55 protein-coding genes, 4 tRNA genes and 2 pseudogenes (2 of these 61 cut by a window edge) are annotated in these 56,059 nt (G+C 72.3%); 14 read left to right on the top strand and 47 right to left on the bottom strand.

What is annotated here, in order from left to right:
• From fusA to GA0070213_RS18525, 23 genes are all read right to left on the bottom strand, one after another.
• Positions 1–1,943 carry the 5' portion of an elongation factor G gene (fusA, locus tag GA0070213_RS18635; protein ID WP_091065770.1) on the bottom strand. 154 nt of this gene lie to the left of the window's left edge, so 1,943 of the gene's 2,097 nt are visible here — the first part of the coding sequence; it begins with the start codon at positions 1,941–1,943; the stop codon falls past the left edge of the window.
• A gap of 76 nt (positions 1,944–2,019) precedes the next feature.
• Complete coding sequence (rpsG, locus tag GA0070213_RS18630) at positions 2,020–2,490, bottom strand: 30S ribosomal protein S7 (RefSeq protein ID WP_091065767.1); 471 nt, start codon at positions 2,488–2,490, stop codon at positions 2,020–2,022.
• A gap of 1 nt (position 2,491) precedes the next feature.
• Positions 2,492–2,866 (bottom strand): 30S ribosomal protein S12, encoded by a 375-nt coding sequence (gene rpsL, locus GA0070213_RS18625; protein WP_007465318.1) that lies wholly within the window; start codon positions 2,864–2,866, stop codon positions 2,492–2,494.
• A gap of 477 nt (positions 2,867–3,343) precedes the next feature.
• Positions 3,344–3,715, bottom strand: a complete 372-nt coding sequence (locus tag GA0070213_RS18620) for a YidH family protein (RefSeq protein ID WP_091066134.1) — start codon at positions 3,713–3,715, stop codon at positions 3,344–3,346.
• A gap of 645 nt (positions 3,716–4,360) precedes the next feature.
• Positions 4,361–4,729: a hypothetical protein gene (locus tag GA0070213_RS18615; protein ID WP_175441398.1), complete on the bottom strand. Its 369-nt coding sequence runs from the start codon at positions 4,727–4,729 to the stop codon at positions 4,361–4,363.
• A gap of 164 nt (positions 4,730–4,893) precedes the next feature.
• Positions 4,894–8,781 (bottom strand): DNA-directed RNA polymerase subunit beta', encoded by a 3,888-nt coding sequence (locus GA0070213_RS18610; RefSeq protein ID WP_091065764.1) that lies wholly within the window; start codon positions 8,779–8,781, stop codon positions 4,894–4,896.
• 80 nt (positions 8,782–8,861) lie between these two features.
• Positions 8,862–12,293: a DNA-directed RNA polymerase subunit beta gene (rpoB, locus tag GA0070213_RS18605; RefSeq protein ID WP_091065761.1), complete on the bottom strand. Its 3,432-nt coding sequence runs from the start codon at positions 12,291–12,293 to the stop codon at positions 8,862–8,864.
• 575 nt (positions 12,294–12,868) lie between these two features.
• A complete protein-coding gene (gene rplL / locus GA0070213_RS18600; protein WP_091065758.1) occupies positions 12,869–13,258 on the bottom strand; it encodes a 50S ribosomal protein L7/L12 in 390 nt (129 codons plus the stop codon).
• A 54-nt stretch (positions 13,259–13,312) separates the two neighbouring features.
• A complete protein-coding gene (gene rplJ / locus GA0070213_RS18595) occupies positions 13,313–13,861 on the bottom strand; it encodes a 50S ribosomal protein L10 (RefSeq protein WP_091065754.1) in 549 nt (182 codons plus the stop codon).
• Positions 13,862–14,177: 316 nt separating this feature from the next.
• Positions 14,178–14,867, bottom strand: coding sequence for a hypothetical protein (locus GA0070213_RS18590; protein ID WP_091065750.1), 690 nt, complete (start codon positions 14,865–14,867; stop codon positions 14,178–14,180).
• Positions 14,864–15,700: an ATP-binding cassette domain-containing protein gene (locus tag GA0070213_RS18585; protein WP_091065747.1), complete on the bottom strand. Its 837-nt coding sequence runs from the start codon at positions 15,698–15,700 to the stop codon at positions 14,864–14,866. The genes GA0070213_RS18590 and GA0070213_RS18585 overlap by 4 nt, the downstream gene beginning before the upstream one ends.
• A gap of 82 nt (positions 15,701–15,782) precedes the next feature.
• Positions 15,783–16,499, bottom strand: coding sequence for a 50S ribosomal protein L1 (rplA, locus tag GA0070213_RS18580; RefSeq protein ID WP_091065744.1), 717 nt, complete (start codon positions 16,497–16,499; stop codon positions 15,783–15,785).
• A gap of 83 nt (positions 16,500–16,582) precedes the next feature.
• Positions 16,583–17,014, bottom strand: a complete 432-nt coding sequence (rplK, locus tag GA0070213_RS18575; protein WP_091065740.1) for a 50S ribosomal protein L11 — start codon at positions 17,012–17,014, stop codon at positions 16,583–16,585.
• A gap of 155 nt (positions 17,015–17,169) precedes the next feature.
• The gene (nusG, locus tag GA0070213_RS18570) at positions 17,170–17,892 is read right to left on the bottom strand and encodes a transcription termination/antitermination protein NusG (RefSeq protein ID WP_091065737.1); all 723 of its coding nucleotides are present in this window, start codon (positions 17,890–17,892) and stop codon (positions 17,170–17,172) included.
• A gap of 35 nt (positions 17,893–17,927) precedes the next feature.
• Complete coding sequence (secE, locus tag GA0070213_RS18565) at positions 17,928–18,332, bottom strand: preprotein translocase subunit SecE (RefSeq protein WP_091065734.1); 405 nt, start codon at positions 18,330–18,332, stop codon at positions 17,928–17,930.
• Positions 18,333–18,547: 215 nt separating this feature from the next.
• Positions 18,548–18,620: transfer RNA gene (locus GA0070213_RS18560), tRNA-Trp, on the bottom strand.
• A 127-nt stretch (positions 18,621–18,747) separates the two neighbouring features.
• The gene (locus GA0070213_RS18555) at positions 18,748–19,140 is read right to left on the bottom strand and encodes a MaoC/PaaZ C-terminal domain-containing protein (protein WP_091065730.1); all 393 of its coding nucleotides are present in this window, start codon (positions 19,138–19,140) and stop codon (positions 18,748–18,750) included.
• A 2-nt stretch (positions 19,141–19,142) separates the two neighbouring features.
• Positions 19,143–19,589, bottom strand: a complete 447-nt coding sequence (locus tag GA0070213_RS18550; RefSeq protein WP_091065727.1) for a MaoC family dehydratase N-terminal domain-containing protein — start codon at positions 19,587–19,589, stop codon at positions 19,143–19,145.
• A 119-nt stretch (positions 19,590–19,708) separates the two neighbouring features.
• Entirely contained in the window at positions 19,709–19,876 is a 168-nt protein-coding gene (rpmG, locus tag GA0070213_RS18545) for a 50S ribosomal protein L33 (RefSeq protein WP_013288652.1), read from the bottom strand.
• A gap of 131 nt (positions 19,877–20,007) precedes the next feature.
• A tRNA-Met gene (locus GA0070213_RS18540) sits at positions 20,008–20,080 on the bottom strand.
• A gap of 25 nt (positions 20,081–20,105) precedes the next feature.
• Positions 20,106–20,178 (bottom strand) — tRNA-Thr (locus GA0070213_RS18535).
• Between the two features lie 95 nt (positions 20,179–20,273).
• The gene (locus tag GA0070213_RS18530; protein ID WP_091065723.1) at positions 20,274–22,799 is read right to left on the bottom strand and encodes a putative bifunctional diguanylate cyclase/phosphodiesterase; all 2,526 of its coding nucleotides are present in this window, start codon (positions 22,797–22,799) and stop codon (positions 20,274–20,276) included.
• A gap of 564 nt (positions 22,800–23,363) precedes the next feature.
• Positions 23,364–23,621 (bottom strand): hypothetical protein, encoded by a 258-nt coding sequence (locus GA0070213_RS18525; RefSeq protein WP_091065720.1) that lies wholly within the window; start codon positions 23,619–23,621, stop codon positions 23,364–23,366.
• Positions 23,622–23,683: 62 nt separating this feature from the next.
• Between GA0070213_RS18525 and GA0070213_RS18520 the strand changes: the two genes are divergently transcribed.
• On the top strand, positions 23,684–24,184 hold the full coding sequence (locus GA0070213_RS18520; RefSeq protein ID WP_139128697.1) for a hypothetical protein: 501 nt from the start codon (positions 23,684–23,686) through the stop codon (positions 24,182–24,184).
• 19 nt (positions 24,185–24,203) lie between these two features.
• Here the strand turns inward: GA0070213_RS18520 and GA0070213_RS31605 are convergent, their stop codons facing one another.
• The 3 genes from GA0070213_RS31605 to GA0070213_RS18510 are packed head-to-tail and all read right to left on the bottom strand — an operon-like array spanning position 24,204 to position 24,804.
• Positions 24,204–24,356 (bottom strand): hypothetical protein, encoded by a 153-nt coding sequence (locus tag GA0070213_RS31605; protein WP_175441397.1) that lies wholly within the window; start codon positions 24,354–24,356, stop codon positions 24,204–24,206.
• Entirely contained in the window at positions 24,356–24,637 is a 282-nt protein-coding gene (locus GA0070213_RS32245) for a hypothetical protein (protein WP_245716455.1), read from the bottom strand. The genes GA0070213_RS31605 and GA0070213_RS32245 overlap by 1 nt, the downstream gene beginning before the upstream one ends.
• Positions 24,625–24,804: a hypothetical protein gene (locus GA0070213_RS18510; RefSeq protein WP_091065714.1), complete on the bottom strand. Its 180-nt coding sequence runs from the start codon at positions 24,802–24,804 to the stop codon at positions 24,625–24,627. Before GA0070213_RS18510 ends, GA0070213_RS32245 begins: the two co-directional genes overlap by 13 nt.
• Before the next feature lie 261 nt (positions 24,805–25,065).
• Between GA0070213_RS18510 and GA0070213_RS18505 the strand changes: the two genes are divergently transcribed.
• Positions 25,066–25,290: a winged helix-turn-helix domain-containing protein gene (locus tag GA0070213_RS18505; protein WP_091065711.1), complete on the top strand. Its 225-nt coding sequence runs from the start codon at positions 25,066–25,068 to the stop codon at positions 25,288–25,290.
• A 327-nt stretch (positions 25,291–25,617) separates the two neighbouring features.
• On the opposite strand, the gene GA0070213_RS18500 is transcribed toward GA0070213_RS18505, so the two are convergent.
• The 3 genes from GA0070213_RS18500 to GA0070213_RS18490 all read right to left on the bottom strand — a co-directional run bounded on the left by GA0070213_RS18500 (position 25,618) and on the right by GA0070213_RS18490 (position 26,585).
• Entirely contained in the window at positions 25,618–26,121 is a 504-nt protein-coding gene (locus GA0070213_RS18500; RefSeq protein WP_091065708.1) for a DUF4265 domain-containing protein, read from the bottom strand.
• 78 nt (positions 26,122–26,199) lie between these two features.
• Positions 26,200–26,337 carry a hypothetical protein gene (locus GA0070213_RS32240; RefSeq protein ID WP_245716454.1) on the bottom strand — a complete coding sequence of 46 codons (138 nt, stop codon included), beginning with the start codon at positions 26,335–26,337 and terminating at the stop codon, positions 26,200–26,202.
• Between the two features lie 164 nt (positions 26,338–26,501).
• A tRNA-Tyr gene (locus GA0070213_RS18490) sits at positions 26,502–26,585 on the bottom strand.
• A gap of 147 nt (positions 26,586–26,732) precedes the next feature.
• Between GA0070213_RS18490 and GA0070213_RS18485 the strand changes: the two genes are divergently transcribed.
• The 3 genes and pseudogenes from GA0070213_RS18485 to GA0070213_RS18475 all read left to right on the top strand — a co-directional run.
• On the top strand, positions 26,733–27,227 hold the full coding sequence (locus GA0070213_RS18485) for a YajQ family cyclic di-GMP-binding protein (RefSeq protein ID WP_091066126.1): 495 nt from the start codon (positions 26,733–26,735) through the stop codon (positions 27,225–27,227).
• A gap of 53 nt (positions 27,228–27,280) precedes the next feature.
• Positions 27,281–27,571 (top strand): barstar family protein, encoded by a 291-nt coding sequence (locus GA0070213_RS18480; protein WP_091065706.1) that lies wholly within the window; start codon positions 27,281–27,283, stop codon positions 27,569–27,571.
• 64 nt (positions 27,572–27,635) lie between these two features.
• Positions 27,636–28,667, top strand: a pseudogene (locus GA0070213_RS18475) (MFS transporter); the annotation flags it as partial.
• Here the strand turns inward: GA0070213_RS18475 and GA0070213_RS32655 are convergent.
• Both GA0070213_RS32655 and GA0070213_RS18470 read right to left on the bottom strand, forming a co-directional pair.
• Positions 28,619–28,762, bottom strand: a complete 144-nt coding sequence (locus GA0070213_RS32655; RefSeq protein WP_342670505.1) for a hypothetical protein — start codon at positions 28,760–28,762, stop codon at positions 28,619–28,621. The pseudogene GA0070213_RS18475 and the gene GA0070213_RS32655 sit on opposite strands and share 49 nt — an antisense overlap.
• Positions 28,763–28,814: 52 nt before the next feature.
• Positions 28,815–30,074 (bottom strand): MFS transporter, encoded by a 1,260-nt coding sequence (locus tag GA0070213_RS18470; protein WP_091065702.1) that lies wholly within the window; start codon positions 30,072–30,074, stop codon positions 28,815–28,817.
• A 178-nt stretch (positions 30,075–30,252) separates the two neighbouring features.
• On the opposite strand from GA0070213_RS18470, the gene GA0070213_RS18465 reads away from it, so the two are divergent.
• Together GA0070213_RS18465 and GA0070213_RS18460 are read left to right on the top strand one after the other, a co-directional pair.
• Complete coding sequence (locus GA0070213_RS18465) at positions 30,253–31,887, top strand: hypothetical protein (RefSeq protein WP_245716453.1); 1,635 nt, start codon at positions 30,253–30,255, stop codon at positions 31,885–31,887.
• A 170-nt stretch (positions 31,888–32,057) separates the two neighbouring features.
• On the top strand, positions 32,058–33,242 hold the full coding sequence (locus GA0070213_RS18460) for an MFS transporter (RefSeq protein ID WP_091065698.1): 1,185 nt from the start codon (positions 32,058–32,060) through the stop codon (positions 33,240–33,242).
• Between the two features lie 52 nt (positions 33,243–33,294).
• Here the strand turns inward: GA0070213_RS18460 and htpX are convergent, their stop codons facing one another.
• From htpX to GA0070213_RS18425, 7 genes are all read right to left on the bottom strand, one after another.
• The gene (gene htpX, locus GA0070213_RS18455; RefSeq protein ID WP_091065696.1) at positions 33,295–34,173 is read right to left on the bottom strand and encodes a zinc metalloprotease HtpX; all 879 of its coding nucleotides are present in this window, start codon (positions 34,171–34,173) and stop codon (positions 33,295–33,297) included.
• 153 nt (positions 34,174–34,326) lie between these two features.
• A complete protein-coding gene (locus GA0070213_RS18450; protein ID WP_091065691.1) occupies positions 34,327–35,793 on the bottom strand; it encodes an NADH-quinone oxidoreductase subunit N in 1,467 nt (488 codons plus the stop codon).
• The gene (locus GA0070213_RS18445) at positions 35,790–37,295 is read right to left on the bottom strand and encodes a complex I subunit 4 family protein (protein WP_091065688.1); all 1,506 of its coding nucleotides are present in this window, start codon (positions 37,293–37,295) and stop codon (positions 35,790–35,792) included. The genes GA0070213_RS18450 and GA0070213_RS18445 overlap by 4 nt, the downstream gene beginning before the upstream one ends.
• Complete coding sequence (locus GA0070213_RS18440) at positions 37,292–39,217, bottom strand: NADH-quinone oxidoreductase subunit 5 family protein (protein WP_091065684.1); 1,926 nt, start codon at positions 39,215–39,217, stop codon at positions 37,292–37,294. Before GA0070213_RS18440 ends, GA0070213_RS18445 begins: the two co-directional genes overlap by 4 nt.
• Positions 39,214–39,576, bottom strand: coding sequence for an NADH-quinone oxidoreductase subunit NuoK (nuoK, locus tag GA0070213_RS18435; protein ID WP_091065679.1), 363 nt, complete (start codon positions 39,574–39,576; stop codon positions 39,214–39,216). The genes GA0070213_RS18440 and nuoK overlap by 4 nt, the downstream gene beginning before the upstream one ends.
• Entirely contained in the window at positions 39,573–40,106 is a 534-nt protein-coding gene (locus GA0070213_RS18430; protein WP_091065676.1) for an NADH-quinone oxidoreductase subunit J family protein, read from the bottom strand. The genes nuoK and GA0070213_RS18430 overlap by 4 nt, the downstream gene beginning before the upstream one ends.
• Complete coding sequence (locus GA0070213_RS18425; protein WP_139128696.1) at positions 40,103–40,693, bottom strand: NuoI/complex I 23 kDa subunit family protein; 591 nt, start codon at positions 40,691–40,693, stop codon at positions 40,103–40,105. The genes GA0070213_RS18430 and GA0070213_RS18425 overlap by 4 nt, the downstream gene beginning before the upstream one ends.
• A gap of 104 nt (positions 40,694–40,797) precedes the next feature.
• Here GA0070213_RS18425 and GA0070213_RS18420 point away from each other — a divergent pair, with 104 nt between their 5' ends.
• The gene (locus tag GA0070213_RS18420) at positions 40,798–41,373 is read left to right on the top strand and encodes a Uma2 family endonuclease (RefSeq protein ID WP_091065668.1); all 576 of its coding nucleotides are present in this window, start codon (positions 40,798–40,800) and stop codon (positions 41,371–41,373) included.
• Here GA0070213_RS18420 and GA0070213_RS18415 read toward each other — a convergent pair.
• Positions 41,354–41,776, bottom strand: coding sequence for an ester cyclase (locus GA0070213_RS18415; RefSeq protein ID WP_091065665.1), 423 nt, complete (start codon positions 41,774–41,776; stop codon positions 41,354–41,356). The two genes, GA0070213_RS18420 and GA0070213_RS18415, sit on opposite strands and share 20 nt — an antisense overlap.
• 93 nt (positions 41,777–41,869) lie before the next feature.
• Between GA0070213_RS18415 and GA0070213_RS18410 the strand changes: the two genes are divergently transcribed.
• Positions 41,870–42,916, top strand: a complete 1,047-nt coding sequence (locus tag GA0070213_RS18410) for a glutathione S-transferase family protein (RefSeq protein ID WP_425412840.1) — start codon at positions 41,870–41,872, stop codon at positions 42,914–42,916.
• A gap of 58 nt (positions 42,917–42,974) precedes the next feature.
• On the opposite strand, the gene GA0070213_RS18405 is transcribed toward GA0070213_RS18410, so the two are convergent.
• Both GA0070213_RS18405 and GA0070213_RS18400 read right to left on the bottom strand, forming a co-directional pair.
• A complete protein-coding gene (locus GA0070213_RS18405) occupies positions 42,975–43,937 on the bottom strand; it encodes a complex I subunit 1/NuoH family protein (protein WP_091065660.1) in 963 nt (320 codons plus the stop codon).
• On the bottom strand, positions 43,937–44,770 hold the full coding sequence (locus GA0070213_RS18400; protein WP_245716452.1) for an NADH-quinone oxidoreductase subunit C: 834 nt from the start codon (positions 44,768–44,770) through the stop codon (positions 43,937–43,939). The genes GA0070213_RS18405 and GA0070213_RS18400 overlap by 1 nt, the downstream gene beginning before the upstream one ends.
• Before the next feature lie 103 nt (positions 44,771–44,873).
• On the opposite strand from GA0070213_RS18400, the gene GA0070213_RS18395 reads away from it, so the two are divergent.
• The gene (locus tag GA0070213_RS18395) at positions 44,874–45,920 is read left to right on the top strand and encodes a glucose 1-dehydrogenase (protein WP_175441396.1); all 1,047 of its coding nucleotides are present in this window, start codon (positions 44,874–44,876) and stop codon (positions 45,918–45,920) included.
• Between the two features lie 13 nt (positions 45,921–45,933).
• On the opposite strand, the gene GA0070213_RS18390 is transcribed toward GA0070213_RS18395, so the two are convergent.
• Complete coding sequence (locus GA0070213_RS18390; protein WP_091065656.1) at positions 45,934–47,250, bottom strand: DUF2252 domain-containing protein; 1,317 nt, start codon at positions 47,248–47,250, stop codon at positions 45,934–45,936.
• Between the two features lie 36 nt (positions 47,251–47,286).
• On the bottom strand, positions 47,287–47,847 hold the full coding sequence (locus tag GA0070213_RS18385) for an NADH-quinone oxidoreductase subunit B (protein ID WP_091065652.1): 561 nt from the start codon (positions 47,845–47,847) through the stop codon (positions 47,287–47,289).
• A gap of 137 nt (positions 47,848–47,984) precedes the next feature.
• Between GA0070213_RS18385 and GA0070213_RS18380 the strand changes: the two genes are divergently transcribed.
• Both GA0070213_RS18380 and GA0070213_RS18375 read left to right on the top strand, forming a co-directional pair.
• A complete protein-coding gene (locus GA0070213_RS18380) occupies positions 47,985–48,545 on the top strand; it encodes a SigE family RNA polymerase sigma factor (RefSeq protein ID WP_091066111.1) in 561 nt (186 codons plus the stop codon).
• Positions 48,538–49,752 carry a hypothetical protein gene (locus GA0070213_RS18375; RefSeq protein WP_091065648.1) on the top strand — a complete coding sequence of 405 codons (1,215 nt, stop codon included), beginning with the start codon at positions 48,538–48,540 and terminating at the stop codon, positions 49,750–49,752. Before GA0070213_RS18380 ends, GA0070213_RS18375 begins: the two co-directional genes overlap by 8 nt.
• A gap of 10 nt (positions 49,753–49,762) precedes the next feature.
• On the opposite strand, the gene GA0070213_RS18370 is transcribed toward GA0070213_RS18375, so the two are convergent.
• From GA0070213_RS18370 to GA0070213_RS18360, 3 genes are all read right to left on the bottom strand, one after another.
• A complete protein-coding gene (locus tag GA0070213_RS18370; RefSeq protein WP_091065645.1) occupies positions 49,763–51,241 on the bottom strand; it encodes a pyridoxal phosphate-dependent decarboxylase family protein in 1,479 nt (492 codons plus the stop codon).
• 61 nt (positions 51,242–51,302) lie between these two features.
• Positions 51,303–52,676: an MFS transporter gene (locus GA0070213_RS18365; protein WP_091065641.1), complete on the bottom strand. Its 1,374-nt coding sequence runs from the start codon at positions 52,674–52,676 to the stop codon at positions 51,303–51,305.
• Between the two features lie 32 nt (positions 52,677–52,708).
• Positions 52,709–53,023, bottom strand: a complete 315-nt coding sequence (locus GA0070213_RS18360) for an MGMT family protein (RefSeq protein WP_091065638.1) — start codon at positions 53,021–53,023, stop codon at positions 52,709–52,711.
• Between the two features lie 13 nt (positions 53,024–53,036).
• Here GA0070213_RS18360 and proB point away from each other — a divergent pair, with 13 nt between their 5' ends.
• Both proB and GA0070213_RS18350 read left to right on the top strand, forming a co-directional pair.
• Positions 53,037–54,194, top strand: a complete 1,158-nt coding sequence (proB, locus tag GA0070213_RS18355) for a glutamate 5-kinase (protein WP_091065635.1) — start codon at positions 53,037–53,039, stop codon at positions 54,192–54,194.
• Between the two features lie 54 nt (positions 54,195–54,248).
• Positions 54,249–55,508, top strand: coding sequence for a glutamate-5-semialdehyde dehydrogenase (locus GA0070213_RS18350; RefSeq protein ID WP_281182304.1), 1,260 nt, complete (start codon positions 54,249–54,251; stop codon positions 55,506–55,508).
• Positions 55,509–55,643: 135 nt separating this feature from the next.
• Here the strand turns inward: GA0070213_RS18350 and GA0070213_RS18345 are convergent.
• Positions 55,644–56,059 (bottom strand): annotated as a pseudogene (locus GA0070213_RS18345) (prenyltransferase/squalene oxidase repeat-containing protein) (its annotated part continues 454 nt past the right edge of the window); the annotation flags it as partial.

Here is a 56,059-nt window from a genome sequence, read left to right as displayed (position 1 = left end):
CGGACGACGCGAGCGCCGCTGCGCTCCTCCATCGCCTGGATGATGCCCCGCCGGGAGTTGAGGTCGCCGATGACGTCACCCATGTTCTCCTCAGGAGTGGTGACCTCAACAGCCATCATCGGCTCGAGCAGTGCGGGGTCGGCCTTGCGGGCCGCCTCCTTCATCACCATCGAGCCGGCGATCTTGAATGCCATTTCCGACGAGTCGACCTCGTGGTACTGGCCGTCCAGCAGCGTCAGCTTGACACCCACCAGCGGGAAGCCGGCGAGAATGCCGTACTGCATGGCGTCCTGGGCGCCGGCGTCCACCGACGGGATGAACTCCCGGGGGATGCGGCCACCGGTGACGGCGTTCGCGAACTCGTAGGTCGGCGAGTCGTTGCCCATGGGCAGCGGCTCGACGCTCACGATGACGCGGGCGTACTGGCCGGAGCCACCGGTCTGCTTCTTGTGGGTGTACTCGATCTTCTCCACCTTGCGGCGGATGGTCTCGCGGTACGCCACCTGCGGCTTACCGATGTTCGCCTCGACGTTGAACTCGCGGCGCATCCGGTCGACCAGGATGTCCAGGTGCAGCTCGCCCATGCCGGAGATGACCGTCTGACCGGTCTGGTCGTCCAGCTTGACGCGGAAGGTCGGGTCCTCCTCGGCCAGCCGCTGGATGGCGGTGCTGAGCTTCTCCTGGTCGGCCTTGGTCTTCGGCTCGATCGCGACCTCGATGACCGGCTCCGGGAACGTCATCGACTCCAGGATGACCGGGTTCGCCGAGTCGCAGAGCGTGTCGCCGGTGGTGGTCTGCTTCAGACCCTGCACCGCGATGATGTCGCCGGCCTGGGCCGAGCCACGCTCTTCCCGCTTGTTGGCGTGCATCTGGTAGATCTTGCCGATGCGCTCCTTGCGGTCCTTGGTGGAGTTGACCACCTGGGTGCCGGTCTCGACCACACCGGAGTAGACCCGGACGTAGGTGAGCTTGCCGAGGTGCTTGTCGGTCTGGATCTTGAACGCCAGGCCGGAGAACGGCTCCGACTTCGACGGCTTCCGCAGCATCGGCGTCTCGCCGTCGGTGGCCGTACCCTCGATCGCCGGAACGTCCAGCGGCGACGGCAGGAAGTCGATGACGGCGTCGAGCATGGGCTGCACGCCCTTGTTCTTGAACGCCGAACCGCAGAGCACCGGGTTGGCCTTGCCCGCGATGGTGGCACGACGGATGGCGGCCTTGATCTCCTCGACGGAGATCTCCTCGCCCTCCAGGTACTTCTCCATCACCGCGTCGTCGACGTCGGCCAGGGTCTCCATCAGCTTCTCGCGCCACTCGGCCGCGGAGTCGGCCAGCTCGGCCGGGATCTCCTCGATCGCGTAGTCCTCACCCTTCTGGGTCTCCCCGCGCCAGGTGAGGGCGCGCATGCCGATCAGGTCGACGACGCCGATGTGGTCGCCCTCGAGGCCGATCGGGATCTGGAGCACCAGCGGGGTGGCGTTGAGCCGGTCGATCATCATCTGCACGCAGCGGAAGAAGTCGGCGCCGGTCCGGTCGAGCTTGTTGACGAAGCACATCCGGGGGACGTTGTACTTGTCCGCCTGGCGCCAGACGTTCTCCGTCTGGGGCTCCACACCGGCCACGCCGTCGTACACCGCGACCGCACCGTCCAGAACACGCAGCGACCGCTCCACCTCGACCGTGAAGTCGACGTGGCCGGGCGTGTCGATGATCTGGATCGTGTGGCCCTTCCACTCGCACTTCGTGGCGGCGGAAGTGATGGTGATACCGCGCTCCTGCTCCTGCTCCATCCAGTCCATGACGGCGGCGCCCTCGTGGACCTCGCCGATCTTGTACGTGATGCCGGTGTAGAAGAGGATTCGCTCGGTAGTCGTGGTCTTACCGGCATCGATGTGCGCCATGATGCCGATGTTGCGTACGTTGGCGAGCGCGTCTGCGGCGGCCACTTCAATCCCTACTTATCGTCGTCTCGACACAACTGGTGGTGGTTCCGGCGCCTGGTGGGCGCCGGAACCTCAGGTGTTACCAGCGGTAGTGCGCGAAGGCCTTGTTGGACTCGGCCATCTTGTGCGTGTCCTCGCGCCGCTTGACGGCGGCACCGAGGCCGTTGCTCGCGTCCAGCAGCTCGTTCATCAGCCGCTCGATCATGGTCTTCTCGCGGCGCGCCCGGGAGTAGGTCACCAGCCAGCGCAGACCGAGCGTGGTCGCGCGGGCCGGCCGGACCTCGACCGGAACCTGGTAGGTGGCGCCACCGACCCGGCGGCTGCGGACCTCGAGCGTCGGCTTCACGTTGTCCATCGCCCGCTTGAGCGTGACGACGGGGTCGGTGCCGGACTTCTCGCGGCAGCCCTCCAGGGCGGCGTACACGATGCGCTCGGCGAGCTGACGCTTGCCGCGCAGCAGGATCTTGTTCACCAGCTGGGTGACCAGCGGCGAGTTGTACACCGGGTCAGCGACCAGCGGATTCCGCGGAGCGGGTCCCTTACGCGGCATGTCAGCTCTTCTCCTTCTTCGCGCCGTAACGGCTGCGAGCCTGCTTGCGGTTGCGGACACCCTGGGTGTCCAGCGAGCCGCGCACGATCTTGTACCGCACGCCGGGGAGGTCCTTCACACGGCCGCCACGCACGAGCACGATCGAGTGCTCCTGCAGGTTGTGGCCGACGCCCGGGATGTAGGCGGTCACCTCGATCTGGCTGCTGAGCTTGACACGAGCGACCTTGCGCAGCGCCGAGTTCGGCTTCTTCGGGGTGGTGGTGTACACGCGGGTGCACACGCCGCGCCGCTGGGGAGACCCCTTGAGCGCCGGGGTCTTGGTCTTGGTCGTCTTGGCCTGTCGGCCCTTCCGGACCAGCTGCTGAATGGTGGGCACCGGGTTTCTCCGCTCCCTTCGGCCGCTGCGAGGCGACCGCGCCGTCTGCTCTAGCCGGCCTGATGGACGGCTCTCCTACATTCCAGCCGGGGCCACCTGACGGGGGTCCCAGCACCCGCGGTCGGGCGTGTCGCCCGAGTCACGGCCCGGCTGCGTCGCTTGCGCGTCGAACCGGATCTTTGGTCTTCGTGGTGCGACCGCGCGATCACCGGCTGACCGGCTCCAGCGCACGCACGCATTGCCCGGGCTGGCCCGGGCGCAAGGGGAAAGAGTACCTATCACAGCCGCGCCGGTCAAAACGGATCGGCTCGGGAGGACCGCTTCGCAGCCCCGCCGACCGGCTTCCGGATCGCCGGCGCGCCCTCGATGGGCACCTACGTCGTCAAGTGTACCGGCTCGTCCCGGGCCCGACCCGGCGGCCCCGGCCCACCCAGACCCGGTCATTCCGGCCACAACCGGCCATGGACCCGATCGGGCTCAGGTGATCTGCACCACCAGCGCGATCCCCAGGCCGACCACGCTCAACACCAGCCCCACCGCACCGCAGCTGAGCCCGGCCACCGCGAGGCCGGCCCCGGTGAACCGGACCGCCGGCGGCGGCGCCGGACGCCGGATCTGCCGGCGGGCGAACAGCCAGGCCACGATCGCCCCGACGCCGGCGAGCGCGCCGAGCACGGTGAAGGCGCCGGCCGCCCACGCGCCGCCGTAGTCCGGGCCGGCGACGCCGAAGCAGAAGACCAGCAGCGACACCAGGATCGAGCCGATCCCGGTGACCAGCGAACCGATCGCCAGGCCGGAGGTGACCGGCGGCACGTCGAGGTGGACCACCCCGAACGGCGTGCCCGGCACCGCGTCGACCCGCTTCGGCGGCCGGGGCGCCTCCCGCGGGGGCGGCGGGAACGCCGGCCCGGTGGCGGCCGGTCCCCAGCCGCCGGGCGCACCCCACCCGCCGCCGTGGGCCGGCCCGCTTCCCGGGTACGCCCCGAGCGCCGGCCCGGACCCGCCGTGCCCGGCCTGCCCCGAGTGGTACGCCGGGCCGTGCGCGGTCGACGGATACGGCCCACCGGATCCCGGCCCGTGCGCGGTCGACGGATACGGCCCTGCGGACCCCGGATCGTGCCTGCCCGGCGGATACGGACCGCCCGGCCCCGGGCCGTGCATCCCCGGCGGGTACGGTCCCGCCGGCGGCCAGGGTGAGTGCGGAGGCGGCGCCGATCCCGGCGGCGCGGAGTGCGGGGCCGGGTCGGACGCGGAGTGCGGGGCCGGTTCCGGCGCGGAGTGCGGGGCGGCCCACGGGCTGACCGCGTCGGCGGCCGGCGGCGCGGCGGGATCCGGCCCGGCACCTGGGCGGGTCGGGTCGCCTCCCGGCGGGGCCGGTTCCGTCACGGCGTCCTCCTGTCCACATGGCTCACCCGCCACGCGGCGGACACCGGCCAAGGCTACCGTCGCGGGTCACCACCGGGTGGGCGGGCGCGGAGCCGCTCCCCCGCCGGGTCAGTCGACGTTCGGGGCGAAGTCGTGCCCGAACGAGGCGTCGGCGTGCCGGACCACGCCGATGACCACCGCGGCCACCACCGCGACCGCGGTCAGCACCAGGCCGACCCGGGCCAGCCGTTCACCGCGGCGCAGCCAGTCGGTGCCGGTGAGGTAACCCCCGGAGGCGTACGCCTCCCGGCGGGCCTGCCGGGCCAGGGTGAGCGCGAGCGCGGCGGGCACCACCCCGCCGACGAAGAAGCCGGTCAGCGCGCCGATCAGGCCGAGGGCGAAGACGGCGCGGGCCTTCGTGGAGCGGACCGGCTGAGGATCGTGCGGATGGCGTTGCGCCTGCGGCGCGACGGGCACCTGCCCGGGCACGGTCGTCATGCCCCCCATCATGCCTCTGCTCCGCCTTGATCCACACCGGCTCGGTGAGGTGGCGGCATCCGGGGCGTACCGACCACACCACCTCGGCGTACTGGTGCGCGGCAACGGTTCCGGAACGCGACGAGGCCCCCGGCGGGTGCCGGGGGCCTCGTCGTTCGTGCGATTTAGCGGTACGACCCGAAGTCGAAGTCGTCCAGCGGCACCGCCTGGCCGCTGGCCGGCCCGAAGCCGTAGTCGGTCTCCGGGTAGCCGGTCATCGAGTAGACCTTGGCCTTCGCCTCCTCGGTCGGCTCGACCCGGACGTTGCGGTACTTGCTGATGCCCGTACCGGCCGGGATGAGCTTACCGATGATCACGTTCTCCTTGAGGCCGATCAGCGAGTCGCTACGGGCGTGGATCGCCGCGTCCGTCAGCACCCGGGTGGTCTCCTGGAAGGAGGCCGCCGACAGCCAGGAATCCGTGGCCAACGAGGCCTTGGTGATACCCATCAGCACCGGGCGACCGGCGGCGGGCTCGCCACCCTCGCCGACGAGCCGGCGGTTCTCCGACTCGAACAGCGCCCGGTCGACCAGCACGCCCGGCAGGAACTCGGTCGAGCCGGAGTCGATGACCGTCACCCGCTTGAGCATCTGGCGGATGATGATCTCGATGTGCTTGTCGTGGATGAGCACACCCTGCGAGCGGTAGACCTCCTGGACCTCCTGGGTCAGGTGGACCTGGACCGCGCGCGGGCCGAGGATGCGCAGCAGCTCGTGCGGGTCGATGGTGCCCTCGGTGAGCTTCTCGCCGACCTCGACGTGGTCGCCGTCGTGCGCCCGGAGCCGGACCCGCTTCGAGATCTTGTCGTAGACGATCTCGTCGCTGCCGTCGTCCGGGATGACCACGATCTTGCGGGACCGCTCGCCGTCCTCGATCCGGATCCGGCCGGGGGTGTCGGCGATGGGCGCCTTGCCCTTCGGCACCCGGGCCTCGAAGATCTCCTGGACACGGGGCAGACCCTGGGTGATGTCCTCACCCGCGACACCACCGGTGTGGAAGGTACGCATGGTCAGCTGCGTACCCGGCTCACCGATCGACTGGGCGGCGATGATGCCGACCGCCTCGCCGACGTCCACGGTCTTGCCGGTCGGCAGCGAGCGGCCGTAGCACGCACCGCAGACGCCCAGCTTCGACTCGCAGGTGAGCACGCTGCGCACCCGCACCGTCTCCACGCCGGCCGCCACGATCGCGTCGACCCCGATGGAGTTGATGTCCTGGCCGCGGTGGGCCACCACGGTGCCGTCCGGCCCCTTGATGTCGTCGGCCAGCGTCCGGGCGTGCACGCTGGTCTCGGCGTGCTCGTGCACGACCAGCTTGCCGTCCAGGTGCTCACCGATCTGCATCGGGATGGCCCGGTCGGTGCCGCAGTCCTCCTCGCGGATGATGACGTCCTGCGAGACGTCCACCAGACGACGGGTCAGGTAACCCGAGTCGGCGGTCCGCAGGGCGGTGTCCGCGAGACCCTTCCGGGCGCCGTGCGTGGAGATGAAGTACTCCAGCACGGACAGACCCTCCCGGTACGAGGCCTTGATCGGCCGCGGGATGATCTCGCCCTTCGGGTTGGCCACCAGACCACGGATCGCCGCGATCTGCCGGAGCTGGAGCAGGTTACCGCGAGCACCCGAGTTGATCATCTTCCACAGCGGGTTCTCCTGCGGCAGCGCGGTGTCCATCTCCTTGGCGACCTCGTTGGTCGCCTTGGTCCAGATCTCGATGAGCTCGCCGCGACGCTCCTCGGCGGTCATCAGACCACGCTGGTACTGCTTGTCGATCCGGTCGGCTTCCTTCTCGTACCGCTCCAGGATCTCCCGCTTGCGCGGCGGAGCGATGACGTCCTCCATGCCGATGGTGACGCCGGACCAGGTGGCCCAGTGGAAACCGGCCTCCTTGAGCCCGTCCAGGGTGGCCGCCAGGGCCACCTTGGGGAAGCGCTCGGCGAGGTCGTTGACGATCGCGGAGAGCTGGCCCTTGCGGATCTCGTAGTTCACGAAGCGGTAGCCCGGGGGCAGCGTCTCGTTGAACAGGACCCGGCCCAGGGTGGTCTCCACCGTCACCGGCTCGCCCTCGACCCAGCCCTCGGGCGCGGTCCACGGCTCGGCGCCGGCGCCGTTGTCGACACCGACCACGTCGTGCAGCCGGATCTTGACCGGGGTCTGCAGGTGCAGCTCGCCGTTGTCGTACGCCATCCGCGCCTCGGCGTCCGAGCTGAACGCCCGGCCCTCGCCCTGACCACCCGGAGTGAGGTGGGTCAGGTGGTAGAGACCGATGACCATGTCCTGGGTGGGCATGGTGACCGGCTTGCCGTCGGCCGGCTTGAGGATGTTGTTCGACGACAGCATCAGGATCCGCGCCTCGGCCTGGGCCTCGGCGGACAGCGGCACGTGGACCGCCATCTGGTCACCGTCGAAGTCGGCGTTGAACGCGGTGCAGACCAGCGGGTGGATCTGGATGGCCTTGCCCTCGACCAGCTGCGGCTCGAAGGCCTGGATGCCCAGCCGGTGCAGGGTCGGCGCCCGGTTCAGCAGGACCGGGTGCTCGCCGATGACCTCTTCCAGCACGTCCCAGACGACCGGGCGCTGCCGCTCGACCATCCGCTTGGCGGACTTGATGTTCTGCGCGTGGTTGAGGTCGACCAGCCGCTTCATCACGAACGGCTTGAACAGCTCCAGCGCCATCTGCTTGGGCAGGCCGCACTGGTGCAGCTTGAGCTTCGGGCCGACCACGATGACCGAACGGCCGGAGTAGTCGACGCGCTTGCCCAGCAGGTTCTGGCGGAACCGGCCCTGCTTGCCCTTGAGCATGTCGGAGAGCGACTTCAGCGGCCGGTTGCCCGGGCCGGTGACCGGACGACCACGACGGCCGTTGTCGAACAGCGCGTCGACGGCCTCCTGGAGCATCCGCTTCTCGTTGTTGACGATGATCTCGGGCGCGCCGAGGTCGATCAGCCGCTTGAGGCGGTTGTTCCGGTTGATCACACGCCGGTAGAGGTCGTTCAGGTCGGAGGTCGCGAAGCGGCCACCGTCGAGCTGCACCATCGGGCGCAGGTCCGGCGGGATGACCGGGACGCAGTCCAGCACCATGCCGAGCGGCGAGTTCCGGGTGTTCTGGAACGCCGCGACGACCTTCAGCCGCTTGAGCGCACGGATCTTCCGCTGGCCCTTGCCGGAGCGGATGGTCTCGCGCAGGTTCTCCGCCTCGGCGGTGAGGTCCATGTTCTGGACCAGCGCCTTGATGGCCTCGGCGCCCATGCTGCCGGTGAAGTACTCACCGAAGCGGTCGCGCAGCTCGCGGTAGAGCAGCTCGTCGGTGACCAGCTGCTTCGGCTCCAGCTTGCGGAAGGTGTCGAGGACCTCGTCGAGGCGGTCGATCTCGCGCTGGGCCCGGTCGCGGATCTGGCGCATCTCGCGCTCTCCGCCCTCCTTGACCTTGCGCCGGACGTCCGCCTTCGCGCCCTCGGCCTCCAGCTCGGCGAGGTCGCCCTCGAGCTTGGCGGCCCGCTTCTCGATCTCCGAGTCGCGGCTGTTCTCGGCCTGCCGCTTCTCGGCCAGGATCTCGTTCTCGATGGTCGAGAGGTCGCGGTGACGCGCTTCGGCGTCCACGCTCGTCACGACGTACGAGGCGAAGTAGATGATCTTTTCGAGGTCCTTCGGGGCGAGGTCCAGCAGGTAGCCCAGCCGGCTCGGCACGCCCTTGAAGTACCAGATGTGGGTCACCGGAGCGGCCAGCTCGATGTGACCCATCCGCTCCCGGCGAACCTTGGAGCGGGTCACCTCGACGCCGCAGCGCTCGCAGATGATGCCCTTGAAGCGGACCCGCTTGTACTTACCGCAGTAGCACTCCCAGTCCCGCTGCGGACCGAAGATCTTCTCGCAGAAGAGCCCGTCCTTCTCCGGCTTGAGGGTGCGGTAGTTGATGGTCTCGGGCTTCTTGACCTCGCCGTGGGACCACTGACGGATGTCGTCGGCGGTGGCGAGACCGATGCGCAGCTCGTCGAAGAAGTTGACGTCGAGCACTGTGTCCCCTATGTCGTCGTCTGTACTGCTAGCTAACGGGCGGGATCGGGGGCCGGCGAGCCGGCCCCCGAATCACCGCCTCAGACCTCTTCGACCGAGCTCGGCTCGCGCCGGGACAGGTCGATGCCCAGCTCCTCCGCCGCCCGGAACACCTCGTCGTCGGTCTCGCGCATCTCCAGGGCCACACCGTCGCTGGAGAGCACCTCGACGTTGAGGCACAGCGACTGCAGCTCCTTGAGCAGCACCTTGAACGACTCCGGGATGCCCGGCTCGGGGATGTTCTCGCCCTTGACGATCGCCTCGTAGACCTTGACCCGGCCCAGGACGTCGTCGGACTTGATGGTCAGCAGTTCCTGCAGGGCGTAGGCGGCGCCGTACGCCTGCATGGCCCAGCACTCCATCTCACCGAAGCGCTGGCCACCGAACTGCGCCTTACCACCCAGCGGCTGCTGCGTGATCATCGAGTACGGGCCGGTCGACCGGGCGTGGATCTTGTCGTCGACCAGGTGGTTGAGCTTCAGGATGTAGACGTAGCCGACCGCGATCGGGTCGGGCAGCGGCTCGCCGGAACGACCGTCGAACAGCTGCGCCTTGCCGGTGCGCCCGATCAGCTGGTTGCCGTCCCGGTTGGGCAGGGTCGACGCCAGCAGGCCGGAGATCTCCTCCTCGCGGGCACCGTCGAAGACCGGGGTGGCCACGTTGGTGTCCGGCTCGGACTCGTGCGCGTTGATCGACTTGAGCTGGCGCTTCCACTCCTCGTCGTCACCGTCGACGCTCCAGCCGGTCTTGGCCACCCACCCGAGGTGGGTCTCCAGGACCTGGCCGATGTTCATCCGGGACGGCACACCGAGCGGGTTCAGCACGATGTCGACCGGGGTGCCGTCCTCCAGGAACGGCATGTCCTCGATCGGCAGGATCTTGGAGATGACGCCCTTGTTGCCGTGGCGGCCCGCGAGCTTGTCACCGTCCTGGATCTTGCGCTTCTGGGCCACGTAGACCCGCACCAGCTCGTTCACGCCCGGGGGCAGCTCGTCGCCGTCCTCGCGGGAGAAGGTGCGCACGCCGATGACCGTGCCGGTCTCGCCGTGCGGCACCTTCAGCGAGGTGTCACGAACCTCGCGCGCCTTCTCACCGAAGATCGCGCGGAGCAGCCGCTCCTCGGGGGTCAGCTCGGTCTCGCCCTTCGGCGTGACCTTCCCGACCAGGATGTCGCCGGGGACGACCTCGGCGCCGATCCGGATGATGCCGCGCTCGTCGAGGTCGGCGAGCATTTCCTCGCTGACGTTCGGGATGTCGCGGGTGATCTCCTCCGGGCCGAGCTTGGTGTCCCGGGCGTCGACCTCGTGCTCCTCGATGTGGATCGAGGTGAGCACGTCCTGCTGCACGAGGCGCTGCGACAGGATGATCGCGTCCTCGTAGTTGTGGCCCTCCCAGCACATGAACGCGACCAGCAGATTGCGTCCGAGCGCCATCTCGCCCTCGTCGGTGCACGGACCGTCGGCGATGACCTGACCGGCCTCGACGCGGTCACCCTCGAAGACGACCGGCTTCTGGTTGACGCAGGAGCCGGCGTTGGAGCGGCGGAACTTGTGCAGCAGGTACGTCCGGCGGTGGCCGTCGTCCTGATGGACGGTGACGTAGTCGGCGCAGAGGTCCTCGACCACACCGCCGACCTCGGCCACGACCACGTCGCCGGCGTCCACGGCCGCGCGGTACTCCATGCCGGTGCCGACCAGCGGGGCCTCGGCCTTGACCAGCGGCACCGCCTGACGCTGCATGTTCGCGCCCATGAGCGCGCGGTTCGCGTCGTCGTGCTCCAGGAACGGGATCATCGCGGTGGCGACCGAGGTCATCTGCCGCGGCGACACGTCCATGTAGTCCACGGCGCCGGGCGCCACGTCCTCGGTCTCGCCGCCCTTACGGCGCACCAGGACGCGGTCCTCGGCGAACGTGCCGTCCGACTTCAGCGGCGCGTTGGCCTGGGCCTTGACGAACCGGTCCTCCTCGTCCGCGGTCAGGTAGTCGATCTGGTCGGTGACCCGACCGTCGATGACCTTCCGGTACGGCGTCTCGATGAAGCCGAACGGGTTGACCCGGGCGAAGGTGGAGAGCGCGCCGATCAGGCCGATGTTCGGGCCTTCCGGCGTCTCGATCGGGCACATCCGGCCGTAGTGGGACGGGTGCACGTCGCGGACCTCGAAGCCGGCCCGCTCACGGGACAGACCACCCGGGCCGAGCGCGCTCAGCCGGCGCCGGTGGGTCAGACCCGCCAGCGGGTTGGTCTGGTCCATGAACTGGGACAGCTGCGACGTGCCGAAGAACTCCTTGATCGCCGCCACCACCGGGCGGATGTTGATCAGGGTCTGCGGCGTGATCGCCTCGACGTCCTGCGTGGTCATCCGCTCGCGGACGACCCGCTCCATCCGGGAGAGACCCACCCGGACCTGGTTCTGGATCAGCTCGCCCACGGTGCGCAGGCGACGGTTGCCGAAGTGGTCGATGTCGTCGGCCTCGTAGCCCTCCTCACCGGCGTGCAGCCGGCAGAGGTATTCCACGGTGGCGACGATGTCGTCCTCGGTCAGCGTGCCGGTGTTCATCGGCACGTCGACTTCGAGCTTCTTGTTGAACTTGTAGCGCCCGACCTTGGCGACGTCGTACCTCTTCGGGTTGAAGAAGAGGTTGTCGAGCAGGGTCTGGGCGTTCTCGCGGGTCGGCGGCTCGCCAGGGCGGAGCTTCCGGTAGATGTCGAGAAGCGCCTCGTCCTGACCGGCGATGTGGTCCTTCTCGAGCGTGGTCATCATCAGCTCGGACCAGCCGAACTTCTCGCGGATGCGCTCCGCGGACCACCCGATGGCCTTGAGCAGGACGGTGACGGCCTGGCGACGCTTACGGTCGATGCGGACGCCGACCGTGTCGCGCTTGTCGATGTCGAACTCCAGCCAGGCACCCCGACTCGGGATGACCTTGACGCTGGAGAGGTCGCGGTCGGAGGTCTTGTCCGGCTGCTTGTCGAAGTAGACGCCCGGCGAGCGGACGAGCTGGCTGACCACGACGCGCTCGGTGCCGTTGATGATGAAGGTGCCCTTGGGCGTCATCATCGGGAAGTCACCCATGAACACCGTCTGGCTCTTGATCTCGCCGGTGGTGTTGTTGGTGAACTCCGCGGTCACGAACAGTGGCGCGCAGTAGGTCAGGTCCTTCTCCTTGCACTCCTCGATCGAGGCCTTGACCTCGTCGAAGCGCGGAGCGGAGAAGGACAGCGACATGGTGCCGGAGAAGTCCTCAATGGGACTGATCTCGTCGAGGATTTCCGCGAGACCCGAGCGTGCGTGCGGGTCGTCCGCCGACCGGCCCTGCCAAGCCTCGTTGCCGACGAGCCAGTCGAAGGACTCGTTCTGGATGGCGAGGAGGTTGGGGACCTCGAGGTGTTCGGTGATCCGACCGAAAGAAACTCGGCGGGGTGCGAAAGCGCTCGACGTACGACTGGTCTTCGCAGGGCGGGAAGCTGCCAAGATGCGTCCTTCCGAGGACCGGTGCTGCAGAACGGCTGGTACGCGTGCACTCCAATGACCCCACCAGAAATATCCGCAATCGGACATTTCCGAGCAGGGGTCAAGTCGGAAGGCAGCGCAAACTAGCAGTGTAGCCGAGAGGCTAACCGCTGTCCAGCCCACCCCGCAGGTCGTCGCGGAACAAGCCCTGGGACCTCGGAAAACCGGGTCCGCCGGGCCGCTCGGAACGCGACGCTCCTGCCGGTCCGCTCGTGGTGCGGCGGCGGTGGTGCTGCCGTTGCCCTTACCCGAGTGGCGGCCGTTGCAAGCGCGGAAGGTCTTGCTGATGTCAGCGTGCCTGCCCTGCCGGTGCCGCGTCAAGGGCCGGTTACCCCTCGGGGTGTCTTTCCCCCCGACGGACTACCGACCCGGCATCCCTGGGAGGCCGGTGCGAGGACCCTGGACGCCCTGCTCACGCCGCTGCCACCGGGTAGCACCAACACGACGGGCGGTGATCCGCTTCCGGATCACCGCCCGTCGCGACGCGGTTGTGCCCCGGCTCACGTGAGCCGGACGCGCGTCAGGTCAGACCAACGTCACTTGAGGGTGACCTTGGCGCCCTCGCCCTCGAGCTTGGCCTTGGCCTTCTCGGCGGTCTCCTTGTTGGCCTTCTCCAGGACGGCCTTCGGAGCGGCCTCGACCAGGTCCTTGGCCTCCTTGAGGCCCAGGCCGGTCAGCTCGCGCACGACCTTGATGACCTGGATCTTCTTGCCACCGTCGGCGTCGAGGATGACGTCGAACTCGTCCTTCTCCTCCTCGGCCGGGGCAGCGGCGCCACCGGCGCCGCCACCGGCGGCGGCAACCGCGACCGGAGCCGCGGCGGTGACCTCGAAGGTCTCCTCGAACTGCTTCACGAACTCGGAGAGCTCGATCAGCGTCATCTCCTTGAACGCGTCGAGCAGCTCGTCGGTGCTGAGCTTCGCCATGTCTGGCGTCCTTTCCTCAAAAGTTGACTAAGAACGTGGGTACGCCGCGGGGCCTCAGGCCGCCTCGGCGCCCTCCTGCTCGCGCTTCTTGTCCGCCAGGGCGGCCGCCGCGCGGGCGGCCTTGGAGAGCGGAGCCTGGAACAGGGCCGCAGCCTTGCTCAGGTTGCCCTTCATGGCGCCGGCCAGCTTGGCCAGCAGCACCTCGCGGGACTCCAGGTCGGCGAGCTTCGTGACCTCGGCCGCGGAAATGGCCTTGCCCTCGAAGACACCGCCCTTGATGACGAGCTTCGGGTTGGCCTTCGCGAAGTCGCGAAGCCCCTTCGCCGCCTCGACGACGTCGCCCGAAACGAAAGTCAGCGCGGTAGGACCGGTGAACAGCTCGTCGAGGCCGGAGATGCCCGCATCGGCCGCGGCACGCTTGGCCAGCGTGTTCTTCGCGACCGTGTAGCTGGTCTCCTTGCCGAGCGTGCGCCGCAGCTGGGTGAGCTGCGAGACCGTGAGCCCGCGGTACTCGGTCAGCACGGTGGCTCCCGAAGAGCGGAAGCTCTCGGTCAGCTCGGCGACGGCCGTGGCCTTGTCGGCCCGGATCGGCTTGTCCGCCATGTCCCTCCTCTCTCGTTGCTCGGAGCTGGCACGCCGGCGACGAGAGAACTCGCGACGGCGGCGGAGGCGCCACGACAACGAAAAAGCCCCGGCGCGGGGCGCACGGGGCGAGGGCCGGGATCATGGGCACAGTCGGCGGACCGTGGATGACACCGAGTTTCGCTTGCCGCCCTGCGCGGGTCGCCCGTCGTCGCGGGACCTTCGACCGTGCCAGGGGCACGGTGACCAGCGGTCTGTGGGTGGAACTACCGCACCAGGTTACGCGACCGCGCCACGCGCGCCAAATCGCCCCCGGGTGCTCCCCGTCACCCGCCGGTCAGGCACGGGTGCGGCGGCCCCAGGCGTAGCCGGTCAGCGCGACCGCCGACCACAGCGCCGCCCAGCCGGTCAGCAGCAGCCCGGTGCCGAACGCCACCGGCCCGGTGACCGCCCGCGCGGTCGCCATCACCGGCGGGACCAGCCACGGCACCAGCGAACCGGACAGCCCGAGGACCACGAAGCCGACCGCGCCGACCGCGAGCACGGCCACCCCGTAGCCGGCACTGCGGGTGATCGCCCGACTGGCCAACGCGCCGAGAGCCACCGCCGCCGGCAGGGCGAGCAGGTGCGCCCACAGCCCGAGCGCCACGCCGACCAGGGCGGACCGCCCGTCCGGCCCGGCCGCCGGGGTGAGCCCGCCGATCGGCCACGGCAGCACCAGCGCGACCACCACCACGGCGAGCCCGGCCACCAGCGCCGCGAGCAGCCCGGCCGCCCGCTCCCGGGCCGGCCCGACCACCACCCGGGCCAGCCGCCGCTGCACGTCGGGCTCGACGTCGAGCAGGATCTTGGTCTGCCAGGCCAGCACCGGGAAGAGGACCACCGCGGAGACCCCGTAGGCCTCCGCCGGCCGGGCCCGACCGCCGCCGTAGAGGACGCCGAGGGCGAGCAGGCCGGCCAGGACCGGCGCCAGCGCCCGTCCGGTGCGCACGAAGCCGGCCAGTCGCAGCCGCACCAGGGCGATCACCGGCTCACCTCGGCCGCCGGACCGGGCCGCTCGGGCGAGACGCCCTCGGCGGTGGGCGGGCCCGCGACGGGTCGGCCGGGTGGCGTGGCGGTGGCGGGGACGGCGTGGTCGCGTATCCGGAGGATCTGGTGGCCGTCGGCGCGCAGGCGGGCGACGGCGGTGGCGAGGCTCGCGGCCGGCACCGCCAGCTCGACCACCGCGACGGCCGAGCCCTCGGTCGGCGCCGCCTCGGTCAGCGTGCCCTCGGCGACCGACCACTGCCGGGCGCCCGGCAGCCGGACCGTCTCGCCCCGGTGGTCGCTGACCAGCACCGCGCCACCGGCGGCCAGCACCTCGCCGATCAGCTCGGGGACCAGCTCGCGGGCGGCGGCGTCGAGCCCCTCCCAGGGTTCGTCGAGCACCAGCAGGCCGGGCGGGCGCAGCAACGCCTGCGCCAGGCCGACCTTCTGCGCGGTGCCCTTGGAGAGTTGCGGCAGGCGCACGCCGTGGAACCGGGTCAGGCCCAGCCGCTCGACCCAGTGGGCCACCGCCCGGTCGGCGGCGGGCCCGGGCAGGCCGGCGACGCGGCCCATCGCGGCCAGGTAGGCCCCGACGGTGAACGGTTGGTCGGCGGGGAAGCGCTCGGGCACCCAGCCGACCGTCGCCGGCCGGTCGGTCACCCGGCCCCGGCTCGGGCGCAGCACCCCCGCGGCGAGCTGGAGCAGCGTGGACTTGCCCGCCCCGTTGCGGCCGAGCACGACCGCGACCTCACCCGGGCCGATCGCCGCGTCGACCTCCCGCAGCACCCACGGGCCGTGCCGTCGGTAGCGGAGCCAGACCCCGTCGAGCCGCATGCGCCGAGCCTGCCACAACGGACAGACGGACGGGGCCCCGCCACGGCGTGGTGGCGGGGCCCCGTCCGGGGAGTGTGGATGCTCAGGCCTCGGCCGAGCCCTCCCGCAGGTTCTTGACGGCCTTCGGGTCGACCGGGACGCCCGGACCCATGGTGGTGGTCAGGGTGATCTTCCGGAGGAAGGTGCCCTTGGACGCGGACGGCTTGGCCCGGAGCACCTCGTCGAGCACCGCGGCGTAGTTGTCGACCAACTGGGTCTCGGAGAACGAGGCCTTGCCGATGATCAGGTGCAGGTTGGAGTGCTTGTCCACCCGGAAGGTGATCTTGCCGCCCTTGATGTCCGCGACCGCCTTGGTGACGTCCATGGTCACGGTGCCGGTCTTCGGGTTCGGCATCAGGCCGCGCGGGCCCAGGATCCGCGCGATCCGGCCGATCTTGGCCATCTGGTCCGGGGTGGCGATCGCGGCGTCGAAGTCGAGCCAACCACCCTGGATGCGGGCGACCAGCTCGTCGGTGCCCACCTCGTCCGCGCCCGCCGCGACGGCCTCCTCGGCCTTCGCGCCGGCGGCGAAGACGATCACGCGGGCGGTCTTACCGGTGCCGTGCGGCAGGTTGACCGTGCCGCGGACCATCTGGTCCGCCTTGCGGGGGTCGACGCCGAGGCGCATCGCGACCTCGACCGTGGCGTCGAACTTGACGTTGGTGTTCTCCTTGGCCAGCTTGACGGCCTCGGCGGGGGCGTAGAGCTTCGAGCGGTCGATGACCTCGGCGGCCTTGCGGTAGCTCTTGCTGCGCTGCATTTCTGGTGACTCCTGTGGTCTCTGGCGGGCGCGCGGGGTCGCGGCCCTCCCACGAACGGATCGGGTGGAGCGGTGGAGCGAGATCAGTCGGCGACGGTCAGCCCCATCGACCGGGCAGTGCCGGCGATGATCTTCTCGGCCTGGTCGATGTCGTTGGCGTTGAGGTCCGCCATCTTCTTCTCGGCGATCTCGCGCAGCTGGGCGCGGGTCACCGAGCCGACCTTCTCCTTGTGCGGGACGCCCGAGCCCTTCTGCACACCGGCGGCCTTGATCAGCAGCCGGGCGGCGGGCGGGGTCTTCAGCACGAAGGTGAAGGTGCGGTCCTCGTACACGCTGATCTCGGCGGGGACGACGTCGCCCCGCTGGGACTCGGTCTGCGCGTTGTAGGACTTGCAGAACTCCATGATGTTCACGCCGTGCTGGCCGAGCGCGGGGCCGACCGGCGGCGCCGGGGTGGCCTGGCCCGCCGGCAGCTGAAGCGTGAACGTCTTGACGAGCTTCTTCTTCGGAGGCATGTCTCTTCCTGGGGCTTGAAACTGGGATTCTCCGCCGCCCGCGGGCGCGCACGGTCAGCGCGGTGCGGACGGCCGACGTTCAAGAGTAGCGCAGTCTCACGCGACACCGGCGGCCGGCCCGCGAAGGCCGACCGCCGGTGCGGACGTGACGTGCGTCAGATCTTGGCGACCTGGTTGAAGTTCAGCTCGACCGGCGTCTCCCGGCCGAAGATCGACACCAGCACCTTGAGCTTCTGCTGGTCGGCGTTGATCTCGCTGATCGTCGCCGGCAGCGACGCGAACGCGCCGTCGGTGACGGTGACCGAGTCGCCGACCTCGAAGTCGAGGACCTTGACCTCGGGCTTGGCCTTCTTCTGCTCGGTCTCGACCGCCGGCGCGAGCCACTTGAGGACCTCGTCGAGGCTCAGCGGCGCCGGCCGGTCGGCCCGGTCGGTGGCGCCGACGAAGCCGGTGACCCCCGGGGTGTTCCGGACGCAGGAGTAGGACTCGGCGGTCAGCTCCATCCGGACCAGGATGTAGCCCGGGAAGACCTTCGCCTGGACCTGCGACCGCTTGCCGTTCTTGACCTCGACCTCTTCCCGGGTCGGCACCTCGACCTGGTAGATGTAGTCCTCCATGTCGAGGGACGTGATCCGGGTCTCGAGGTTGGTCTTGACCTTGTTCTCGTAGCCGGCGTACGAGTGCACCACGTACCAGTCGCCGGGCGCGTAGCGCAGCTTCTGGCGCAGCTCGGCGACCGGGTCGAAGTCTTCGTCCGGGGCCGGCTCCGTGGTCGGGAACTCCGGCTCGCTGGCGGCCTCGACCGACTCGTTGCTGTCCGCCGTCGCCACCGCGGACTGCTCGTCCGGGGTCTCGGCGGTCTCGTCGTACTCAGGCACGCTCGCTCACTTCCGTCAGTATCGCTGTCCGCAGGTCAGCTGGGGTTGCCGAAGACCCACAGCACCGCCTTGGCGAAGCCGTAGTCCAGGCCGGCCACGATCGCCAGCATCACCGCGACGAAGGTGACCACCACCGCCGTGTAGGTCAGCAGCTCCTTGCGGGTCGGCCAGATGACCTTACGCAGCTCGGCCACGACCTCGCGGAAGAACCGCGCGATGCGGGCGAAGAGCCCGATCCGCTCGGTGTCCTTGCGGGTCTTGCGGCCCTCGGCCGGCTCGGCGTGAGCCCGCTTGCGGGTCGCCGTGCCGCCCCGGGAGACCGGCTCGTCCGCGTCGGCGGCGTCGTCGGCCACATCGTCGTCGGCAACGCCGTCGACGGTCGCGTCGTCGTTCAGACGCTCGTCGCCGTCGTCCTCGCCGCGCCGCTTCTTCTCGGCCACTTCGCCCTCCGTGCGGGTATGGGGTCGCACGCCGGGCGGCGTGCGCGGCGTGTTGGTCACGCCGGCCGGACCAACCGTCCCGCGACGGGCCGCGGCCGGCGGACCGGCCGGGAGAGCCCCGATCGCCTCGGAACCACCCCACCGGTGCCACCACCACGGGCCGGACGCCGCCGCGAACGGCGACGCGACCCACGGGAACGGTCAGGCCTGAGGCGCAGGGGTGACAGGACTTGAACCTGCAGCCTGCGGTTTTGGAGACCGCTGCTCTGCCAATTGAGCTACACCCCTGTGCGGCAACTCACCTCCACCCGGACACGTTGTGCCGAGCGGGGGTCACTTGCCCCACGGCGGACCAGTGTACGGGTAGTCGTACGACTTTCCCAACCGGTCTGCCCCTCGCGCGTCTCCTCGCCCCTCAGCGAGGAGTGCGGATCAGTGCCCGGGCCTGCGACAGCACCTTCTCACCCCGGCAGGTGGCGGTGATGTCGAGCCTGGTCAGCCCGTCCTCGGTGACCTCCTTGACCACCGCGGCCACCTCGACCTCCGTGCCCTCGTCGGTGTCCGGGACGACCACCGGGCGGGTGAAGCGGACGCCGAAGTCGACCACCGCGTCCGGTGCGCCGGCCCAGCCGGTGACCGCGCGACCGACCAGGGCCATGGTGTACATGCCGTGGGCGATGACCCCGGGCAGGCCCACACCGGTGGCGGTCCGGTCACTCCAGTGGATCGGGTTGAAGTCGCCCGAGGCGCCCGCGTAACGGACCAGGTCCGCCCGGGTCACCCGGTAGGTCTGCACCGGCAGGTCCATGCTCACTTCTCCCCGCGTACGACGATCTTGGCCCACACCGTGACCACCGGCTCACCGTCCACCGTGCTCACGTCCGTGCGGGTGGTCAGGAAACCGTGCCCACCCCGGCTGGTCACGTCCTCGATGGTGTTCACGCAGACCAGCTCGTCGCCGGCCACCACCGGCCGGGTGTACGCGAACCGCTGGTCGCCGTGGACCACCCGGCTGTAGTCGACGCCCAGCTCCGGGTCGTTGACGATCTGCCGGCTGGCGGCCATGGTCACGAGCACCGGGAACGTCGGCGGCGCCACCACGTCGGGGTGGCCCAGCGCCCGGGCCGCCTCCGGGTCGTGGTGCGCCGGGTCGGTCGCCCCGACGGCGGTGGCGAACTCGCGGATCTTTTCTCGGCCCACCTGGTAGGGGGCGGTCGGCGGATACGTCCGGCCGACGAAGGACGGGTCCAGGGACATGCCGCGAACCTACACGGAAAACACGAACGCCGATCCGAGCGGTCGGCCGGCTCGGTGGCCGTCGACCGGGCGGATCGGCGTCGGTGAAGCTGCTGCGGGCCGGCGGCGCCGGCCGTGCGTCAGCGGGTCTCGCGGTGGACGGTGTGCTTGCCGTCCCGGGGGCAGAACTTCTTCAGCTCGATGCGGTCCGGGTCGTTACGACGGTTCTTGCGCGTGATGTAGTTGCGCTCCTTGCACTCCACACACGCCAAAGTGATCTTCGGCCGGACATCGGTCGCCTTCGCCACGGCGGAGTGCCTTCCTCGCTCACGGATATCAACTACGGCGTGTCAGCCTACGCGCTGACGACGCGGACATGCAAAGTGGGCGCCTGTGGCGCCCATCCCACCGGCCACCGGGCGGACCCGGAGGACGAGAGTAGCGGTGGCCGGACTTGAACCGGCGACACAGCGATTATGAGCCGCTTGCTCTGCCATCTGAGCTACACCGCCGTGGCGGGTCCAGCCGGACCCTTTGAGCCCCCTTACGGAATCGAACCGTAGACCTTCTCCTTACCATGGAGACGCTCTGCCGACTGAGCTAAGGGGGCCTGCCCGATCACCCTTCGGGTGTCGCGCAGAGGAAACAGTACACGACCTCGTCCCCGAGGTGAAATCGGATCCCCCCGACAGGTGTCGCGCCTGATCAGGGCACCACACGCAGGCGTGGAAGCTCCCCCGCGACGATCGTCTCCGGGTCGACCTGGGCGCCGAACCAGGCCTCCAGACGTTCGTACGGCAGCGGCCGGCTGAACAGGAAGCCCTGGCCGATCTCGCAGCCGATGTCCTGGAGCAGTTCCAGCGTCAGCTCGCTCTCCACGCCCTCGGCGACCACGGTCAGGCCGAACTGCTGGGAGAGCGTCACCACCGCGTTGACGATGGCCAGGTCGCCCGGGTCGGTCGCCATCCCCTGCACGAACGAGCGGTCCACCTTGACCTCGTGCACGGGCAGCCGGCGCAGTTGGGCCAGGGACGAGTTGCCGGTGCCGAAGTCGTCCACCGAGAGCCGGACACCGAGGTCACGGAGGCTGCGCAGGGTCGGGATGGGACGTTCGGTGCCGTCCAGGACGCCCGACTCGGTGATCTCCAGGGTGAGCCGCTGCGGGGGGACGCCGTACTCCGCCAGCAGATCGCGCACGAGCGCCGGGAAGTGCTGGTCGTTGAGCGTACGGGCGGCGAGGTTGACCGAGACGGAGAGCGCCTGCTCCCCGTGGCTCCAGTCGCGGCTGCGCCGCAGGCTCTCCCGGAGCACGAACTCGGTGAGCCGGCCGAGCTGGCCGGTGTGCTCGGCCACCGCCACGAAGTCGTCCGGCTCGACCGCGCCGTGCGCCGGGTGTTCCCAGCGGGCCAGGCACTCCACGCCCACCAGGCGGCGGTCCCGCAGCGTCACCTTGGGCTGGAAGTAGACCTCCAGGTCACCGTCCGCCAACGCCCGCTCGAGGTCGCCGGCGAGGCCGAGCCGGCGCAGCGAGCGGGACTCCAGCGCCGGGCTGTAGAGCTGCACGCTGCCGGGCACCGACTTGGCCGCGGTGGCGGCCAGGTCGACGCGCTGGAGCAGGGCCACCGCGTCGCCGCCGTGGTCGGGGTGAACGGCCACGCCGACGGCGGTGTCCACGTCCAGGGTGAGCGTGTCGAAGACCATCTCGTCGCGGATCTGCTCGCGGAGCTGGGCGGCCAGCTCCAGCGCCGCGTCGGCGCTCTCCAGCCGGAGCGTCACCAGGAACTCGTCGCCGCCGGCGCGGCCCACCAGCGCCGAGGATGGAGCGCAGGCGCGCAGCCGCTCGGCCACCTCGACCAGGACCTTGTCGCCGGCCGCGTGCCCCAGCGACTCGTTGACCTGACGCAACCGGTCGACGTCGAAGAGCAGCAGCGCCACCACCTCGTCCGGCGCCTTGATCTTGATCGCCTCGGCCACCGCCGACGTGAGCCGCCGCCGGTTGGGCAGCTTGGTGAGCGCGTCGTGGTCGGCGTCGTGCCGGAGCCGGTCGACGAGGCGGGAGTTTTCCAGCGCGACCGCGGCGTGCGCGGCGACCGTCTCGAAGACGGGCAGGTCGCGCGGGGTGAAGTGGCCGAGGTCGCTGAGCCGGTTGACCACCTCGAGCGTCCCGATCACCGCCTGGCCGGACCGCAGCGGCACCACGATGGCGTCCTTGACCTGCTTCACGTCGGCCACGCCGCGCAGCGCGGCGTCGGCACCGAGCTGCCGGCCGGTGGTCAGCGTGCGGCCCAGGCTGCGGGCCTGCTCGCGGAACACCGCCGGGGTGGGGGCCACGTCCAGCAGCCCGGGCGCGTCGACGCGGGCGGTGAGCAGCACCTCCGGGTGGCGGCCCTGGGCGGGCAGCCAGAGCGTGGCGTATTCCGCCTGCATCAGGGCGCGGACCCGGTCGAGCAGCACGTCACCGAGCGCGCCCTCGGCGCTGGTGGTGATCAGCCGGGCCAGGTCGTACATGCCGGCCAGCGTGCGGTGCTGCTGGAAGAACTGGGAGTAGGAGCGGTAGACCTGGCCGAGCGCGACGAAGAGCGCGCCGAGCAGCAGCGCCGACCACCAGGTCGTCTCCAACGCGATCAGGATGAGCAGACCGACCGACGCGTTGATGGACGAGGTGAGGAAGACGGACGGGGCGGTGCGCAGCGCCTCGCGGCCGGGCTGCCAACCCTGGAGCAGCACGTGCACGCCGACCACGGAGAGCAGGCTGACCAGCGTGATGGTGTTGACCGCGAGGAAGAGGCTGACCCAGGTGCCCGGCCGGCCGACGTCCTGCGACTGCGGCAGCGCCAGGAGCACCAGGCCGGCCAGCGACGTGGCGCCGGCCGCCTTGGCGACGTTGAACCAGAACTTGGCCGGCGGGAAGCGGTGCCAGACGCACCAGCCGAGCGTGGAGAGCGTGTAGATGACGACCACCGTCAGTGGTGGCAGGTAGAACAGTGCCACCACCAACGGCACCTCGGTCAGCGTCACGGCCACCGACTGGCGCCGGACGATGAAGTTGAGGACCGGGACGCTGACCGCGGTCATCACCACGAGCAGCACGAGAGCCCAGGCCCAGTCCCCGACCGGATGGTCGGAGATGATGCCGATGGCCGTGCTGAAGACCACCGCGATGAGCGTCAGTGGTGCGGTGATGAGCCAGGCCCGCTCCGTCGACCGGCGCCGTTGGTCTCGGCTGGCCATACCACTCCCCTATGCCGCACGAGGCGGTCGGTGGGTCACCGGAGAACGCCGGCACCCCAGACAACGTCGGCCATCTGCGCCCCGGAGTTGATGACGCCAGAACCGACCAGAACGGCAGCGAGCACGAGGAGCGAGCCGAGCAGCCGGCCCAAGCTTCGACCAGACATGATTGCTCCTGTCGGGAGAGTGTCACAGGGATGGTGGAGGTTCCACGATCGTGCCACACCGGTCAGGGGCAGAAAAGGCGAGAACACCCCTGCAGCCCGAGTAGCTGTCAGGTTCCGCCATTCGGCCCAGGCATCGGCCACACGCAGCCAGCTCATCATGTTCGACGGTGCCCCACGGCTTCGTCCACTGCGGATTCCGACGTTCATCACGAAGGGATCAAGGCACCCGAAAACTCCGTCCCACCAGCACTCATGCTCGCGTGGCCCGCGACCCGTCGACAGGACGGGGTCGGCTCCGGCCATAGACCACCATACCTGTATTCGGCATGAGCGCCAGTGGGTGATTCCCTCACTCACGGCGAAATCCACCTGACGTACGCCAACCGTGGCGGGACCGTCAACGCGGGGCACGGGAACCGACCTTCGACAGCAGGACGAGCAGCCCGGCGCCGACGAGCAGACCGATGACGGCGAAGACGAGCGTCTGCGCCAACCAGTGCGCGCCGCCCAGGAACGAGGTGGCCAGCCAGACGCAGAGCAGCCCGGCGAGCGGCCCCGCCACCAGGGCGAGCACGATCGCGGTCAGTCGCTGGCCGGCGCTGGCTTCGAGGTACGTGTTGAACCTGTTGACCGAGCGGCGACCGGAGACTGACATGTATCGCTGGATACCCGCACTCCGTGCCGCCGCAAACCGGTTACCGCCGCACCACTCCGCCGATGGATCATGTGGGGGTGCTCGCCCATGCCGCCCTCGCCCGGCTCCAGGAGACCGCCGCCCTCTGGAGCACCGGCCCGGGCACCGCCGCCCAGGTGATCGAGGCCGCCTGCGACTGCCTGGTGGCGGGCGTGGACGGCCCCACCCTCCGGATCCTCGCCGGCGCCTCCTGCGCCAGGGGCGAGGAGAGCGACGAGCTGCGACGGTGGCTCGAAGGCGCGCTGACGGAACTCTCCCTCACCTATTACCCCCAGGGGAGCCGAGAGGGCGAGGAAGCCGCCGTCCGGATCATGGCCCGGCGGGCGCTCGCCGGGGAGATCACGCCACGCGAACTGACGGTCTGGGCGTACCTGCACATCACCTGGGACGGCACTCCCCTGGCCGCCGAGTTGGTCACCCTGGAGAACACCTACGAGTACGCGGAGGCCGTCGGCGACACGACCTCGGACATCGACGCGGACGTGATCGCCGAAGCCCGACGCGTGGTCGACGAGCGCCGCTGATGCGGAGGCCCCCGGCGTCTCACTCTGCTCGATCGCGGTTCAGGTCGCGACGCTCCCGCAGGGTGCGGCGGCGGATCGCACGGACCTCGGCGAGCATCCGCTCCCTGTGCTCGGCCACCTTGGCCTCGTCGAGGTTCATCCGGGAGCGGGTGTCCTGCCAACTGCGCACCATCAGCGCTGTTCCTTCAACGTCCGCCGGCGGGATCGCCCCCGGGTCTGACTACCCCGAGCAGGTGGGACGGACCCCGGTCTCAACCCCCGTCGCATGACGAAGATCGAGCGACGCGCCACGGCTTCACCCCGCTCGTCGAGCTGGTAGCCGTCCAACCACGTCCAGCCGTCGTAGGTGGTCCAGTCGAGGACCCGGATCAGGCGGAAGTGAAACGGCGTCCCGAACTGCACGCTCGCCGCCCTGCTGATCAGGAGCAGCGCGCCGGACCTCAACTCCGCCACTGCTCGCGGACCCGGCGCCAGGCGCGGATGCGGGCCCGCGCCACCACGACCCGAGGACACCAGCCGTACGGACGGCAGCGGGCGCAGGTGTACGCCAGGTGGTAATCGATGATCGCCCAGGACAGCGCCACCAGTAACGGCGTGTCCAGCCTCCGCTCCGGCGTCACGGCTAGCCGACGAGGTCCTTCAGCCGCATCGTCCGGTCTGGTCATCCCACCTCCCGCCAGTCAATGAGCACGCGGGCACCCCGTCAGCCGTCGCTGGAGACGGGGCACCCACAGCGGGACGACCCGGCCGCCAAGCTGGGAGGCCCCACGAGCAACTTAGGACGTGATGTGCGCAGGGTCAACAGCTACGACACATAGCGTTGTAAGTCGAGCCGGAGGTGTGGTCTGCTTGCACCAGCCGCCAAGCTGGGAGCACCACCTATGTCTGAAGCCGCCTACCTCCAGGTCGCCCGGGATATCCGAGAGCAGGTCAGCTCCGGCCAGTTGAAGCCGGGCGACAAGCTGCCCTCGTTCGCCGCCCTGTGCGAGAGCTACGGCGTCAGCAACACCGTCATCCGGGCGGCCATGCTGCTGCTAAAGGCAGAGGGACTGATCGACGGCCGGCAGGGCAAAGGCGTCTACATCACCAAGACGCCGCCTCGGTAGACGCGTCGCCGTCGGCCCATCAGGCGTTCACTGATCTTGGCCGTCAGCACCCCCAACGCCGGCCACCTCTCCGACCGTCGCAGCTTCGTCGAGCATTACACGGCCCCCGATCAGCATCTCTGCTGGTCAGGAACCGCATCTGCACCTGGTGGCAGGCAGAGGACTCGAACCTCTGAAGCTTTTGCGACGGATCTACAGGGCGCCTGTGATCATGGCCGGATCATCGCCTCCGAGCTGCGGTGTCGCGCCACCACATCGACGCTGGCCGCTCAACCGCCCACCAGGTGCCCACGCCCACGGCACCGGCGTTAGGGCGACGCCCGCTGTTCAAGCTGCGAGCCAATGATCGGTCGCACACCCCACCTCGAAGCTCCACCAGCCCTCCGTTTCGCCCAGTTGCAGAGTCGCCTTGATCTGGCGGAGGTCTGCGCTCGCGGGCACGGTAAAGGCAACGAGAGGCAGGTCCGTGCTGAACGTTTCGCCGCCGAGGCCGAAGGGCGCCAGGCGGTCGTAGACGGCTCGGGCGCTCGGTCCGAGCGGGCCGCGGGGCTTCGGCAGGACTCTCACCGTGCAGTTGCCCGATGCCTCGACCCGTCCGGTTGCCCAGCGAAGTCCATCAGGGCCCGTGGTGAAGCGCACGACATCTCCCTCGGCCACGCCGTCCTGAAGGAACGGAACGTTGCTGAGGCGAGCGGCGTCAGGACCGACAGCGACGCCCCACAGGCCCTCCGTGTCGTAAGGAAGCCAGCCTTCTCGCGGTAGGAACTTGAACCAGATCTTGATGAAGTGCTCTCCGGCAGGTGCGCCCCGGTCCGGTGCGGGTGAAGACATGGCGACATCATTCCCTGCTGGGCGAAGCGCATCATGCCACGGTCACCAGCCAGCGGTTGATGATGATGGCTGGCGCTCTCACGACAGCGCTTCGCCGATCTTGTCGTTGATGGTGTCGTCGCCGCCGTCGATGCAGTTGACGTAGACGCGGAGCAGAACGGCGACGCCGGGTCCGAGGCGGCGGGCGACCTCGGTCGGTGGGACGCCAGCAGTCACCCCAGAGCGATGGCGCCGCGTGCCGCAGGTCGTGGGGCCGGCGGACGAGCGGCGAGGCGGGCCTGCGATTCGGCCAGCGCCTGCTCGCGGGCGAGCTTCCACCCCAGACCAACGACAACGGCCCCCGATCAGCATCGCTGCTGGTCAGGGGCCGCATCTGCACCTGGTGGCGGGTAGAGGATTCGAACCTCTGAAGCTTTCGCGACGGATTTACAGTCCGCTCCCATTGGCCGCTCGGGCAACCCGCCAGGGCACCCCACCGCGTCGCAACGCGGCGGCGGAAGCAAGGATAGCGGTTGCCCCCGGCCTCTCCGCAACGGGGTACCGTCAGGGAGTCCCACGCTGGTCAGTGCGGGACGGATCAGGACACATCGCCGGACAGCAGGAGCATGAGCATGGCAGCGAACCCGTCGTTCGACATCGTGAGCAAGGTCGACCGTCAGGAGGTCGACAACGCCCTCCGCCAGGCGGAGAAGGAGCTGTCGCAGCGGTTCGACTTCCGCGGCACCGGTGCCGAGATCTCCTGGTCGGGCGAGGAGGGCATAAGCCTCCAGGCGGAGACCGAGGAGCGGGTGCGTGCCGCCCTCGACGTCTTCAAGGAGAAGCTGGTCAAGCGCAACATCTCGCTAAAGTCGCTGGACGCGGGCGACCCGAAGGCGTCCGGCAAGATCTTCAAGATCGACGCCAAGGTGATCCAGGGCATCGACACCGACAAGGCGAAGGCGATCAGCAAGAAGATCCGCGACGAGGGCCCGAAGGGCGTGCAGGCGCAGATCCAGGGCGACCAGCTGCGCGTCACCGGCAAGAAGAAGGACGACCTCCAGGCCGTCATCGCGCTGCTCAAGGGCGAGGACTTCGGCGTCGCGCTCCAGTTCAACAACTACCGGTAAGCCCCAGCCGGCCCACGGCCCACCGGGCCTAAGCGGTAGGAGACCGATCGCAGGTGCTGGTGGAGATCGATGGTCGCGAGGTGCGGAGTGAAGCCGATCTTCATCGGCTCCTGGCCCGGGCTCTCGACTTCGGGCCCTGGTACGGCGCCAACCTGGATGCCCTGCGGGACCGGCTGCGGCTCGACGTCCCGCGCCCGGTGCGCGTGACGTGGACGTACTCGCAGGTCAGCAGAAAGAATCTCGGAGCGGCACGCTTCCGGAGGATCTGCGATCTCCTGCGCCTGGTCGAGGACGAGGACCGGGCAAGCGACCACGAGAACCGGTTCGAGGTCGACCTGCGGTGACAGTGCTTCTGCCCTGAGGCAACTTCGTTGAGTTGCGGGCCCCGGGTGCGGTCGGGTGGGGACCATGCCGTTCCTTCCGTACCGCCCGGTCCTCGCCCAACCGGTGTTGCGCCGGCTGCTGCCCGGCCTGGCCGTGTCCGCCCTCGGCGACGGGTTGGCCCTGGTCGCGGTGACCTGGCTGGCGTTGCAACTCGCGCCCGCCGGGCAGCGCGGCACCTGGACCGCGTTCGCGGTGGCCGCGTACACGTTGCCGGGCGCGGCCGGCGCGGTGCTGTTGGGGCGGGTGCTGGGTGCGCGGAGCGGCGCCCAGCTCGCCGGTTGGGACGCGAGCGTGCGGGCGCTCGCGTTGGGGGCGATTCCGGTCGCCCACATGGCCGGCGTGCTGGACGTCGGGCTCTACGTGGTGCTGCTGGCGGTGTCGTCGCTGCTGCACCCGTGGGGGACGGCCGGTCGGTTCACGCTGGTCGCGGAGCTGTTGCCGCAGCGGCACCACCTGGCCGGCAACGCGCTGCTGGGTCTCTTCGGCCAGGCGGCCACCGTGGTCGGGCCGCCGCTGGCCGGGCTGCTCATCGCCGGGGTGGGACCGGTGTGGGTGCTCGCGATCGACGCCGGCACGTTCGCGGTGCTGGCGGTCAGCTACCGGCTCGCGGTGCCGGCGGATCGCCGGCGCGCGGGGCGGGCGGCGGGGGCCGGGCCGTCGCGTACCTCGGGTTTCCGGGTCATCGGCCGGGACCGGGCGTTGCTCGGCCTGCTGGCGCTGACGTGCGTGTTCTTCTTCCTGTTCGGGCCGTTCTACGTGGCCATGCCGGTGCACGTGACCGAGGACCGGCACGCCTCGGCGGCGCTGCTCGGCGCGTTCTACACCGCGTTCGGCGTCGGGTCGCTGCTCGGCGGGCTGCTCACCGGGTTCCTGCGGGACCGGCCGCCGCGCGGTGTGCTGGCCGGCGTCGTGGTGCTGTTCGGCGCGGCGTTGCTGCCGCTCGGTCTGGGCGCGCCGGTCGCCGTGTCGCTGCCGGCGTTCGCGCTGGCCGGGCTGGTCTGGGCGCCCTATCTGCCGACCGCGACGGCGCTGTTCCAGCGTCGGGCCGCTGCGGTGGAGCTGGCCGCCAACGGGGCGGTCACGGTGCTGGCGGTGCCGCTGGGCACCATGCTCGGCGGCCCGGCGACCGCCGCGGTCGGGGCGCGGCCCACGCTGCTGTGGTGCGCGGCGGCGACCGTCGCGGTCGGGCTGGTCGCGGCGGTGTCAGGCCGCCAGGGACTGCTCGGCGCGGACCGCGGCGGCCTCCGCCCGGGCGATCGGGCCGCCGGGCAGCGCGGCGACCAGGGCGCCGACGCCGACCGCCGCGCCGGCGAAGAGGAACGCCCACGGTACGCCGCCGGCGTGGTCGACGATCAGCCCGGCCACCGCGCCGCCGACGGCGCTGGCCGCCACCGACATGGTGACCACCCAGGTGTACGCCTCGTTCAGCATGCCGGCCGGGGCGACCCGCCCGACCAGCGTGTTCTCCAGGGTGAGGGCGGGTGCGATGGCGGCGCCGCCGAGCACCAGGGCGACGCCGAGCGCGACCGGGCCGGGCATCACCGCGAAGACGGCGAAGCTGGCCGCGACCGCGCCGAGCAGCCAGGCGAACTGGCGGGTCATGTTGGCGGCGGGCCGGCGTACGCCGAAGGAGAAGCCACCGACGGCGCTGCCGACGCCCCAGACGGCGAGCAGCACGCCGGCCAGGCTCTCCGGGTCGTCGGCGCCGGTGTTCCCGGCGAAGGCCGGAACGATCACGCCGGAGGCGCCGAAGGCGATGCCGAGGCTCGCCACGCAGAGCAGCAGCGCGGGGAAGCCGCCGACGCGCAGCGGGCCGAGGCCCCGGGCGTGGTGCTCGCGCGGGTGCGGTCGCCAGCCGCGCATCACCCGGCCGAGCGCGACCGAGCCGGTGCCGACGAAGGTGACCACGGCGGCGCCGACCAGCGCGGCGGACGCGTCGGCGGCCAGCACGAAGCCGGCCACCAGCAGCGGGCCGAGCACGAAGACCACCTCGAACAGCGAGGTCTCGGCGGCGAGCGCGGTGTTGCGCAGGTGTCCCCGGCCGGTGGCCGGTGCGGTGAGGTCGTTCCAGGCACCTCGGATGGCGGCGGTCAGCGGCGGGTAGGTGGCACCGGCGACGCCCGCCGCCAGGTAGATCAGTGGGAGGTTGGCGACGTCGGCGCGGCTGGCGCCGAGCAGCCCGAGCAGGGCGAGCGGGTGGGCGAGCGCGGTTGCCAGCAGCACCGGCGCGGGGCCCACCCGGTCGGCGATCCGGCCGGCGACCGGGCTGAGCGCGGCACCGGAGAGCGCGTAGATGCCGCCGGCGACGGCGGCGAGCGAGTAGCGGCCGGTGACCTGCTCGACCACGAGCAGCAGCGCCAGCGGGGTCATGCCGATCCCGAGCCGGCCGACGATGCCGAGGATGAGCAGCATCGGCGCGCCGGGGATCCGCCAGACGCCCAGGTACTGGCGCAGTGCGGCCACGGTCGACCTCCCGGATGTAATGAGTCAGAAGCCCTTCGACCCTAACGCCGGACATGGCCGGGCGGAACGGTCGGCTGCCTCACAGCGCCCCGACCGTGCGCCTTTCCCGCAAATCCGTCCCACGCCGGCGTCCGGCGTCGGAGAGTCGGGACGGGACGTCCGGGCCGAGGAGGAGCGGTTGAGCCACCCGAGGGGCAGGTTGCTCGGACTCGTCGCGCTCGCCGCGACCGTCCCGGTGCTGCAGAACGTGCTGTTCCTGATGCTCGACTTCCAGAGCGCCGAGGGCCTGTCGCCGCAGGGCTCGGCCGTCTGGCCGTACGACTCGTACAACGACATGCGCTGGCTGCTCGTCTACCACAGCACCTGGCAGGCGTACGCGGTCGGCCTGGTGGTCGCCGTCGTGCTGCGCGGGCTGCTCTCCGCGGCCCTGGTGAGTCTCGCCTGGCCGGCCGGGTCACCCCGGCCGGCCCGCCGGCGGATCCTGCTGCGCAACCTGGGGCTCGCGGCGCTCACCGCGGTGATCGTCTCGCCGTTCGCCGCGCTCGCCGTCGCCGCCGGAGTGGTGTCGCTCTCCTGGTTCGTGTTCGCCGCGGTGGCGCCGATGCTGCTGCTCGCGCCGTTCCTGCAACGCGCGGCGGTCGGCCCGGGCTGGTGGCGCGGCCTGCCGTCGGCGGCGCTGGTCGGCTGGTCGCTGCTCGACTTCGTGGTGATCACCATCGCCGGCGCGGTCGTCTGGCGGGTGCCGGGCTGGTGGACGCTGCTGGTCGCGGCGCTCGCCGGGGCCGTCAACGGGCTGCTGTGGAACCGGACGGTGCGGGCGGCGGTGCTGCCGGCCCGGGTCCACTGGGCCCGGGTGCCGGTGGCCCCGTTCGTGGTGGCGCTCGCCCTGGCCATCCCGCTGACCGCCCAGGTGGTGACGTCGAGTCCGGCATACCAGGTGGGCGTGTTCCGGCCGCTGCTGCTCGACCGGCGACTGCCCGCCTCGGTGCCGTACGCGGTGATCGTGCTCGGCCCGCACAACTCGCGGTACGACGGGCGGCCCGCAGTCGACCCGGTGGTGGAGACGTTCTCCTACGCCGGCCGGGACACCGCCGGCCGCCCGAAGCCGTACGTCTCCCGGGACACGCACCGCTCGCTCGACTCCAGCTCCGACCTGCTGGACCAGCAGGTGCGGGCGCTGCACGCCCGGACCGGTCGGCCGGTGGCGCTGCTCGGGGAGAGCGAGGGGGCGATGGTCGGGCGGACCTACCTGCGGGACCACCCGTCGTCGCCGGTGAAGGCGCTGCTGATGTTCAGCCCGCTGGTCCGCGCCGCCCGGGTCTACTACCCGCCGGAGGACGCCGCGGCGGGCTGGGGCATCGCCCCCGGCTGGCAGCTGCGCGGGATCTTCGCGCTGGCGGCCCGGCTCAGCGGGGGCTCGGACAGCCCGGACGAGCCGTTCATCCGCTCGTTGATGGAGAACGCGCCGTTCTACCGGTTCCAGACCATGTGCCCGGTCCCCGGGGTCCGGGTGATCGCCTTCCTGCCCACGGTCAGCGCGACCGAACTCCCGCCCGGCCCGTACACCCGGATCCCGGTCTACGAGGTGCCCGCCCTGCACGGGGGGCTGCTCGGGCAGCAGATGATCACCGACCGGGCGATCGACTTCCTGTCCGGCGACAACCTCCAGTCGAAGCGCCGCGAGTACGGCACGTTCCAGCTGCTCGGCGCGGCCTGGCAGGTCCCGGCGTTGGCGGTCACCATCAACCCGGTCTGGCGAGGCCACGTGTCGCCGGGACCGCCGTTCTCCCGGGGGCGCCTCTGCGGGAAATAGGGGCGCGGTACCGGGGCTGACTGGCTGGCCGGCAAGGGGTAGGTTGCTCATCGAACTGAGTCCATGCCAACGGCGGCGGGGTCGGCCGCCGGCGTGATCGGAGGTCGGATGAGCGGCAGGGCCGTCACGCCGCGGCGTGTCGAGGTCGAGGAAGCGGACCCGTCGCACCGATGACCGACACCGCGACGCCCTCCCCCGGCTACCGCGCGCTCTTCCGGCATCCGGTCGCGGCCCGGCTGCTCACGGCTCGGGCGATCTCCGAGCTGGGTGACTTCATCGGGCTGGCCGCGCTGCTGCTGCTCGCCTACGACGAGACCCGGTCGGTGCTCGGGCCGGCCGCCGTCTACGCCGCCCGGATGCTGCCCGCGCTGCTGGTCGCGACCGTGTTCAGCGGCTGGCTGGACGTGCCGGCCCGGCGCACCATGCTGGTCGCGCTCTCGCTGGCCGGCGCGGCGCTGATCGCCGTACCGGTCGCGGTTCCCCGGCCACTGCCGGCGATCCTGGCCGCCGGCCTGCTCGGCGCGGTCCGGGCCGCCTACTCGAGCGTGCACGTGGCGGTCACCGCCGAGGCCGTGGCGCCGCCGCTGCGGCTGCCGCTGTTCGGGCTGTCCGCGTTCGCCAACCAGAGCGGCCAGGTGGTCGGCCTGCTCGCCGGGGCGAGCATGACGGTGGCGCTCGGCCCCCGGCTGGCACTCGTGATCGACCTGGTGTCGTTCCTGGTCGCGGCCGTGGTCCTCGCCGGGCTGCCGGTGAACCCGCAGGAGGGCGGGCGCCGCCGGCCACCCGCCACCGCGGGCATCCGGATCATCGCCGGTCATCCGGTGCTGCGCGTCGTCGCCCTGCTCACGCTGGCCACGGTCCTGTCCGGAGCGCTGCCGGAGACGCTCGCCCCGGACCTGGCCGGCGGGGGCTGGCGGCCGGTGCTGCTGGCCGCCTCGTCGTTCGGCGGCGCCGTGTTCGTGCTCGTGGTCGGCAGTCGCGGCTGGCTGGCCCGGGTGTCCGGCCAGTTGGTGGTCGTCCGGGCGCTCGGCCTGGCGCTGCTGCTGGCCGGCCTGCTGGTGGCGGTCGGCGCCCCGGTCTGGGCCGTGGCCGTGGCGAACGCGCTGATCGGCGCCGGCGCGGGCTGGCTCATCGGCGCGCAGGCGACGTTCGCGCGGCTGGCGCCTCGGGAACGGATGGGCCAGGTGGAGGCGACCATGATCGCCTCGAACATCATGTTCTCCGGGGTGGGGATCTTCCTGCTCGGTGGCACCGCGGCCCTGTTCGGCCCGGCCGCGGCCTACCTGGCGGCGGGGCTGGTGGTGCTCGTCGTGGTGCTCGCCACCCGGGCGGACCGGCTGGTCGAGCCGGCCTGAACGCGGTTCCGCCCGCGTCCGGGACGGACGCGGGCGGGACCGGACGGTCGGGTCAGCGCTGGAACTGCACCGGCCCGGAGTTGCGAGCCATCTGCTCCAGCCGGGCCACCCGCTGCTCCATCGGCGGGTGGGTGGCGAACATCGCGGCGATGCCGCCGCCCCGCTTGAACGGGTTGTCGATCATCAGGTGGGCGGTGCTGGCGAGCTGGCCCTGCGGCGCCAGCGGGCGGGCCTGGGTCCCCATGTGGATCTTCTTCAGCGCGCTGGCCAGGGCCAGCGGGTCGCGGCTCAGCTCGGCGCCGGACGCGTCGGCCTGGTATTCGCGGCTGCGGCTGATCGCCAACTGGATCACGGTGGCCGCGATCGGGCCGAGGATCAGGGTGAGCAGCAGCACCGCCGGGTTCGGGCCGTCCTCGTCGTCGGAGGAGCCCAACGGGATGAACCAGGCCAGGTTGGCCAGCATGGTGATGATGCCGGCCAGACCGGCCGCCACGCTGGAGATCAGGATGTCCCGGTTGTAGACGTGGGACAGCTCGTGCCCGATCACGCCGCGCAGCTCCCGGTAGTCGAGGATCTCGACGATCCCCTGGGTGACGCAGACCGCCGCGTGCTCCGGGTTACGCCCGGTGGCGAACGCGTTCGGCTGCGACGTGGGGCTCACGTAGAGCCGGGGCATCGGCTTGCCGGCCTGCGTCGACAGCTCCCGCACCATCCGGTAGAGCTCGGGGAACTGTGCCTCGCTGACCGGTTGCGCCTTCATCGAGCGCAACGCGAGCTTGTCGGAGAAGAAGTAGGTGACGCCGTTCATCAGCAACGAGACGACCACGGCGACGACGAGACCACCGCTACCGCCGAACCAGTAGCCGACCGCGAGGATCAGCGAGGTCAACAGGCCGAGCAGCGCTGCGGTCTTGAGACGGTTGTGATGCACGATCGATCGCTCCTTCGGTGCGCGGGCCCGTGCGGGTGTCCCGCTGACCGGTTCAACACACCGGTACCCGTCAACCATCCGGCTCATGGCTGAAAGTTGGCTGGGGAATCCTGAGCGCCCGCTGAACCACCCGCCCAACCGGGCACGAACCGGTCAGCGCGCCGCCACGTCCAGCACGAGCTGCGGTGCGAAACCGATCACCACGGCCACCGCGGTGGCCACCCCGAGCGCGATCGCCACCGTGCGGGCCGGCCGGGCCACCGCGACCCCGCCGGACGGCGCGTAGAGCGTCGCGGCCACCCGCAGGTAGTAGGCCAGGCCGAGCACCGCGTTCAGCGCCACCACCAGGGCCAGCCAGCCGGCGTGCCCGGCCAGCAGCGACCGCACCACCGTCACCTTCGCGAACAGCCCGGCCAGCCCCGGCGGCAGCCCGGCCAACCCGATCAGCGCCAGCGCGAACGCGCCACCCACCCACGGGTGCCGCCGCGCCGCGCCGCGCAGGTCGGCGAGCGTGCCGCCGTCGCCGTCCGCCGGCCGCAAGGCCACCACCGCGGCGAACGCGGCCAGCTCCAGCAGCACGAAGAACACGGCGTACGCGACGGCCGCCGCGTACGCCCCGGCGCGGGCGTCGGCGGTGCGCCCCGCCGCCAGCGCCAACGCGCCCAGCGGGGCCAGGACGTAACCCGCCTGGGCCACCGACGACCAGGCCAGCAACCGGACGGTACGCCGCTGGCGCAGCGCCACCAGGTTGCCCACGGTCATGGTCAGCGCCGCCAGCACTGCCAGCACCGGACCGGTCACGCCGGCCGGCAGCGCCCGCTGCACCACCGCCAGCAACGCCACCACGCCGCCCAGCTTCGAGGCGGTCGACAGGTAGGCCGCCACCGGCAGCGGCGCGCCGTCGTAGGTGGCCGGTGCCCAGGCGTGGAACGGCACCGCAGCCACCTTGAACGCCAGCCCGGCCACCACCAGCGCCACCGCGACCGTGGTCAGCGGCAGGTCGCGCAGATCGTCCCGGGCGGCCAGGGTGCCGCCCAGCCGGTCCAGGTGCAGGCTGCCGGTGACCGCGTAGAGCAGCGCCGCGCCGAGCAGCGTCACCGAGGTGGCGACCACGCTGACCACGAAGAACGTCACCGCCGCCTCGGCCCCGGCCAGGCTGGCCCGGCGCAGCCCGACCAGCACGTAGAGCGGCAGCGTCAGCGTCTCCAACGCCACCAGCAGGGTGATCAGGTCGCCGGCCGCGCCGAGCACCACACCGCCGGTCATCGCGCAGGCCAGCAGGAAGCAGTATTCGCCGGCCGGGGTGCGCCCGGCCCGCAGCAGCGGACCGGAGATCGCCAGCACGCCGAGCGTCAGCAGGGCGATCACCACCGCCACCAGGGCCGCCCGGCCGCCCCACACCCAGGAGCAGTCCGCGCCGACGCAGAACGTGCGCCGCTCACCGGCCGCCCCGACCAGTGCCGCGCCGGCCGCGGTGCCGGCCGCGCCGAGCGCCGCCACCGCCACCGTCACCGCCCGGCGGGCCACCAGCAGGTCGACCAGGAGCACCAGCACCGCCGTGCCGGCGGCCAGGTAACCCGGCAGCAGCGCCACGTTGTCGACAGGCTGCACCAGACTCATGGCACGACCCCCAGCAGGGCCTCCACCGGGCCGGAGGCGTAGGACAGGACCAACGCCGGCGCCAGGCCGACCGCGAGCGCGAGCACCACCAGCGGCGCCCAGGCGGTCAGCTCCGCCCCGGCCAACCCCGGCCCGAGCGGCGCCACCGCCGCGCTGGGCCGGCCGTGGCTGACCCGGCGCAACAACCGCAGGAGGTACGCGGCGGTGAGCGCGCCGCCCAGCGCCGCCAGCGCGGCCAGCGTCAGCCACAGCGGCCCGCCCCGCCGCACGGCGGCCACCACCGCGAACGCCTCGCCCCAGAACCCGGCCAGGCCGGGCAGCCCCAGCGAGGCGACCGCCGCGAAGCCGAGCAGCCCGGCCAGCCGGGGCGCGGTCTCCCGCAACCCGGACAGCTCCGCCAGCGAACCGGTGTGCGTGCGGTCCTTGATCGCCCCGGCCAGGAAGAACAGCAGGCCGGTGATCACCCCGTGGGCGATGTTGCCGATCAGCGCCGCCTGGAGGCCGGTGGCGGTGAGCGTGGCCACCCCGAGCAGCACGAACCCCATGTGCCCGACGCTGGAGTAGGCGATCAGCCGCTTCAGCTCGCTCTGCGCCAGGCAGACCAGGCCGCCGATTCCGATCGCCGCGACGGCGAGCGCGCCGAGCACCGGCGACGCCCAGCGGGCCCCCTCCGGCGCCACCCCCACGGCCACCCGGATCAGCCCGTACGTGCCCATCTTGAGCAGCACCCCGGCGAGGATCACGCTGCCCACGGTGGGCGCCTGGGTGTGCGCGTCGGGCAGCCACGAGTGCAGCGGCCAGAGCGGGCTCTTCACCGCGAACGCCAGCGCCAGCAGCGTGAACGCGGCCAGCTGGGTGTCGCGGGACAGGCCGGCGCCGCCGGTCAACGCGACCAGGTCGGCGGTGCCCGCGGCGGCCACCACCAGGTAGACGCCGACCAGCAGCAGCACCGAGCCGAACAGCGTGTAGAGCGCGAACTTGCGGGCCGCCCGCCGCCGGTCGTCCCCGCCCCAGCCGGCGATGATCGCGTACATCGGCAGCAGCACGACCTCGAAGAAGAGGAAGAACAGCACCAGGTCGAGCGCCAGGAACGTGCCGAGGATGCCCACCTCGACCACCAGCAGCAACGCCACCAGGGCCCGGCCGCTGCCGCCCCCGGCCGGCACCCGCCACAGCGTGTAGCCGCAGCACAGCAGCGTGAGCAGCGCGGTCAGCACCACCAGCGGCCAGGAGATGCCGTCCACCCCGAGGTGGAAGCGCAGGTCCAGCCCCGGCACCCAGGTCAGGTCGAGCTGGTGCCACGGCTGCACCGCCGGCCGGGGACCGTACCCGAACCAGCCGTGCTCGCCGCCGACCAGCGGCAGCGTCGCCAGCAGCGTCAGCGCGGCGGCGGCGGTGCCGACCAGCCGGCCGGCCCGGTCGCCCGGCACGGCGGCCGTCGCGACCGCGCCCACCGCCGGGACCGCGACCACCGCGACCAACAGAACCTGCCCGAACGTCATGAGCCGACTCCGATCAGGGCGACCGCCAGGCCGATCAGCAACGCGCCGGCCAGCACCCCGGCCGCCGCCCGCGGCAACGCCGCCCGGTGCGCCGCCGCCAGCCCGTCGCCCAGCTCCACCGCCGCCCGGCCGACGCCCTCCACCAGGCCGTCCACCCCCAGCTCGTCGCCGGCCCGCACGGCCCGCGCCAGCGCGCCGACCGGGCGTACGACGAGCGCGTGCTGGACGTCGTCGAGCCGGAACGCCCGGGCGAACACCGGCCGCAGCGGACCCAGGAAGCGGGCCGGGTCGGCGGCCGGATCCCGACGCCAGCCGGCCCAGGCCACACCCGCGCCGGCCGCGAGCAGCAGGAACGGCAGGATCAGGTTCGGCGCCAGGTGGACCAGTTCGACCGCCTCGCCGGTGTCGTCGCCCGGCACCCGCAGGCGGTCGGTGAACCAGGGCGCGAACGCGGCCAGCCCGAGCAGCGCGGCCGGGACCGCCAGCAGCAGCACCGGCCAGCGCAGCGACGCGGGCGGGTCGTGCGGCCGGACCAGCGGCGTGCGGGACACGCCGAAGAACGTGCGCAGCAGCAGCCGGGTCGCGTACCAGGCGGTGACCGCGACGCCGAGCAGCCCGGCCAGCCAGACCAGCCAGCCCACCCAGGACGCGGTCGGGCCGGCGCCGTCCAGCGCGGTCGCCTCGGCGGCGGCGAGCACGCCGTCCTTGCTCCAGAACCCGGCCAGCGGCGGCACCCCGGCCAGCGCGCCGAGCCCGACCACCGTGCACCAGAACGTGACAGGCATGCCGGTGCGCAGGCCACCCATCCGGGACATCAGCGTGGTGCCCACCGCGTGGATCACCGCGCCGGCGGCGAGGAACAGCAACGCCTTGAACGCGGCGTGGGTGAGCAGGTGGAACAGCGCGGCGGCGGGCGCGCCCACCGCGAGCGCGCCGGTCATGTAGCCGATCTGGGAGACCGTCGACCAGGCCAGCACCCGCTTGATGTCGTCCTGCGCGGTGGCCGCGAACGCGCCCAGCAGGATGGTGATCGCGGCCAGCACCCCGAGCACCGCGAGCGCGGCCGGGGCCTGCGCGAAGAGCGGGAACAGCCGGGCCACCGCGTAGACCCCGGCGGCCACCATGGTCGCGGCGTGGATCAGCGCGGAGACCGGCGTCGGGCCGGCCATCGCGTCCGGCAGCCAGGTGTGCAGCGGGAACTGGGCGCTCTTGCCCGCCACCCCGGCCAGCAGCAGCAGGCAGGCGGCGGTCAGCGTGCCGGTGGACCAGTCGTGCGCCAGCACGTCGGCGATCCGGAAGCTGCCCGCGCCCACGCCGAGCAACGCGATGCCGAGCAGGAAGCCGACGTCACCCACGCGGGTGACCAGGAACGCCTTCACCGCGGCGCCGGGCGCCTCCGGCAGCCGCCGGTCGTGGGCGATGAGCAGGTACGAGCAGATGCCCATCACCTCCCAGCCGACCAGCAGCATGATCAGGTCACCGGACACCACCACGGTCAGCATGGCGGCGGTGAAGAGGCTGAGCTGCGCGGCGTACGGCGGGTAGCGGTGGTCGACGTCCACGTCGTCGTGCGGGCCGCGACGCAGGTAGCCGGTCGAGTAGACCTGCACGGCCAGCGCCACCACGGTGACCGCGGTGGCCACCAGCACGGCCACGCCGTCCAGCCGCAGGCCCAGCGTGACCCGCAGCCCGCCCATCTCGACCCAGGTGGTGGCCGCCTCCACCGGCGCGTCGACGCGCAGCAGCAACGCCAGCGCGGCCAGCAGCGCCACCACCGCGCCCGCCACACCCAGCCCGACCGCCAGCCGCCGGGCCGGCGCGCGGTCCCCGTGCGACGCGGGCGGCAGCAGCAGCCCGAGCAGGCCGGCCACCAGCGGCGCGCCCGGCAGGACCGCCGCGAGCCAGACCGTTGCCGTGCTCATCGGGTCGCGCCTTCCGGGGCGGGCGACGCGGGCTCACCGGTCGCGGTCGGCCCGTGCTCGGCGAGCGGGACGTCGTCGACAGTCACGCTGGCCCGCAGCCGGTAGAGCTGGAGCACGATGGCCAGCCCCACGCCGATCTCGGCGGCGGCCAACACGATCACGAACAGCGCGAACACCTGGCCCGAGTGCGGCAGCGCGGCCCGGACCGTGGTGTCCGCGGTGACCAGGATCAGGTTGACCGCGTTGAGCATCAGCTCCACCGCCATCAGCACCAGCACCGCGTTGCGGCGGCGCAGCACGCCGTAGACGCCCAGGCCGAACAGCAGCGCGGCGGTGACGTACGGGATGACCGGCCTCACCGGCGCCCGCCCTCGTCGGCGGCGGGCTCGGCCGGGCGGCCGATGTCCGGGCGGGAGAGCACGATCGCGCCGACCAGCGCGGCGAGCAGCAGCACCGAGAGCACCTCGAACGGCAGCACCCAGGAGCGGAACACCTGCTCGCCGAGGCGCTCGGCGGTGCCCGCGGCGGGCAGGTCCACCCGGGACCAGCGGAACGCGTCGACGAGCAGCACGGCCAGGCCGAGGCCGCCGCCGCCGCCGACCAGGGCGGCCGGCCAGCCGGGCCGGTCGAGGTCGTCGGACGGGCCGATCGGGGCCCGGGTCAGCATCACCGCGAACAACAGCAGCACCACCACCGCGCCCACGTAGATCAGCACCTGCACCCAGGCCACCAGCTCGGCGGTGAGCACCAGGTAGTCGCCGGCCAGCGCGCCCAGGCACACCACCAGCCACAGGCCGGCCCGGACCAGGTGACGGGTGGCCACCACCAGCGCGCCCGACCCCACCGCCACCGCGCCGAGCGCGAGCAGCAGCACGTCCGCGCCGGTCATGAGGCCGCGCCTCCGCCCGGTTCGTCGGCGGCCTCGGAGCGTACCCGGGTCGGGGCCGGACGGGCGGCGGGCGCCGCGGCCTTGCGGGCGGCGGTGGTCTCCTCCTTGGAGGGGTCGCCGAGCGGGTCGTGGGCCGGCGGCGGCGGCACGGTGCCCATCCACTCGCCCAGGTGGTCCTTGTCGTGCAGCAGGTCCTTGATGTCGTACTCGGCGTACTCGAACTCGGGCGACCAGTAGAGCGCGTCGAACGGGCAGACCTCGATGCAGATGCCGCAGTACATGCAGAGCGAGAAGTCGATGTCGAACTTGTCGAGCACGTTGCGCTGGCGGGGGCGGGCGGCGCCGGGCACCGCCACCTCCTCCTTGTGCGAGTCGATGTAGATGCACCAGTCCGGGCACTCGCGGGCGCACAGCATGCAGACCGTGCAGTTCTCCTCCAGCAGCGCGATCACGCCACGCGAGCGGGGCGGCAGCTCGGGCGCGACGTCCGGGTACTGCTGGGTGGTCGAGCGGCGGGTCATCGTCTTCAACGTGACCGCGAGGCCCTTCACCAGCCCGCCGCCGGGCACTCCACCGTGCTCGCTCATGCCGCCCATCCTGCCCTGTGCCCCGGGCGCGCGCGACCACCACCCGACTCTTGGCGGCGGTAGCGTGAGCGTGGGGAGAACGACACACCGGGAAGGGCCTACCGATGACCGCCGCTCTGGAGAGCGACCACCCGCAGGAGCGCGAGTGGACGACCGACGATCTGGACGCGCTGCCGGAGGACGGTCGCCGCCGTGAACTGCTCGATGGAGTGCTGCTCACGTCCCACTCCCCCACCCGGATGCACCAGAGCATCGCTGCCCTGCTCATGGTGGCTCTCGATGACGACTGCCCCGATGGGTACGACGTGACCCAGGCGGTCGGGGTGCGGATCAACCGCACCCGCTACTTCATTCCGGACGTGCTGGTCACCACCGCCGCCGCTGCCGCACGTGAGCCATCCCGGTACGAGCCACACGAGGTGGTGCTCGCCGTGGAGATCGTCTCGCCCAGCACGCGGTCCATCGACCGCGTGCTCAAGCCGGCGCTCTACGCCCAGGCCGGGATCCCGTTCTACTGGCGGATCGAGATCGAGGACGAAAGTCTCGTCGTCCACACCTACAAGATCGATCCGGTCCACGAGATCTACGCGGAGACCGGCCGGTGGACCAAGTTCGTCGACACCGGCGAGCCGTTCCCGGTGAACCTGCCGATCAGCCGGATCACGCCTCGCCGGGTGTGAGCGGAGGCAGCATCTGCACGCCGAGCTGCTGGAGCACCTGGAACAGCTCGTTGACGCTCCACACGTCGACGATCCGGCCCGCCTCGTCGAAGCGCAGGAACGACGCCCCGGAATAGCTGACCACCCGCCCGGTCGGCGGCACCGGACCGAACTGCCCGGCCTGGGTGCCGGCGGCCCGCCAGCGCACCGCGACCCGCCCGCCGCCGGCCACCACCTCGACGATCTTGTAGCGCAGGTCGGGGAACGACGCCCGCCGGTCCCGGTGCCAGGCCAGCACCGCATCCGGCCCGACGCCGCCCAGCCCGGGGCACTCCGGGGCCACCAGCTCGTACGCGCTCTCCTCGCGGCCGGCGTTCCACACGTCGGCGACGAAGCGTCGGGCCGCCACCTCCACATCGGTCACGTCCGGCAGCCTATGCCGTTCTCTGTGCCGCTCGCCCTGCCGGGACCGGCCGGAGCGACCATGATGGGAACGGAACCAACTCGGGAGGTGGGCGTGGGCGGCAGCAACGACGAGGTGCTGGACCGGACCGGCGGCAAGTACGTGGAACCCGGTGGTGAGTTCACCCGGGACCAGCGCTACATCGCCACCCGGATCACCGCGGACGCGCGGGACGGCTGGCCGGTGGAGCCGGGCCGCTACCGGCTGGCGGTCAGCCGGGCCTGCCCCTGGGCGAACCGGCTGATCATCGTCCGCCGGCTGCTCGGTCTGGAGGGCGCCATCTCGCAGGCGGTGGCCGGGCCCACCCACGACAAGCGGAGCTGGACGTTCGACCTGGACCCGGGCGGCAAGGACCCGGTGCTGGGCATCGAGCGGCTGGCCGACGCCTACTTCGCCCGCTTCCCCGGCTACGAGCGGGGCATCACCGTGCCGGCGCTCGTCGACGTCCCCACCGGGCAGGTGGTCACCAACGACTACGCGCAGATGAGCCTGGACCTGTCGACCGAGTGGACCGCGCACCACCGGCCGGGCGCGCCGGAGCTCTACCCGGAACGGCTGCGCGGCGAGATCGACGAGGTCAACGCGGTGGTCTTCGCCGACGTCAACAACGGTGTCTACCGGTGCGGCTTCGCCGGCAGCCAGGAGGCGTACGACAAGGCGTACCACCGGCTCTTCGACCGGCTGGACTGGCTGAGCGAGCGGCTGACCGGGCAGCGTTACCTGGTCGGCGACACGATCACCGAGGCGGACGTGCGGCTGTTCACCACGCTCGTCCGCTTCGATCCGGTCTACCACGGGCACTTCAAGTGCAACCGGCAGAAGCTGAGCGAGATGCCGGTGCTCTGGGCCTACGCGCGGGACCTGTTCCAGACGCCGGGCTTCGGCGACACGATCGACTTCGACCACATCAAGCGGCACTACTACGAGGTCCACCGGGACATCAACCCGACCGGGATCGTGCCGCTCGGCCCCGACCTGTCGAACTGGCTCACCGAGCACGGCCGGGAGGAGTTGGGCGGCCGCCCCTTCGGCGACGGCACCCCGCCCCCACCCCCCGCTCCCGAGGAGCGGGTCGACCCTTCCCACACGCCGCTGCGCTGAGACGAGGTGTTAATCGGGGCCCCCTCCTCTACCGGAAACGTTAAGAAGGGGCCCCGCCTTACATCGCGAGGCGGACCGCGACGGTGAGCACCAACTGGGCCAGGGCCAGCGGGACCAGGACCAGCCAGCAGAGGCGCTGGAGCTGGTCCTCGCGCAGCCGGGGGTAGCTCACCCGGAGCCAGATGATCACGAACGCCACGGCGAAGACCTTGAGCAGCGTCCACAGCCAGCCGAGCTGGGCGTCGGCGAACGGCCCCTGCCAGCCACCCAGGAAGAGCACAGTGGTCAGCGCCGCGATCACCACGATGCCGACGTACTCGGCGAGCAGGAAGAACGCGAAGCGCAGGCCGGTGTACTCGGTCATGTAGCCGAAGACCAGCTCGGAGTCGGCGATCGGCATGTCGAACGGCGGGCGGCGGATCTCGGCCAGCCCGGCCACGAAGAAGATCACCATGGCCGGCGCCTGCCAGAGCAGCCACCAGGGCCGCCACGCCTCGACGATGCCGCTCAGGCTGAGCGTGCCCGCCGCCATCGCCACCGAGGCGGCGGCCAGCACCAGCGGCAGCTCGTACCCGAGCAGCTGGGCCGCGCCGCGCAGCCCGCCGAGCAGGCTGTACTTGTTGGCCGACGCCCAGGCGGACATGAGCACCGCCAGCACCCCGACGCCCACCACCGCGAGCACGAAGAACAAGCCGATGTCCAGCGGCTGGGCGACCAGGTCACCCGGCCCGAGCGGGATGACCAGGAGCACCAGGAGATAGGGCACCAGGGCCACGGCCGGGGCCAGCCGGAACACCTGCCGGTCCGCGTCGCGCGGGGTGACGTCCTCCTTCTGCACGAACTTGACGCCGTCGGCCACGAGCTGCGCCCAGCCGTGGAAACCGCCCGCGTACATCGGGCCCAGCCGGCCCTGCATGTGGGCCATCACCTTGTGCTCGGCCTGGCCCACGACCAGCGGCAGGGTGAGGAACGCGACCAGCACTCCGGCCACCCGCAGGACCAGCTCCAACCAGTCCGGCATCAGCCCTCCCCCGCCTCGGGCGCGGCACCGGGCTCCGGCCGGGCCGGGTCGGCGGGCCGGTCGCCCGCCGGCTCCTGCCGCGCGGGGCCGGTGGGCCGCTCCCCGGGCACCGGACGCCCGAGCGGGCCGGGTTCCGCCGGCGGAGGGGCGGGCTCCCGGCGGGACGGACCGGTCGGACGCGCCGGACGCTCGCGGGCCGGGCGGGCCGGCGTACCCCCGCGGGGGCCCTCGCCGACGCCGGCCGCGCCGGCCGGCGTGGGCGTCGTCCCCCACTCCCCCGGCGCGGGCACGCCCGGCGGCCGGATCGGCCGGCGCCCGCCGCCCGCCTCCGACTCACCCGGCTCCTTCGCCCCCGGCCACGGCTTCGCGACCCGGGAGGCCAGCACGAACTCCTTGCGCAGCGGATGCCCCTCGAACTCCGGCGGCAGCAGCAACGGCCGCAGCTCGCCGTGGCCGGCGAAGTCGATGCCGAACATCTCGTGCGTCTCCCGCTCGTGCCACGCGGCGCCCGGGAAGACGTCGACCACCGACGCGACGACGGGGGTGCCCCGGGGCACCCGGGTGCGCAGCAGCAACCCGTGCCGGTGCCGGACGGACCAGAGGTGCGCGACCACGTCGAAGCCGTCGGCCAGCTCGTCCACCGCCGACAGCCAGTCGAGGAAGTCGCACCCCAACTCGGCGTCGTCGCGTGCCGCGCGCACCGCGTCCGCCCAGCTCGCCGGCGGTACGTCGACGGTGGCGCGGGCGTGCCCCTGACCGCCGGAGACCGACGCGGTGGCCTCGACGGGCGCGAGCAGCTCGACCACCCGCCGGCCGACCTCTTCCGGAGTCATGCGCTGATCCTATGGCCGACGGCTTCCGCCCGGGTCGGGCCGTCCGGGCCCGGATCGTCGCTTTGCCGGGCGGGTGGGCGGCCGGCGGGGAAAGATGAGGCTCGTGCGCGCTGTGACTGTGACCCCCGGTGTCCCGGACTCGCTACGCCTCACCGAGGACTGGCCCGAGCCGGCGCCCGAGGAGGGCGCGATCCTGGTCGAGGCGCTCGCGGTGGGCGTCTGCGGCACCGACCAGGAGATCATCGCCGGGGAGTACGGCGAGGCGCCGCCGGGCCAGGAGCGGCTGGTGCTCGGCCACGAGTCGCTGGGCCGGGTGCTGGAGGACCCGACCGGCACGCTGCACCCCGGCGACCTGGTCGCCGGCGTGGTCCGCCGCCCCGACCCGGTGCCCTGCGCCAACTGCGCGGTGGACGAGTGGGACATGTGCCGCAACGGGCAGTACACCGAGCACGGCATCAAGGGGTTGAACGGCTTCGCCCGGGAACGCTGGCGGCTGCAACCCAAGTTCGCCGTCGGCCTGGACCCGGCGCTCGCGTCGGTGGGCATGCTGCTGGAGCCGACCAGCGTGGTGGCGAAGGCCTGGGACCACATCGAGCGGATCGGTCGCCGGGCCGAGTGGATGCCGACGACGGCGCTGATCACCGGCGCCGGGCCGATCGGCCTGCTGGCCGCGCTGCTGGCCAGCCAGCGCGAGATGGCCGTGCACGTGCTGGACCGCAACACCACCGGCCCGAAGCCGGACCTGGTCCGCGCGCTCGGCGCGACCTACCACACCTCGACCGTGGCCGAGCTGGACCTCGAACCGGACGTGGTGGTCGAGTGCACCGGGGCGCCACCGGTGGTGCTGGACGCGATGTGCAAGGCCGCCCCGAACGGCATCGTCTGCCTCACCGGCGTGTCCAGCGGCGGCCGGAGCATCGACTTCGACGCGGGCGCGCTCAACCGGGAGCTGGTGCTGGAGAACAACGTGGTGTTCGGCTCGGTCAACGCCGGCCGGCGGCACTGGGACCTGGCCGGCGAGGCGCTCGCCCGCGCCGACCAGTCCTGGCTGAACGCGCTGATCACCCGCCGGGTGCCGGTCTCCGCCTACCGGGAGGCGTACGCGTCGACCGGCGACGACATCAAGGTGGTGCTGGACTTCGCGCAGTGAGCCGGCCGCCGGCTCAGATGCCCGGCAGCCGGCCGTTGCGGAACAGGTCCACGAAGAGCTGGTGGTCCTCCCGGGCCCGGATGCCGTACCGGTGGGCGAAGTCCACCAGGTAGCCGGTGAACCCGTCGTCGTCGGTGGCCACGGCCGCGACGATCGACTCCTCGGTCGAGTAGTCGACCAGGTCGTGGCTGGACTCGTCGTCGGCCACCGAGTGCATCCGGGCGACCGCCCGGCCCAGGTCGGTGAGCACCCCGGCCAGCTCCTCGGGCTCGTTCACGTCCGCCCAGTCCAGGTCCGCCGCGTACGGGGAGACCTCGGCGACGAGCTGGCCGACGCCGTCCAGCTCGGTGAAGCCCAGCCACGGGTCGGCGTGCGCCTGCAACGCCCGCTGCGACTCGGCGGTCCGGTGCCCCTGGTGCCGGAAGTACGACCGGACCCGCTCGTCGTCGATGTGCCGCGCCACCGCCGGCACCTGCGCCTGCTTCATGTAGATGACGACGTCGTTCTCCAGCGCCTCGGTGTGCCCCTCCAGCAGGAGGTTGTACGACGGCAGCCCGGCCGAGCCGATGCCGACGCCCTTGCGCAGCACCACGTCCTTGATGCCGGCGGCCAGCGGGCGGTGCCGGGTGGTCGACTCGGGCAGCGTGTCGAGGTAGTCGGCGAACGCGGCGCAGACCTGTTCGCGGGTCGCCGCGTCGATCTCGTGCACGCCGTCGCCGAGGGAGAACCGGCGCTCGTAGTTGTCGACGGTGGTCTGCGCGGCGAGCAGGTCCACCCGGGTGTTCAGCCGCGCCTGCTGGAGCACCCGGCGCAGCACGCCGTCGGCGTTCTCCAGCGTGATCGAGCCGATCGCGTCGTCCCCGCCGGCCGCGATCGCCCGCAGCTCGGCCAGATAGGAGCGGGCGAAGCCGGTCACCAGGTCGCCGATCACCCGGTCGGAGAGCGCCTTGGCGTAGCCGAGCAGGGCCACGCTGGCGGCGAGGCGCTTCAGGTCCCAGGTGAACGGACCGACGTACGCCTCGTCGAAGTCGTTGACGTTGAACACCAGCCGGCCGGAGGCGTTCATGTAGGTGCCGAAGTTCTCGGCGTGCAGGTCACCGTGGATCCACACCCGGCTGGTCCGGTCGTCGAGGTACCTGTCGCCGGCGAAGTCGCCGCGCTGGTCGGCGTAGAAGAGCGAGGCGCTGCCCCGGTAGAACGCGAACGGTGAGGCGGCCATCTTGCGGAACTTCCGGCGGAACGCCGCCGGGTCGACCGCCATGGACGCACCGAACTCCTCGGTCAGCACGTCGACGATGAAGGCGGAACGCTTCTCCGGGGAGTCGGTCATGGTCCGCAGGCTAGCGCCGCCCCGCCACCGGCGGGATCAGTCGGCTGGCGGACGCACCGGCGGCGCGGTCAGCGCCTCCACCGGCCGGGGGACCACGTCCGCCGGGGAGGCCAGCCGGTCGGGGCGGGACACGCCACCCGGGCCGGACTGCTCGGCGGCGATCTTCTCCTGGAGGCGGAGGATGCCGTGCAGCAGCGCCTCCGGGCGGGGCGGGCAGCCGGGCACGTAGACGTCGACCGGAATGAGCTGGTCGACGCCCTTGGTCACCGAGTAGGAGTCCCAGTACGGGCCGCCGCAGTTGGAGCAGGCGCCGAACGAGATCACGTACTTCGGTTCGGGCATCTGGTCGTAGAGCCGCTTGACCGCCGGGGCCATCTTGTCGGTGACCGTGCCGCTGACCACCATGAGATCGGCCTGCCGGGGGCCGTGGGCGAACGGGATCACGCCGAGCCGCATGAAGTCGTGCCGGCCCATGCTGGTGGCGATGAACTCGATGGCGCAGCAGGCCAGGCCGAAGTTGAACACCCAGAGGGAGTAGCGGCGGCCCCAGTTCAGCACGAACCGGATCGGCTCGCCGAGCACGGCCGGCAACTGCACCTCGGGCCTCCCCCTGCGCGGGTCTGTGAACCGACAGTCAACCACAGCGTCCGGGAGCGCATCCGGCGCAACCGACGGCGGCGTCAGCACGTGTGACGGAGGGGACCGCGTTGGCGGCGCCGTACGGGGAGGAACGGATGACGGTGACGAGGGAGGCGCGGCGCGACGAGCCGCCACCCGACGAGACGACGGACGGGCCGGACCGACGTCAGGCGGTCGACTTCGACGGGCTCTACCATGCGCACTTCCGGTCGCTGACCGTGCAGCTCGCCGCGTACTGCGGCGACCTGTCCCAGGCGCAGGACCTGGTGCAGGAGGCGTTCTGCCGAGCGTTCGCACGCTGGTCGCGGGTCTCCCGCTACGACGACCCGGTGGCCTGGGTCCGCCGGGTCGCCTGGAACCTGGCCACCAGCCGCTGGCGGCGGCTGCGGACGGCGGAGTCCTGGCTGCACCGGCAGCGCGAGGAGCACGTACCCGGTCCCGGGCCGGACCGGGTGGCGCTGACCGCCGCGCTCGCCCAGTTGCCGCCCACGCAGCGCCGTGCCGTGGTGCTGCACCACCTGGCCGACCTCAGCGTCGGCCAGATCGCGGAGCAGGAGGGCGTGCCGGAGGGCACGGTCAAGTCCTGGCTGCACCGGGGGCGGGCCGCGCTGGCGGCCCAGCTCACCACCACGAACGAGGTGACCGATCATGCCTGAGCCCCGGGAGACGCGCCTGAGCGGCGCGTTCGAGGCGTACCGCACGCTGACGCTCGACGCGGTCGTACCGGCCGGGCCGGACGCGGTGCGGCGCACGGTGCGACGTCGGCAGCGACGCCGGGTGGCCACGGTGGCCGTCGTGGTCGCGGTGGCGGTCGCCGCGCCGGTGGCCGCCTGGGCCGCGCTGGGCCGCCAGAGCACGCCGGCGCCGGTGACGTCGCCGGCGCCGACCGCGTCGCCCGCCCCGACCGGGTCGCCGAGCGCCGGCCCGTCGGCCTCACCGAGCACGCCGGCCGGCCGGATCGAGCGGGCGGAGCTGCTCGCCGCCACCGTCGACCTGCCGGCGTGGCCGGCCGGGGCCGGTTGCCGGACCCGGGGTGTGCGGTTGGTGGAACGGACCGGCGGCGACGTACTGCTCTCGAACGCGGCGTACGCCTACGGCGACGTGGACGGTGACGGCGTACCGGAACCGGTGGCGGTCGTGCGCTGCCTGCGCGGCGGCAGCCCGTACCCGGAGCAGGTGGTGGCGTTCGACAGGGCCGCGGACGGCACGCCGGTGGCGCTCGGGCGGGTCTTCCGCTCCGACCCGCGGCGGCCGGAGTGGCTGGTCGCGTTCGACGCGCGCCCGGACGGCGCGGTCCGGGTCGACGTCACCGACCGGGTCGAGGCCGACGACACGGAGCCGAACGCCGCGCACCGGCAGACGCGGATCTACCGCTGGCGGGACGGCCGGTTCACCCAGACCGGCGGGCCGACCGCCTTCCCGGCCGAGCCGTCGCCGCCGGCGCCCACCACGTCGACGTCCAAGCCGATTCCGGTGTCACCGCTGTTCACGCTCACCACGACCCCGGTGGTTTACGGCCCGCCGGACGCCGACGGGTGGCGACGGGGCATGACTACCGTCACGGTCACCAACGTCGGACCGGATCGGTTGACCGACGTGCGGGTCACGCTGCCGGACAGCGACCCGGACATCCACGAGCACTCGCTCGTCGACGGCTGCCCCACGGCCTCCGGCGGGGGTGGCGCGTTCTACTGCCACCCCGGCCCTCTCGACCCGGGCGAACGGATCACCGTGGGCCTGCACTTCATGCGCCGGACCGCCGGGTCGGACCATCAGATCCCGGTGTCGGTGGAGCGGGGTGACGACAACGCCGCGGTGCCCGGCACCACCACCCGAGGCAGCATCACGGTGACGTTCGAGTGAGCGGCGCCGGTCACCAGGCCGGACGCTGGAGCAGCCCGACGAACTCGGCGAGCAGCCGCTCCCGCACCGCCGGCGGGGCGGCGTCGAGCAGCGTGTTGACCACCGCCATCCGGTCCGGCACGCCGGCGCCGCCGCCCAGGCCGAGCCCCTCGGCCAGCCCGGCGACCAGCTCCGGCGTGAGCGCCTCCGGGGTGAGGCCCTCGGCCAGCGCCAGCAGCTCCGGTGGCAGCACGACCCGGCCGGCGGCCCGCGCCGCCGCGACCGCGTCGGCCAGCGCCGGAGTGAACTCGGCCACCCGGGGCGCCACCGCGGCGGTCACCGTGAGGTGCACGCTTGCCGGCAGGTCGGCGTGGCGGAGCTGGGGCTGGGTGTGCCAGCCCCGCGCGGTCAGCTCGTCGACCAGCACGAACAGGTCCAGCTCCGGGTCGTCGGCGGTGAAGCAGACCACCGTCGACTCGGGTTCGGCCATCAGCCGCAGGCCGTCGGTCACCCGCACCGCGGCGGCCAGCCCGGCGACCGCGTCCCGGGTCGACGCGGCCAGCCGCAGGTAGCCGTCCTCGCCCAGGTGGCGCAGGGTGGCGTAGGCGGCGGCGATCGGCCCGCCGGAGCGGGTCGAGGCGATCACCGGGTTCACCATCGTGTAGCCGGGCCAGTCCGCGTACGCGAAGTACTGCGGGGCGCGCAACGCCGGATCCCGGTGCAGCAGCACCGACACGCCCTTCGGCGCGTACGCGTACTTGTGCAGGTCGACCGAGATCGAGGTGACCCCGGGCACGGCGAAGTCGAACGGCGGCACCGGCGCGCCGAGGCGGCGCAGCCAGGGCAGCGTCCAGCCGCCGAAGCAGGCGTCCACGTGGCAGCGCACCCCGGCGTCCGCCGCGAGGGCGGCGATCCCGGCGACCGGATCGACGACGCCGTGCGCGTAGGACGGGGCGGACGCCACCACCAGCACGGTCTCCGGCCGCATCGCGGCGGCCACGTCGGCCACCGCCGGACGCAGCGTCACCGGGTCGACCGGCACCGGGTCCAGCGTGACCCGCAGGTAGTGGGCGGCCTTGGCGAACGCGGCGTGCCCGCTGGCCGGCACCACGATGCGGGGCTCGGCCAGCTCGGGCCGGGCGTCCCGGGCCGTCTTCACCGCGAGCAGCAGCGACTCGGTGCCGCCGCCGGTGACGCTGCCGACGACGTCCGGCGCGCTCGTGCCGGGGCCGCCGCCGAGCAGCCGGGCGGCGGCCGCGACCAGCGCGTTCTCCATCGCCAGCAGCGACGGGAAGGCGGTCGGGTCGAGGCCGTTGACGTGCGCGCTCTCCGCGTACGCGGCGTGGGCCAGCTCGTCCAGCCCGGCCACGCCGGGGTCGTAGACGTAGGCGAAGAGCCGGCCACCGTGCGTCGGTCGGTCGGCCGCCCGCAGCGACCGGATCTCGTCGAGCACGTCCGCCGCGGGCATCCCCCGTGCGGGCAGCGCGCCTGTCCCTGCCGTTTCGGTCATCGGTTTCGGGTGTTCCTCTCGTGACGGTCCGGGCAGCCGGTGGCCAGGCGGGTGCGGCGACTCATGGCCCCGCGACCGGCGCGGTGGCGTGGGACGCCGGGGCGCCGGGCGCGGCGAGCAGCTGGCCCGGCGTCAGGGTGTAGCCGCGCAGCAGCACCACCGGGGCGGCCACCAGCAGGGCCGGCAGGACGGTGAAGCCGAGCAGCACGCCGAGCCGGGCGGTGTCCGGCTGGGCGGCGGCGGAACCGGTCGACGAGGAGACGTAGCCGGAGAGCTGGAGCACCAGGCCGTAGATGCCCGGGCCCAGGGCCAGGCCGAACGTCTCCCCGGCGGTCCACAGGCCGGTGAACACGCCGGCCTGCCGGCGACCGGTGCGCGCGGTGTCGTGGGCGATGCAGTCGGGCAGCATGGAGAGCGCGAAGACCTGCTGGCCGGCGTATCCGACGCCGATCAGCGCGACCACCGCGTACACCGCGGCGGCCGGCAGCGCGGGCGCGGCGACCAGGGCGAGCGCGCCGGCCGCGAAGAGCAGCGACGCGGCGACCAGCGCGGTGCGCTTGCCCAGCCGGGTGCCGGCCCGGCTCCACAGCGGCATGACCAGCAGGGCCGGCGCGACGAAGCAGGCGAACAGCAGCGTGGGGCCGCTGTCCGGCGCGCGCAACACCTGGTCGGCGAAGTACTTCACGCCGGCCAGCACGGTGGCCACCCCGGCGGACTGGATCACGAAGCAGGCCAGCAGCAGCCGGAACGGCCGGTTGCGGCCGGCGACCGCCAGCTGGGCCCGCAGGCTCGGCTCGCTCTCCGTCACCGTGCCGGCCGGCGCCGACCGGGTGCCGAGGAACACGCCGAGCGTGCCGAGCACGATCAGGGCCGCGACGAACAGGCCCATCCACCGGTGGCCGGGCACGCCGTCGCCGCCGGCGGCCACCACCGCCGGGGCGACCGCGCCGGAGACCAGGATGGCCAGCGCCAGCACCGCGATCCGCCAGGTCATCATCCGGGTACGCTCCGCCGGGTCGGCGGTCAGCTCGGCCGGCATCGCCACGTAGGGCACCTGGAAGAACGCGAACGCGGTGGCGGTGGCCAGGAACGCCAGCGCCACGTACGCCGCGGCGGCCGGACCGCGCGCGAACGGCGCGGCGAAGATCGAGGCGAACAGCGCCGCCAGCGCCAGCCCGCCGCCGAGCAGCCAGGGCCGGCGGGCGCCCCACCGGGAGCGGGTCCGGTCGGAGATCCGCCCGGCGACCGGGTTGACCAGCACGTCCCACGCCTTCGGCAGGAGCACCAGCAGCGCGGCCAGCCCGGCCGCGACGCCGAGCGTGTCGGTGAGGTAGGGCAGCAGGAGCAGCCCGGGCACGGTCCCGAACGCGCCGGTGACCAGGGAGCCCGACGCGTATCCGAGGTGCACCCGGCGGGGCAGGCCCGAAGTGGTCATGGAGCCGAATGCTACTCACGTTATGGCCGCGGTCACATCCCCTGCTCCGGCGACCACGCGGCCGCCGCCAGGTCCACCCGGTCCCCGCGCAACGGGCACCCCTCGGCGCGCAACCGGGCCCGGGCCTCCCGCTCGTGCCCCGGCGGCAGCCGGCCGGCCGCGTTCACCACCCGGTGCCACGGCACCCCGCCGCCGTGCCGCGCCATGATCGAGCCGACCAGCCGGGCCGACGCCCGCCCCGACCGTTCGGCCAGCGCGTCGGCCACCGCCCCGTAGGACATCGCCCGGCCCGGCGGGATCCGCTCGACCAGCGCCAGCACCGCCTCGACGTACTCGTCAGGTGTCACGAGCTGCCACGATATGGGAACGCGCCACGGCCGCGCGGACCGCAACCCGCAGAATGGGCGGGTGCGTGAAGCAGTCACCTCGGCCCGCCGGATCGTGGTCAAGATCGGTTCGTCCTCGCTGACCACCGCGACGGGCGGCCTGGACGACGCCCGGGTCGACGCGCTCGTCGACACGCTCGGCGCGCTCACCGCGCAGGGCCGCGAGGTGGTGCTGGTCTCCTCCGGCGCGATCGCCGCCGGCCTCGCCCCGCTCCGGCTGACCCGACGCCCACGTGACCTGGCCACCCAGCAGGCCGCCGCCAGCGTCGGCCAGGGGCTGCTCATCGGGCGGTACGCGACCGCGTTCGCCCGGCACGGGCGCACCGTCGGGCAGGTGCTGCTCACCGTCGACGACGTGACCCGGCGGGCGCACTACCGCAACGCGTACCGGACCCTGCGCAAGCTGCTCGACCTGCGGGCCGTGCCGATCGTCAACGAGAACGACACGGTGGCCACCGAGGAGATCCGGTTCGGCGACAACGACCGCCTCGCCGCGCTGGTGGCCGCGCTCGTCGACGCCGACCTGCTGGTGCTGCTCTCCGACGTGGACGCGCTGTGGACCGGCGACCCGGCCCGCCCCGGCAGCACCCGGATCGCCGAGGTGCACGGCGAGGGCGACCTGGCCGGCGTGGACGTCGGCGGGGCCGGCCGGGCCGGCGTGGGCACCGGCGGCATGGTGACGAAGGTCGAGGCGGCGCGGATCGCCACCGGCTTCGGCATCCCGGTCGTGCTCACCGCCGCGCCGCTGGCCGGCCCGGCGCTGGCCGGCGACCCGGTCGGCACGTTCTTCCACGCCAGCAGCCGACGCCCGGCCGCCCGACTGTTCTGGCTGGCGCACGCCACCGCGCCACGCGGCCGGCTGCACCTCGACCCGGGCGCGGTGCAGGCCGTGGTGGGCCGGCGCAAGTCGCTGCTGCCGGCCGGGATCACCGCGGTGGACGGCGCGTTCACCGCCGGTGACCCGGTGGACCTGGTCGACACCGCCGGCGCGCCGGTGGCCCGGGGCCTGGTCAACTACGACGCGGTGGAGCTGCCCGGTCTGCTCGGCCGGTCCACCTCGGAACTCGCCGCGGCCCTGGGCCCGGCCTACGAGCGAGAGGTCGTCCACCGAGACGACCTCGTCCTGTTGTAAGGCGGGGGCCCTTCTTAACGCATTCTGCATAAGAAGGGCCCCCGCCTAACACCTGTGAAGGAGGGGAGCACGATGAGCGTCGTCGAGCAGGCCCGGCGGGCCCGGGACGCGGCGGAGGATCTCGCCACGGCCACCCGTACCGCCAAGGACGCCGCGCTGCACGCGATGGCCGACGCGCTGGTGGCGCGTACCCCGGAGATCCTGGCCGGCAACGCGACGGACCTGGCGGCCGGGCGCGACGCCGGGCTGAGCGCGGCCGTGCTGGACCGGCTCGCCCTCGACGAGGGGCGGGTGGCCGCCATCGCCGACGCCCTGCGCCAGATGGCCGCGCTGCCCGACCCGGTCGGCGAGGTGGTACGCGGCTCCACCCTGCCGAACGGGCTGGAGCTGCGGCAGGTGCGGGTGCCGTTCGGGGTGGTCGGCATCGTCTACGAGGGCCGGCCGAACGTGACAGTCGACGCGGCCGGGATCTGCCTGAAGTCCGGCAACGCGGCGCTGCTGCGCGGCTCCTCGTCGGCGGCGCACTCCAACGCGGCCCTGGTCGCGGTGCTCCGTGACGCGGTCGCCGCGACCGGGCTGCCGGCCGACGCGGTGCAGCTGCTCGACTCCTCCTCGCGCGACTCGGTCAAGGAGCTGATGCGGGCCCGGGGTCTGGTCGACGTGCTGATCCCGCGCGGCGGCGCGTCGCTGATCCGCACCGTGGTCGAGGAGTCGACCGTGCCGGTGATCGAGACCGGGGTGGGCAACTGCCACGTGTACGTGGACGCCGCCGCCGACCTCGGCAAGGCGGTGGCGATCACGCTGAACGCCAAGACCCAGCGCCTGTCCACCTGCAACACCGCCGAGTCGCTGCTGGTGCACCGCGACGTGGCGGACGCCTTCCTGCCCCCGGTGCTGGCCGCGTTCGCCGAAGCCGGGGTGACCGTGCACGGCGGCCCGGAGGTCGCCGCGCACTCCCCCGCCGTGGTGCCGGCGACCGAGGAGGACTTCGCCACCGAATACCTCTCCGCCGACATCTCGGTCGCCGTGGTCGACTCGCTGGACGCGGCGGTCGCGCACATCCGGCGCTACGGCACCGGGCACACCGAGGCGATCGTCACCGACTCGCAGCGGGCGGCCCGGGAGTTCGTGGCCCGGGTGGACGCCGCCGCGGTCATGGTCAACGCGTCGACCCGGTTCACCGACGGCGGCGAGTTCGGGTTCGGCGCCGAGATCGGCATCTCCACCCAGAAGCTGCACGCCCGTGGCCCGATGGGCCTGCCGGAGCTGACCAGCACGAAGTACGTGGTGACCGGCGACGGCCACCTCCGCTGAGCGACAGGCCTAAGCCACCTGGAGGGGGCCGCCGGCCGGTGTCGCCGGCGGCTCACCCGAGCGCGGGGCGGGCAGCGTGACGCTGGGCGGCACCACGAACTGCGCGCCGGCGCGCGGTGCCTCGGGGGCGTTCGGGCGGCAGGCCCGGATCGCGCGCAGCGTGGTGTGCACGTCGAACTGGTGGCCGTCGTCGCTGTCCCAGCCGCCGTCGCTGCGCTGCGTCTCGGCGAGCCGCCGCCGCGTCGAGACCAGCAGCCACTGCTCCTCGCCCACCTCCACCCGCCGCAGTGTGGCGGCGAGCCAGGCCACGTCGGCCGGGGACATCTCCGGCAGCCGGTCGGCGAGCACGGCCTGGATGCGGGCCGACTCGTAGAACATCTGCTGCCGGTGCAGCACGGCCGCGGCCAGCCACCCGGCCGGCAGGAACGACGGCCAGGTGCCGTCCGGCGCGAGCTGCGCGGCGAGCGTGTGCGACGCCGCCTGCACCACCCCGGCGTACGCCCCGCCGACGCGGTGGTCGAGCGGCCCGGCGGCGCGGGCGTCCAGCCCGG

Source organism: Micromonospora humi (assembly GCF_900090105.1).
Lineage (GTDB): Bacteria > Actinomycetota > Actinomycetes > Mycobacteriales > Micromonosporaceae > Micromonospora > Micromonospora humi.
Note: the sequence above shows the minus strand (reverse complement) of the source record. Positions and strands in the feature narration are given on the sequence as shown.

Coding starts and splice junctions, on each gene's coding strand:
- GA0070213_RS18530 (WP_091065723.1), bottom strand. CDS start 22,799: ATGGCCAGCCGAGACCAACGGCGCCGGTCGACGGAGCGGGCCTGGCTC.
- rplA (WP_091065744.1), bottom strand. CDS start 16,499: ATGCAGCGCAGCAAGAGCTACCGCAAGGCCGCCGAGGTCATCGACCGC.
- rplK (WP_091065740.1), bottom strand. CDS start 17,014: ATGCCTCCGAAGAAGAAGCTCGTCAAGACGTTCACGCTTCAGCTGCCG.
- GA0070213_RS18420 (WP_091065668.1), top strand. CDS start 40,798: ATGACCGCCGCTCTGGAGAGCGACCACCCGCAGGAGCGCGAGTGGACG.
- GA0070213_RS31605 (WP_175441397.1), bottom strand. CDS start 24,356: ATGGTGCGCAGTTGGCAGGACACCCGCTCCCGGATGAACCTCGACGAG.
- GA0070213_RS18525 (WP_091065720.1), bottom strand. CDS start 23,621: ATGTCAGTCTCCGGTCGCCGCTCGGTCAACAGGTTCAACACGTACCTC.
- GA0070213_RS18485 (WP_091066126.1), top strand. CDS start 26,733: ATGGCAGCGAACCCGTCGTTCGACATCGTGAGCAAGGTCGACCGTCAG.
- GA0070213_RS18370 (WP_091065645.1), bottom strand. CDS start 51,241: ATGACCGAAACGGCAGGGACAGGCGCGCTGCCCGCACGGGGGATGCCC.
- GA0070213_RS18505 (WP_091065711.1), top strand. CDS start 25,066: ATGTCTGAAGCCGCCTACCTCCAGGTCGCCCGGGATATCCGAGAGCAG.
- GA0070213_RS18615 (WP_175441398.1), bottom strand. CDS start 4,729: ATGACGACCGTGCCCGGGCAGGTGCCCGTCGCGCCGCAGGCGCAACGC.
- GA0070213_RS18450 (WP_091065691.1), bottom strand. CDS start 35,793: ATGAGTCTGGTGCAGCCTGTCGACAACGTGGCGCTGCTGCCGGGTTAC.
- GA0070213_RS18460 (WP_091065698.1), top strand. CDS start 32,058: ATGACCGACACCGCGACGCCCTCCCCCGGCTACCGCGCGCTCTTCCGG.
- GA0070213_RS18430 (WP_091065676.1), bottom strand. CDS start 40,106: ATGACCGGCGCGGACGTGCTGCTGCTCGCGCTCGGCGCGGTGGCGGTG.
- GA0070213_RS18365 (WP_091065641.1), bottom strand. CDS start 52,676: ATGACCACTTCGGGCCTGCCCCGCCGGGTGCACCTCGGATACGCGTCG.
- GA0070213_RS18440 (WP_091065684.1), bottom strand. CDS start 39,217: ATGAGCACGGCAACGGTCTGGCTCGCGGCGGTCCTGCCGGGCGCGCCG.
- GA0070213_RS18380 (WP_091066111.1), top strand. CDS start 47,985: ATGACGGTGACGAGGGAGGCGCGGCGCGACGAGCCGCCACCCGACGAG.
- GA0070213_RS18390 (WP_091065656.1), bottom strand. CDS start 47,250: ATGACCGACTCCCCGGAGAAGCGTTCCGCCTTCATCGTCGACGTGCTG.
- GA0070213_RS18585 (WP_091065747.1), bottom strand. CDS start 15,700: ATGCGGCTCGACGGGGTCTGGCTCCGCTACCGACGGCACGGCCCGTGG.
- GA0070213_RS18445 (WP_091065688.1), bottom strand. CDS start 37,295: ATGACGTTCGGGCAGGTTCTGTTGGTCGCGGTGGTCGCGGTCCCGGCG.
- GA0070213_RS18500 (WP_091065708.1), bottom strand. CDS start 26,121: ATGTCTTCACCCGCACCGGACCGGGGCGCACCTGCCGGAGAGCACTTC.
- rplL (WP_091065758.1), bottom strand. CDS start 13,258: ATGGCGAAGCTCAGCACCGACGAGCTGCTCGACGCGTTCAAGGAGATG.
- GA0070213_RS18375 (WP_091065648.1), top strand. CDS start 48,538: ATGCCTGAGCCCCGGGAGACGCGCCTGAGCGGCGCGTTCGAGGCGTAC.
- GA0070213_RS18425 (WP_139128696.1), bottom strand. CDS start 40,693: ATGAGCGAGCACGGTGGAGTGCCCGGCGGCGGGCTGGTGAAGGGCCTC.
- GA0070213_RS18550 (WP_091065727.1), bottom strand. CDS start 19,589: ATGTCCCTGGACCCGTCCTTCGTCGGCCGGACGTATCCGCCGACCGCC.
- GA0070213_RS18555 (WP_091065730.1), bottom strand. CDS start 19,140: ATGGACCTGCCGGTGCAGACCTACCGGGTGACCCGGGCGGACCTGGTC.
- GA0070213_RS18520 (WP_139128697.1), top strand. CDS start 23,684: ATGGATCATGTGGGGGTGCTCGCCCATGCCGCCCTCGCCCGGCTCCAG.
- GA0070213_RS18405 (WP_091065660.1), bottom strand. CDS start 43,937: ATGCCGGACTGGTTGGAGCTGGTCCTGCGGGTGGCCGGAGTGCTGGTC.
- rplJ (WP_091065754.1), bottom strand. CDS start 13,861: ATGGCGGACAAGCCGATCCGGGCCGACAAGGCCACGGCCGTCGCCGAG.
- rpsG (WP_091065767.1), bottom strand. CDS start 2,490: ATGCCGCGTAAGGGACCCGCTCCGCGGAATCCGCTGGTCGCTGACCCG.
- GA0070213_RS18400 (WP_245716452.1), bottom strand. CDS start 44,770: ATGACTCCGGAAGAGGTCGGCCGGCGGGTGGTCGAGCTGCTCGCGCCC.
- proB (WP_091065635.1), top strand. CDS start 53,037: ATGGGAACGCGCCACGGCCGCGCGGACCGCAACCCGCAGAATGGGCGG.